The following is a 56,401-nucleotide window of genomic DNA, read 5'->3' on the forward strand; positions in this document are numbered from 1 at the left end:
CCATCCGGGCGGCGGGCGGCACGCGCAACGACATCGTGCACATCGCCTACGGCTACGGCCTGTTCACCGGCGGCCTCGGCGCCCATTACGGGGCGGAGCGGCTGGGCTGCGCCGTGGTGCCGATGTCGGGCGGCCAGACCGAGAAGCAGGTCCAACTGATCCAGGACTTCAAGCCGACCATCATCATGGTCACGCCGTCCTACATGCTGAACATCGCCGACGAGATGCGCCGCCAGGGCATCGACCCGCGCAGCACCAGCCTGCGCGGCGGCATCTTCGGCGCCGAGCCCTGGACCGGTGCCTTGCGCGAGGAGATCGAGCGCACCTTCAACATCCACGCGGTGGACATCTATGGCCTGTCGGAGGTGATGGGGCCGGGTGTCGCGTCCGAATGCGTCGAGACCAAGGACGGCCCGGTGGTCTGGGAGGACCATTTCTATCCCGAGATCATCGACCCCGAGTCCGGCGAGGTGCTGCCCGACGGCTCCTATGGCGAGCTGGTCTTCACCACCCTGACCAAGCAGGGCATGCCGGTCATCCGCTACCGCACCCGCGACCTGACCCGGCTGCTGCCGCCGACTTCGCGCGGCATGCGGCGGATGGACAAGATCACCGGCCGCTCCGACGACATGCTCATCATCCGCGGCGTCAACGTCTTCCCGACCCAGGTCGAGGAGCTGATCTGCAAGATCCCGGCGCTGGCCCCGCATTATGAGCTGGTGGTCAGCCGCGACGGCCATATGGACAACCTCGCCGTCCGGGTGGAGATGCACGAGGACATCCACCCGTCGGAATGGGACGGCCACGCCAAGCATCTCCAGCACTCGATCAAGTCGCTGATCGGCATCAGCACCCGCGTCGAGGTGGTCGAGCCCGGCGGCATCGCGCGCTCCATCGGCAAGGCCAAGCGGGTGCAGGACCTGCGCCCGAAGAGCTGAGGCTCAGCCCTTCTGCGACAGCAGCGGGAAGGCGTCCAGAACACCGGTCAGCAGGATCTGGACGCCGACGCAGAACAGCAGGAAGGCGAACAGCCGCGTCAGCACCCGCACCCGCGTCGGCCCCAGGAAGGCGACGATACGGTCGGCAGAGCGGTAGGACAGCCAGATCAGCGCGGCAATCGCCAGCGCCGCCCCCGACATGCCCAGGAAGAACTCCATCAGCCCGCCGGCCCCGCGCGTCGGGCGGGTGGAGCCCAGCGCGATGGCGACCGAGATGGTGCCCGGCCCGGTGGTGAAGGGGATCGTCATCGGGAAGAAGGCCGATTCCGCCAGCCGGTCGTTGTCGCCGGTGGGTGCTGCCTGTTCCTGCTTGCGCGCCTCGTGCCGTTCCGGTGCCGTCAGCAGCGCCCAGGCCCGTTCGGCCACCACGAAGCCGCCGGCGATCCGCAGCGCCGCCATCGACACGCCGAAGAAGTTCAGCACATAGGCACCCGCCCACAGCGCGGTCAGCATGACGATGGCCGAATAGAGGCTGACCAGCCCGGCCAGCCGCGCCCGGTCGCGCGGACTGCTGTCCGCCGTCACCTGACTGAAGATCAGCGCCATCGCCAGCGGATTGACGATGGAGAACAAGGCGGTGAAGGCGAGCAGGAAACTGTCGAGCATGGTATCCGCGGGTTTGTCGGCCGTTTGAACAGTTAGCGGGGACGGGGCAGGACTGGCAAGGGGGGCGTTGTGTACCCTCTCCCGTCCCAGGAGAGGGGATTTCTCCTTGCCCGAAAATTCACCACTCAATCAGTCTCAGCCCGAAAATTGTGCGCCTGACGAAAAGCACACCCGTCCGCACGCTGTCCACACCGTCAGTTCCTGTCTCAATGGACAAGTTTTCTCTTCGCGAAAACAAAGCCCTATCCGCCAAATATTGAACCTCCATCCCGTTTGGCTCGCTTCTTGCTGTCCCTCCCGCCGAGAGACGACAACGCGAAGGGACGAACGCCGTGCCAGCCGCCCAGCCCGCACCGCTCACTCTGGTTCCGCCGGCCGCAGACGCGGCGCCGCGCACCATCGTCGATGTCCGCAACCTGACCCTGACCTATCAGACGGCCGATCATCCGGTCTACGCGCTGAGCGACGTCAGCCTGTCGATAGCCAAGGGCGACTTCATCTCGCTGATCGGCCCCAGCGGCTGCGGCAAGACCACCCTGATGCGGGTGATCGCCGACCTCGAACAGCCGACCTCCGGCGAGGTGACGGTCAACGGCATGACGCCGGAACAGGCACGGCTGAAGCGCGCCTACGGCTATGTCTTCCAGGCCCCGGCGCTCTACCCGTGGCGGACGGTGGAACGCAACGTCATGTTGCCGCTGGAGATCATGGGGCTGCCCAGGGCAGACCGGCAGCAGCGCGCCCGCGAGCAGCTCGACCTCGTCGGCCTGTCGGGCTTCGAGCGCAAATTCCCCTGGCAGCTGTCGGGCGGCATGCAGCAGCGGGTGTCCATCGCCCGCGCGCTGGCCTTCGACCCCGACCTGCTTCTGATGGACGAGCCGTTCGGCGCGCTCGACGAGATCACCCGCGACCATCTGAATTTGCAGCTCACCCGCCTGTGGCTCGGCACTCGCAAGACCTGCATCTTCGTCACCCACTCCATCGCCGAGGCGGTGTTCCTCTCCACCCGCATCGTGGTGATGAGCCCGCGCCCCGGCCGCATCCTCGACGTCATCGACTGCGACCTGCCGCGAGAGCGCACGCTCGACATCCGTGAAAGCCCGGAGTTCCAGCGCATCGCTCACCGCGTCCGCGAAGGGCTGATGGAGGGCCACAGCTATGACGATTAAGCAGACACTGCCTGTAGCGGTCACGGCGCTGGCGGTGCTGGTGCTGTGGTACTTGGGCGCGGTCTGGCTGAACGCGCCGACGGCAACCGACGCGCTGAACCGCGCCGGCCAGGGCTGGACCACCGCCGACCTGATCCGCGCCACCCTGGCGATGAAGCGCCCGATCCTGCCGACGCCGGATCAGGTCGCGCTGGATCTCTACAATTCCCTGACCGGCTATCCGGTGACCAGCATCCGCAACCTGCTCTACCACACCGGCGTCACCGCCGGGGCGGCGCTGGCCGGCTTCGGCATGGGGGTGGTGCTGGGGGTGGCGCTGGCGGCGGGGATCGTCCAGGCGCGCACGCTGGAATCGAGCCTGCTGCCCTGGGTTATCGCCTCGCAGACCGTGCCGATCTTGGCGATCGCGCCGATGATCGTGGTGATTCTCGGCAATCTGGGCTTCACCGGCCTGCTGCCCAAGGCGATCATCGCCATGTATCTGTGCTTCTTTCCGATCACCATCGGCATGGTGAAGGGGCTGCGCTCCGCTGACCCGCTGACGCTGGACCTGATGCGGACCTACAGCGCCGGGACGGCCCAGACCTTCCGCCTGCTGCGCCTGCCGGCCTCGCTGCCCTATTTGTTCACCAGCCTGAAGATCGCGGTCGCCGCCAGCGTCGTCGGCGCCATCGTCGCCGAGCTGCCGACCGGCGGGCAGGCGGGATTGGGCGCCCGGCTGCTGTCCGGCTCCTATTACGGCCAGACCGTGCAGATCTGGAGCGCCCTGGTGATGGCGGCAGTGCTGAGCGTCACGCTGGTCGCCGTTGTCGGCCTTGCCGAACGGGCGCTGGTGCCGGGCGGCCGGGGAGGTGCGCGATGAGCCGCCCCATCATGGTACGCCCCACTATGGCCCCCTGGCCGCTGGTGATGCTGGCCGCCCCGCTGCTGCCCTTCGCCACGCTCGACGGTGCCGCCCTTTATCTGCCGCAGCTTCCCATCGCGCTGGCCCTCTTCGCCCTGACCGTCGCGACGATCCTCACCCGCCGCCTGCCCGGCTCGGCACTGGGCGAGGCCCTGCTGCTGCTGGCCGGAGTCGCTGCCGCCTATGCCGCCCCGCTGGTGCTGCTCCACCAAGGCCACGCCCTCGCCCAGGCCGGCGGGCTCTGGCTCTATCTGGCCGGCGCCACGCTGCTGCTGTGGCGGGTGCTGGCCCTGCTGGCGGGCATCGCCGGTCCGGTGCGGCTGGCCGGCCCCGCCCTGTTCGGGCTGGCGCTGGTCATGCTGTGGGAGATCCTGACCCGCGGCTTCCAGGTGCCGACCATCCTGCTGCCGCCGCCAAGTCTCGTGGCAACCGCCTTCGCCGCCAATGCCGCCGATCTGTGGGACGATTTCCGCCAGACGGTGCTGATTTCGGTCCTGCGCGGCTATCTGATCGGCTGCGGCGCCGGCTTCCTCGTGGCGATCCTGGCCGACCGGGTGCCCTTCCTGGCGCGCGGGCTGCTGCCGCTCGGCAACCTCGCCAGCGCCGTGCCGGTGGTGGGCATCGCGCCGATCATGGTGATGTGGTTCGGCTTCGACTGGCAGTCCAAGGCCGCCGTCATCGTGGTGATGACCTTCTTTCCCATGCTGATCAACACGCTGGCCGGCTTGCAGAGTGCGGAGCGCATCCAGCTCGACCTGATGCGCTCCTATGGCGCGGGCTACTGGCGCACGCTGGCGATGCTGCGGCTTCCCTGCGCCTTGCCCTTTTTGTTCAACGGACTGAAGATCAACTCAACCCTGGCTCTGATCGGGGCCATCGTCGCCGAGTTCTTCGGCACGCCGGTGGTGGGGATGGGCTTCCGCATCTCCACCCAGGTCGCCCGGATGAATTTGGACGTGGTCTGGGCGACGATCGCCGTCGCCGCCCTGACCGGATCGCTGCTCTACGGTGCGCTGGCACTGGCGGAGCGGCATGTCACCGCCTGGCACCCGTCTTTCCGCAAACGCTGACCGACTTCCAGTCCTTCAAGCTTAAATGCCCTTCAAGCCAAACAAAACCCAGCCAGAAGAGGATCGAACGCGATGAAGACCCTTGCCTCCGCCGTCCTGCTCGCCGCCACCGCGCTCACCGGCCTCGCCGGCTGGGGGGCGCCGGCCGCCGCCGCCGATGCGCTGACGCTCCAGTTGAAATGGGTCACCCAGGCCCAGTTCGCCGGCTATTACGTCGCCGCGGCCAAGGGCTTCTACAAGGACGCCGGGCTGGACGTCACCATCAAGGCCGGCGGCCCCGATATCAACCCGACCCAGGTCATCGCCGCCGGCGGCGCCGACGTGATCGTCGACTGGATGCCGTCGGCGCTCGCCAGCCGCGAGAAGGGCGTTCCGCTGGTCAACATCGCCCAGATGTTCCAGAAGTCGGGCATGATGCTGACCTGCCGCAAGGACGCCAACATCAAGGATCCGAAGGACTTCAAGGGCAACACGCTGGGCGTCTGGTTCTCCGGCAACGAATATCCGTTCCTGGCCTGGATGAGCAAGCTGGGCTACTCCACCTCCGGCTCCAGCCCGGACGTGAAGGTGCTGAAGCAGGGCTTCAACGTCGATCCGCTGCTGCAGAAGCAGGCGGCCTGCATCTCCACCATGACCTACAACGAATATTGGCAGCTGATCGAGGCCGGCATGAAGCCCGACGAGTTGACCGTCTTCAAGTATCAGGAGCAGGGCGTCGCCACGCTGGAGGACGGCCTCTACGCCAGCGAGAAGTCGCTGTCCGATCCGAAGATCGTCGAGAAGCTGGCGAAGTTCGTCAAGGCCTCGGCCAAGGGCTGGGAATACGCCGCCAAGAACCAGGCCGAGGCGGTGAAGATCGTGCTGGAGAACGACACCACCGGCGCCCAGACCGAGGAACACCAGACCACCATGATGCAGGAGGTCGCTAAGCTGATCGACGGCGGGGCCAAGGGCACCGGCTATCTCGACCCGGCCGATTTCGACCGCACCGTCGGCATCCTGATGTCGGGCGCCTCGGCCCCGGTGATCTCCAAGAAGCCGGAAGGCGCCTACAGCCACGCGGTGTTCGACGCGGCGGCGAAGCTGTAAGGGGTCCTGTTCCGGGGGGTGGACGCTTCGCCGTGCCCGCTCCCCATCCCCACGCCACCCCCGAAAAATCCAGCGGCAAAAAGCTTCCCGCCCGCGGAAACGCAGCGATATATTAGTAGCTGCGGTCGAAGGCATGACCGCCGACGACATGAATGGGACGATTATGAACTCCAACGCGGGCGATACGAACATGGTGGCCGTGGCCGCACCGGTGCGCCGCCGCCGCCGCCGGCCCGCCAGCGCCACCGCAAGGCCCGCCCACCGCGGCGCCACGGTCTCGGGCACCATCTACCGCGACCTGCGCGACGACATCGTCTCCCTGCGGCGCAAGCCGGGCGAGCCGGTGATCGAGAAGGAGGTCGCGGAAACCTATGGCGTCAGCCGCACGCCCGTGCGCGAGGCGATGCTGAAGCTCGCCGACGAAGGTCTGGTGGAGGTGTTCCCGCAGTCCGGAACCTTCGTCGCCCGCATCCCGATCAGCGGCCTGCCGGAGGCCATCGCCATCCGCCGCGCGCTGGAGGAGGCCACCGTGCGCTACGCCGCCGAGCAGGCGAGCGGCAGCCAGGTGGCGCGGCTGCGCGCCAACCTGGAACTCCAGCGCGAGATGAAGGAGTCCGGCAATTTCGACGGCTTCCACGAGGCCGACGAGGCGTTCCACGCCCTGCTGGCGGAAATCTCCGGCTATCCCGGCTTCTGGGCGGTGACCCAGCAGGTGAAGCGGCAGGTCGACCGCTACCGCCACCTGACCTTGCCGGCGGCCGGCCGGATGGACAAGGCGCTGGCCGAGCATGGCGCCATCGTCGAGGCCGTCGCCGCCCGCGACCCCGACCGCGCGGTGGGCGAGCTGCGCCACCATTTGACCGACCTGCAGCTGGGCATCGCCGAGGTCCGGCGGAGCTATCCGCAATACTTCACGGAATGAGATTTCACGGAATGAGCGGGCGGGACGCGCTCAAACCTTGCGCGTCTCGTAATCGGTGAAGCTGGCGGCGCGCGGAGCATAGCCGCTGGCGAAATGGGCGGAGGAGACGATCATGTCGGCGGTGGCCTCGTTGCAGGCCATCGGGATGTTGTAGAGCGTCGCCAGCCGGGTCAGCGCCTTCACATCCACGTCGTGCGGCTGGGCGGTCATCGGATCGACGAAGAAGACCAGCAGGTCGATCCGCCCCTCCGCGATCATCGCACCGATCTGCTGGTCGCCGCCCAGCGGGCCGCTTTTCAACGGGGTGATGTCCAGGCCGGGATGGGCGGCGCGCACCTTCTGCCCGGTGGTGCCGGTCGCCCAGAAGGCATGGCCGTCCAGCGCGCCGATATTGGCGCCGATCCAGGCGATGAGGTCCGCCTTGCGGGCGTCATGGGCGACGAGGGCGATGCGCTTGCGGGGCTGCTGACTGGACATGACTGAACACTCCGGGCGAAGACCGTTCACTAATATATTACCTTTGAGGCCGACGCAACGCGGCCCCTCCGACCCTACCGCACTCCCCCTTCGGACCAGCGACTTTGTCGCACCCTCCGCCGCCTGAAATGTCCGGCACTCCATCATTAGAGCTTGCCCGGCTTACTAGTATATTAGTATGATGGCGCCAGACCTGCCGGGACGCCGGCTGCACAGATTTTAAAAGGACCTCTCCCATGAAAATCTCCGTCCGGCATGCCTCCCATCCCGACGCGGTCCGCGGCTTCGACACCGAGACGCTGCGCGACCATTTCCTGGTCCCGACCCTGTTCGAGGCTGACGAGACCGTCTTCACCTACAGCCACATCGACCGGTTCGTGGTCGGCGGCGCCATGCCGGTCGCCGGCCCGCTGAAGCTGGAGTCCTCCAAGGAAATCGGCTCGCCCAACTTCCTCGACCGGCGCGAGCTGGGCGTGGTCAATGTCGGCGGCGCCGGCCGCGTCACCGTCGACGGCGCCGTCTATGAACTGGCGCCGCGCGACGCGCTCTATGTCGCGATGGGCAGCAAGGACGTCGTCTTCGAAAGCCTGGACCGCCGCGAGCCGGCCAAGTTCTACCTGAACAGCACCCCCGCCCATGCGCGGTTCGAGACGATGAAGATCTCGATCGGCCAGGCCAAGGCCGTGCATCTCGGCGACCCGGCCCAGTCGAACGAGCGCACCATCTACCAGATGATCCACCCGGACGTGGTCCGCACCGCGCAGCTGGTGCTGGGCATGACGGTGCTGAAGCCGAACAACATGTGGAACACGATGCCGTGCCACACCCATGACCGGCGCTGCGAGGTCTATTTTTACTTCGATCTGCCGGAAGAGGCGCGCGTCGTCCACCTGATGGGCGAGCCGGAGCAGACCCGCCACATCGTGGTCGCCAACGAGCAGGCGGTGATCTCGCCGCCCTGGTCGATCCATTCCGGCGTCGGCACCCGCAACTACACCTTCATCTGGGCGATGGGCGGCGACAACCAGGACTTCACGGACATGGACTTCATCGCCATGGACCGCCTGCGCTGACGCGCCCCCCGATTTGAAACCAAACGATAAGAACGGGAACCGACCATGAGCATTTCGTTCGACCTGACCGGCAAGGTGGCGCTGGTCACCGGCGCCAACACCGGCATCGGCCAGGGCATCGCCGTGGCGATGGCCGAGGCCGGCGCCGACATTGCCGCTGTCGACGTCGTGTCGCTGGACGAGACCAAGGGTCTGGTCGAGGCGACCGGCCGCAAGTTCCTCGGCATCCACGCCGACCTGACCTCCATCGCCCCGGTCCAGGGGCTGGTGGAGGAGACGGTCGCCAAGCTCGGCGGGCTGGACATCCTGGTCAACAACGCCGGGATGATCCGTCGCGCCGATGCCGTCGACTTCAGCGAGGCCGACTGGGACGCCGTGATGAACCTCAACATCAAGACGGTGTTCTTCCTCTGCCAGGCCTTCGGCCGCTACGCCATCGGCGCCGGCCGCAAGGGCAAGATCATCAACATCGCGTCCATGCTGTCCTTCCAGGGCGGCATCCGCGTGCCGTCCTACACCGCCTCCAAGAGCGGCGTCGCCGGCATCACCAAGCTTCTGGCCTGCGAATGGGCCGGCAAGGGCATCAACGTGAATGCCATCGCGCCGGGCTATGTCGCCACCAACAACACCGCTGCTCTGCGCGCCGACGAGAACCGCAGCGCCGAGATCCTCGGCCGCATCCCGGCCGGCCGCTGGAGCATGCCGTCCGACATCGGCGGCCCGGCGGTGTTCCTGGCGTCGGATGCCGCCGACTACATCCACGGCACCATCCTGCCGGTCGACGGCGGCTGGCTGGCGCGCTGAGACAAAGCAGCCCTCCTCCGCCCCTCACGGGCGGAGGAGGGCTTTTCCATTGGGGAGGAAACCGGACGATGACCACCGCAACGGCGACCGATGTGTTCCTGACCGCGGGCGACATCCCGTGGCAGGATCTGGGCGACGGCGTGCGCCGCAAGATCCTCGGCTACAACGACACGATGATGATGGTGCGGGTGGAGTTCGAGGCCGGCGCCATCGGCGCGCAGCATCGCCATCCCCATGTCCAGTGCGCCGTGGTGGAGAAGGGTTCCTTCGACGTCACCATCGACGGCCGCACCAAGCGGCTGAACACCGGCGACGGCTATATGGTGCCGTCCAACGTCCTGCATGGCGTGGTGGCGCTGGAGCCGGGCATCCTGCTCGACATCTTCACGCCGATCCGCGAGGATTTCCTGGGCGAGCCGGTGGCCTACGCCGCCGAAGCCGACACGAAATAACTCCCCCGGTCACGGCGCAGGCCGGTTTTCGGACCGGCCCGGCGCCCCTGCCTTTTCAGATCGGCCTTTTCAGATCGGCCTTTTCAGATCGGGTCGCCCGGCGCCGTGAAATAGCGCGGGTAGTCGCGGCGGATGTCGGCGACCGAGATCTGCAAATCGTCCAGATGGTCGTCCAACGCCTTGATGGCGGCGGCGGGGTCGTTCGCCGCCATCGCGTCGAGGATGGCCGTGTGCTCGGCGATCACCTCGGCGATGCGGCCGCGCACCGGCAGGGTCAGCAGGCGGTAGCGGTCGATCTGCACCTTGGTCTGCTGGATCAGCGTCCAGAAGCCGGGATAGCCGGCGATCTCCGCGATCAGCGCGTGGAAGGCCTCGTCGGCCTGATGGAAGCCTTCATAGTTGGCAGTTTCCTGCATCTCGCGCTGCAATTCCAGATTGGCGCGCAAGGCGGCGATCTGGCTGCGGCTGGCGCGTGCCGCCGCATAGCGCACCGTCGCCTCCTCCAGCGCCTTGCGGATGGCGAAGGCTTCCGGCAGGGCGTCCAGCGGGATGCGCGACACGAAGGTGCCGGACTGCGGGAAAATCTCGATCAGCCCCTCGTCGGCCAGCTTCAGCACCGCCTCGCGCACCGGCGTGCGGCTGACGCCATAGGTCTCGGCGATCTGCTTCTCGGCGATGGCGTCGCCGGGCTTGCGCTTCAGCGAGACGATCTCGCCGCGCAGGTCGCGGTAGATGCGCGACGCGACGGTGGCGGCGCGGCGCGGCGGGCGCACCGCCGGGGCCGGGACCGCGCTGCGGCGCACAGCTGCGGAGGTCAGGCCGCCTTCATCCTCTGTCGTCGCGACCTTCTTCACCGATGGCTCCATTGCGGCAAACATACAGATGTCGTGGGGTGGCGGTCCGCCACCCGCGAGATGTTCCTCATCCCCAGCAATCTACCCGCCCCTCTTCGTCAACGTCAAATCCATCCCCAGCTTTCCCTGCGGCCCGGCCTTGTAGGCCGGCCTTGCGGGCCGGTTTCCTTCCGGATCGGGTGCGGCGACTGGGCGCAGCCTTCACCGGCCCAAATGCCCCTCCGGCAGAACGATTGGGCTTGCAATCAGATCTGATATATTAATATTATACGGCCAGCCGGTAGGGACGGTCCCCCGCACGGACCCCGCCTTTTCCCCACCCTGCTTTTGCTCTTCTCTTGCAGCGTAGAGGCTTCCGATGCTTCACCCCGACCGTCTTTTCCCGAGCGACCCGACGCAACGTGCCATCGCGCGCCGCCTGTACGGCGAAGTCGCCGCCCTGCCGATCGTCAGCCCGCACGGCCACACCGATCCGTCCTGGTTCGCGCAGAATGAGGCGTTCCCCGATCCGGCGAGCCTGTTCGTCAAGCCCGACCATTATGCATTCCGCATGCTCTACAGCCAGGGAATTCCGCTGGAGCAGCTGGGCGTTCCGCGCAAGGACGGCGGCGAGACCTCGACCGATTCGCGCGCCATCTGGCGCCTGCTGGCCAGCAACTGGCACCTGTTCCGCGGCACGCCGACCTCGATGTGGCTGACCCATGCCTTCGAGACGGTGTTCGGCGTCACCGAGCGCCTGAGCGCCGCCAGCGCCGACCGCATCTACGACCAGATCGAAGAGTGCCTGCGCAAGCCGGAATACCGTCCGCGCGCCCTGTTCGAGCGCTTCAACCTCGAAGTGCTGGCGACCACCGAATCGCCGCTCGACCCGCTGGTCCACCACAAGGCGATCCGCGAGAGCGGCTGGAAGGGCCGGGTCATCACCGCCTTCCGTCCCGACCCGGTCGTCGATCCGGAGTTCGAGGGCTTCCGCGACAACCTCGCCGAGCTGGCCCGCATCACCGGCAAGGACACCGCGACCTGGGACGGCTACCTCGCCGCGCTGGCCGACCGCCGCCTCTATTTCAAGAGCTATGGCGCCACCTCGACCGACCACGGCCACCCGACGGCGGCGACCGCCGATCTGGCCCGCGCGGAAGCCGAGAAGCTGTTCGACATCGTGCGGCGCGGCGGTGCGACGGCCGAGGAATCCGAGCTGTTCCGCGCCCAGATGCTGACCGAAATGGCGCGGATGAGCCTGGAGGACGGTCTGGTCATGCAGATCCACCCCGGCAGCTTCCGCAACCACAACGACGTGGTGTTCCAGCGCTTCGGCCGCGACAAGGGCGCCGACATCCCGAGCGGCACCGAGTATGTGCGGGCGCTGAAGCCGCTGCTCGACCGCTTCGGCAACGAGCGCGACCTGACCATCATCCTGTTCACGCTGGATGAGGACAGCTATTCCCGCGAGCTGGCGCCGCTCGCCGGCCATTACCCGGCACTGCGCGTCGGCCCGGCCTGGTGGTTCCACGACAGCCCCGAGGGCATGCGCCGCTACCGCGAGATGATCACGGAGACCGCCGGCTTCTACAACACGGTCGGCTTCAACGACGACACCCGCGCCTTCTGCTCGATCCCGGCCCGCCACGACGTGTCGCGCCGCGTCGATTGCAGCTTCCTCGCCCGTCTGGTCTCCGAGCACCGGATGGAAGAGGACGAGGCCGCGGACCTGGCCGTCGACCTCGCCTACCGCCTCGCCAAGAACGCCTACAAGCTGTAACGGGCAAGCTGTGACTGCCCGGCCGCGCCGGACCCGTTCCGGCGCGGCCCAGCTTCCTTCTCAAGGACATCTTCCCATGGCATCGCTGACCATCCGCCTGCACCCCGCCGACAACGTCGTCGTCGCCGGCGCCGACCTCGAATCCGGCATCCTTCTGCCGGCAACCGAAGTCGCGACCACCGGGCCGGTGGCGGCCGGGCACAAGGTCGCGGTGCGCGCCATCGCGCTGGGCGAACCGGTGCGCAAATACAATCAGGTCATCGGCTTCGCCACCGCGGCGATCCAGCCGGGCGACCATGTCCACGTCCACAACATGGGCATGGGCAGCGATTTCGAGCGCGATTACGCCTTCGGCGCCGACGTCCACCCGGTCGAACCGATCCCGGAGGCCGAGCGCGCCACCTTCCAGGGCATCGTTCGCCCGGACGGCCGCGTCGCCACCCGCAACTACATCGGCGTGCTGACCTCGGTGAACTGCTCCGCCACCGCGGCGCGGATGATCGCCGACCATTTCCGCGGCTCCGCGCTGGCCGCCTACCCCAACATCGACGGCGTCGTCGCGCTCACCCACGGCTACGGCTGCGGCATGGCCGGCAGCGGCGAGGTGATGGACACGCTGCGCCGGACCATCGCCGGCTATGCCCGCCACCCGAATTTCGCCGCGGTGATCCTGCTCGGCCTCGGCTGCGAGGTGAACCAGATCGACAAGCTGATGGAGGCCACCGGCCTTGAGGAAGGCGCCCGCGTCATCCCCATCGGCATCCAGGACATGGGCGGCACCGCCGCCGCGGCCCGCGAGGGCATCCGCCGGATCGAGGCGCTGCTGTCGGAGATCAACGACGTCACCCGCCAGACCCTGCCGGCCAGCCACCTGACGCTGGCGCTGCAATGCGGCGGCTCCGACGGCTATTCGGGCATCACCGCCAACCCGGCGCTGGGCTATGCCGTCGACCTGCTGGTCCGCAACGGCGGCACCGCGGTGCTGAGCGAGACGCCGGAGGTTTACGGCGCCGAGCATCTGCTGACCCGCCGCGCCGTCCGCCGCGAAGTGGGCGAGGCGCTGGTCGAGCGCATCGGCTGGTGGGAGGAGTACACCAGCCGCACCGGCGGCGAGATGAACAACAACCCGTCGCCCGGCAACAAGAAGGGCGGCCTGACCACCATCCTGGAGAAGTCGCTGGGCGCGGTCGCCAAGGGCGGCACCACCCCGATGACCGCCGTCTACCGCTATGCCGAGCCGATCACCGACAAGGGCTTCGTCTTCATGGATACGCCCGGCTACGATCCGGTGTCGGCGACCGGACAGGTGGCGGGCGGCGCCAACGTGCTGTGCTTCACCACCGGCCGCGGCTCGGTCTTCGGCTGCAAGCCGACGCCCAGCCTGAAGCTGGCGACCAACAGCACCTTGTTCCGCCGGATGCCGGACGACATGGACATCGATTGCGGCGCCATCGCCACCGGCGATGCCTCCATCGAGGAAATCGGCCGCGCCATCTTCCAGCTGGTGCTCGACACCGCGTCGGGCCGCAAGACCAAGAGCGAGGAACTCGGCGTCGGCGCCGACGAATTTGCTCCTTGGCAGATGGGAGCGGTTATGTAAGGGGTCCGCCCCCTTAACCATGACCGTTGAAGAGCCGGCGCCATGCCCGACAGTTCCACCTCCCGCACCGATACCGACACCGGCCCCTCGCCGGTGAATGCGCCGCAGACCCCGATCCAGCCGACGGTCAATCCGCAGGCCGGATCCGGGTCCAAGGGCACGGAGCCGATGCGGGCGATCCTGCTGGTGGTGCTGGGGGTGGCCTGCCTGTCCTGCTCCGACGCCACGGCGAAATATCTCGGCCGGACCCTGCCGCCGGCCGAGATCGCCTGGATGCGCTATGTCGTCTTCACAGCATTGGTGATGCCGCTGGCGCTTCGCGGCGGTTCGCTGAACGTGCTGAAGACGACGCGGCCGGGGCTTCAAGTGGTGCGCGGCCTCGGCATGCTGGGCTCGGCGCTGTTCTTCATCATGGCGATGCAGCATCTGCCGCTGGCCGAGGCCGCGGCGATCAGCTTCGTCTCCCCCGTCTTCGTCACCGTGCTGTCGATCCTGCTGCTGGCCGAGAAGGTCGGCGTCCGCCGCTGGGCGGCGCTGCTGGTCGGGCTGGCCGGCGTCATCATCGTCATCCGGCCGGGGGCCGATGGGTTCCAGCCGGCCTCGCTGCTGCCGATCCTGACCGCCTTCAGCTGGGCCCTGGGGCTGGTGGCGACGCGCAAGATGACGGTGCAGGAGAACCCGCTGACCACCATGGTGTGGAGCGCGCTCACCGGCCTGATCGCCCTGACGGCGCTGCTGCCGCTGCATGCGGCGTGGCCGACCCCGTGGGAGATGCTGCTGGGGGCTTTCATCGGGCTGGTCTACACGGCGGCGCAATGGCTGCTGATCCTGGCCTACCGCCAGGGCGAGGCCTCGGTGCTGGCGCCCTTCACCTACGTCCAGCTGATCTGGTCCACGGCGCTGGGGTTCCTCGTCTTCGGCGCGGTGCCCGACCATTGGACCTTCGTCGGCACCGGCGTGATCATCGCCAGCGGACTCTACACCGCGCACCGCGAACGGATGCGGGCGCGGGAACGCCGTTCTATTGCCTGAAATGGGATTTGCCGGGGCCATCCCCGGCTTGTGGAGAGGAAGCATGACCGACACGCCCAACCGCGTCGCCGCCCTTGGCGAATGCATGATCGAGATGTTCCGGCGGCCGGACGGGTCGCTGACCATGGGGTTCGGCGGCGACACGCTGAACACCGCGGTCTATCTGGCGCGTCTGGGCACGCCGGTCGACTATGTCACCGCGCTCGGCGACGACAGCATCAGCGACGACATGGTGGCGGCCTGGGCGGCGGAAGGCGTCGGCACCGGGCATGTGCTGCGCGTGCCGAACCGCCTGCCCGGCCTCTACCTGATCGAAACCGATGCCAGCGGCGAGCGCCGCTTCCTCTACTGGCGCGACCGGGCGCCGGCGCGCGAGCTGTTCGCCCTGCCCCAGACGCCGGAACTGTCCAAGGCGCTGGAGGGCTACGGCATCGTCTACCTGTCCGGCATCAGCATCGCCATCCTGGGCGAGCAGGGCCGCGAGCGCCTCTTCGAGGTGCTGGAGCGGGTGCGGGCGCAGGGCGGCAAGGTCGCCTTCGACACCAACTGGCGCCCGCGCCTGTGGCCGGACCTCGACACCGCCCGGGCCGCCTTCGACCGCATGCTGGCGCTGACCGACATCGCGCTGCCCGGCGTCACCGACCTGCGCGACCTCTATGGCGACGCCGATGCCGACGCCGTTCTGGCCCGCGTCCGCAAGGCCGGCGTCGCCGAGATCGTCCTGAAGCTGGAACAGCCCGGCTGCGTGGTGATCGAGAATGGCGAGGCGGTCGAGGTGCCGGCGCAGAAGGTCGCCACGGTGGTCGACACCACAGCGGCCGGCGACAGCTTCAGCGCGGGTTATCTCGCTGCCCGCCTGCGCGGCGAAGGTCCGGCCGACGCCGCCCGCGCCGCCCACACGCTGGCTGCCGCCGTCATCCAGCACCGCGGCGCCATCATCCCGCGCGACGCAATGCCGGTCTGAGCAGGTCCAGGCTCCCGGTTCAGCCTTCCGCCGCCAGTTCGCGGCGGAAGGCGCGGCCCGCCATCCGGGCGACGACGGTAAGCGCCTCCTCGCCCATGCCGTCGCGCGCCGCCGCCGACATTCCCTTCATCGTGATTGCGACGAAGTCCGCCAGCGCGTCGGCCCGTTCCGGCTGCTCCGTGGCGATGAAGTCGCGGATCGCCGACACGCCGGCCTTTCCCATCGTCCGGGCCAGTGCGGCCGCCTCCGGGTCGGCGCTGTTGCGCGCCCCGTCGAGCACCAGACAGCCCGCCACCCCGTTGCGCTCCGGATAGAGCCGCGCCGCCAGCAGCAGCGTCCGCTCGATCACCTCGGCCATGCCGCCGCCCTCGGCCTGCGCGCGGGCGAAGATGTTGGCCTCCCCCGCCGCATAGCGCCGCAGCGCCCGCTCGAACAGCCCGGCCTTGCTGCCGAAGGCGGCATAGAAGCTCGGCGGCTTGATCCCCAGCTCCGCCCCCAGCTCGGCGACCCCCACCGCGTCGTAGCCGCGCGCATGGAACAGCCTCATCGCGGTCTCGACGGCCTCGTCCACATCGAAGGACCGCCGCCGTCCGCGAGCCCCGGAATTTTCTGTAGCGGTCACTATATTTTCTCCTTGCGCAAATCCCTCTCCTGCATTTATATAGCGATCACTACATTTTATCAAGGAGCACATCATGGGTGAGTTCACCGGCCGCAAGATCCTGGTCCTCGGCGGCAGCCGCGGCATCGGCAAGGCCATCGTCCGCCGCTTCGCCAAGGCCGGCGGCACGGTCGCCTTCACCTATGCCGGGTCGAAGGACGCCGCCGAGGCGCTGGCCGCCGAAACCGGTTCGGAGGCCATCCGCACCGACAGCGCCAACCGCGACGCCCTGATCGCCACGGTGGCCGACCGCGGCGCGCTGGACGTGCTGGTCGTCAATGCCGGCACGGCGATCCTCGGCGATCCGCTGACCTTCGATCCCGACGCGGTCGACCGGATGATCGACATCAACGTCCGCGCGCCCTACCACGCGGCGGTCGAAGCGGCCCGGCGCATGAACGACGGCGGGCGCATCATCGTCATCGGTTCGGTCAACGGCGACCGCATGCCGTTTGCCGGCGGGGCCGCCTACGCCCTGACCAAGGCGGCGGTCCAGGGCATGGTGCGCGGCCTCGCCCGCGATTTCGGCGACCGCGGCATCACCGTGAACGCCATCCAGCCGGGTCCGACCCATAGCGACATGAACCCGGCCGACGGTCCGATGGCGCCCGCCATGCACAGCTTCATGGCGATCAAGCGCCACATCGACGCCGACGAGGTCGCCGAACTGACCGCCTATGTCGCCGGCCCGCATGCCGCGATGATCACCGGCTCGTTCCAGACCATCGACGGCGGCTTCGGCGCCTGACCGTCGGGGTCGATTGCCGTCGAAACCAAGCCCGCCCCGTCCCGGCCGTCATCCCCCGCCTTCGCGGGAGATGACGGCCGGGACGTTTTCTTCTGCACTCAAGCCCGGCTCCCCACCGGCCCACAGCCATGACGGGAATGAGGGCGCCTTTGTCACACCCGGATCCGAACGGGGGATGAGCGAAATTGCTTGCCGCGCTAGCTGATATATTAGTATTCTGAGGCATGTGCTTCTGAGGAGGCTGGACGCCATGCCATCGGGCAACCCGCCGGCCAAAACCGGTTCCATCGCGGCGACACCGCCATTGACCATGCCATCGACACCGCCGACCATGCCGGCGAAGGCCGCCGCGCTGCTGGTCCGCCCACCGGCGCGCCGGGACATGCGGCGCGGCCCGACCGCCGCCGACGCCATCCACCGCGACCTGCGGGCGGAGATCGTCTCGCTGAAACGCAAGCCGGGCGAGCCCATCGCCGAAAAGCAGATCGCCGAGGCCTATGGCGTCAGCCGCACGCCGGTGCGCGAGGCGGTGCTGCGGCTGGCCGACGAGGGGCTGATCGAGATCTTCCCGCAATCCGGCACCTTCGTCGCCCGCATCCCGCTGGGCGCCCTGCCGGAAGCCGGCGTGATCCGCAAGGTGCTGGAGCGGGCGACCGTGCGCTTCGCCGCCGAACGCGCCAGCCGCAGCCAGATCGCCGCCCTGCGCGCCTGCCTGGAGCACCAGCGCGAGGTCGATGCGGTGGGCGACGCCGACGGATTCCATCAGGCCGACGAGGCTTTCCACGCCCAGATCACCGAGATGGCGGGATATCCCGGCTTCTGGGGGATCATCCAGCAGGCCAAGGTCCAGCTCGACCGCTGCCGCCGCCTGACCCTGCCGGTCCCCGGCCGCATGCGCACGGTCATCGCCGAGCATGAGGCCATCGTCGAGGCCATCGCCGGCCACGACCCCGACCGGGCCGAACAGAGCCTGGTGCGCCATCTGGACAATCTGCAGATCACGGTGGACGACGTGCGCAACGCCGCCCCGCTCTATTTCTCCGGCAGCCTGACCGCCGACGTCGCTGTCGGGACGACCACCCTGGACGGAGCGCTTCGATGACCGGTTCCCGTCGCCGCATCGGTGTCGTCGGCCTCGGCATGGCGTCGGCGCCGCACGCGCAGAGCCTGATCGATCTGGCCGACCGGGTGGAGGTGGCGGGCTGCTTCAGCCCGTCGGCCGACCGCCGCGCCGCCTTCGCCGCCCGCCACGGCCTGCCGGAGGTCGACCGGCTGGAAAGCCTGCTGGACGACCCGACTCTGTCGGCCGTCCTGCTGCTGACCCCGCCCGACAGCCATGCCGCCCTGGTGGCGCGCTGCGCCGCCGCCGGCAAGCATGTGCTGCTGGAAAAGCCGTTGGACGCCACGCCGGAGGGCGCGCGGGCGGTGGTCTCCGCGATGGAGGATGCCGGGCTGACGCTGGGCGTGGTGTTGCAGCACCGCTTCCGCGCCTCGGTCGAGCGGCTGGCGGCGCTGATGCGCGACGGCGCGCTGGGCCGGCCGCTGACCGCGGCGGTGTCGGTGCGCTGGTGGCGCGACAATGCCTATTACGCCCAGCCCGGCCGCGGCATGAAGGCGCGCGACGGCGGCGGCGTGCTGCTGACCCAGGCGATCCACACGCTGGACGCCTTCGTCGGCCTCGTCGGCCTGCCGGACCGGGTCGCCGGATTCGCCACCACCAGCGCCCTGCGCAGATTGGACCCGGCTGTGGGCATGGACACGGAGGATGCGGTCGCCACGGCCCTGCGCTACGGCAACGGCATGCTGGCGACCGTGAACGCCACCACCGCCGTCTATCCGGGCTATCCGGAGCGGATCGAGATCGCCGGGACCGGGGGCTCCGCCGTGCTGGCCGGCGACCGGCTGGAGGTGCAGTTGGTCACTGGCGAGCGCATAACCGCCGGGGCGGACGGCGCCACGCTGGGCGGCGGCGCCGACCCGATGGCCTTCTCCCACCAGCATCACCGCGCGGTGCTGTCCGACTTCCTCGACGCGCTGGACGACGGACGCCGGCCGCGGGTGGACGGGCGCGAGGCGCTGAAGGTCCACCGGCTGATCGAGGCCATGCTTGCAGCGTCGGGCCGCGGCGAAACCGTGGAGGTCGGCACGCCCTGATCGGCAGCCCCACCGGAACTCCCACCGGCCGCAAGCGCGGCCTTGCGCAATCCACAGCTTTGGCGTAAAGCGCCAGAACCAGGCCGGGCCCCTCTGGCAACCTTCACCGGTTGCGATGTCGGACTGGGAACATCAGGAGCGGCCCGCGCCTTTTGCCCTTGACCGGCGCTTCCCGTCCGACGCCCTCGGCGCGGCCCGGCCGGTCATCGGAAGACCCCGTGCGGCCTCTCCTCCCACACTGATCGTGATGCGAGGACTCGTGCCCAAATGACGGAACTCTTCACCACCGACGCGCTGTTCGCGCTGCTCCAGGTCATCATGATCGATCTGGTGCTGGCCGGCGACAACGCCATCGTCATCGGCCTGGCCGCCGCCGGCCTGCCGAAGGACCAGCGCGGCAAGGCGATCCTGATCGGCATCCTGGCCGCCACCGTGCTGCGCATCGGCTTCGCCGCCGTCACCACCCAGCTTCTCCAGATCATCGGGCTGCTGCTGGCCGGCGGCGTGCTGCTGCTGTGGGTGTGCTGGAAGATGTGGCGCGAGCTGCGCCAGTCCCAGGACGAGGACGAGGCGGTCGAGTCGCTGGAGAACGATGACGCCGCGGCGTCCGGCCCGCGCAAGACGCTGGGTCAGGCGGTCTGGCAGATCGTCGTCGCCGACGTGTCGATGTCGCTCGACAATGTGCTGGCCGTCGCCGGGGCGGCGCGCGAGCATCTGGGGGTGCTGGTCATCGGCCTGACCCTGTCGATCGCCCTGATGGGCCTCGCCGCCAGCTTCATCGCCCGCATCCTGCACAAGCATCGCTGGCTGGCCTATGTCGGCCTCGCCATCATCCTCTATGTCGCCCTGCACATGATCTATCGCGGCGCCCTGGAGGTGTGGCCCCTGGTGAACGGGCACGCCTGACCGGCCCGCCTTTAGAGTCTGTCTGGTGCCTATTGAAGCACCAGACAGACTCTAAGCTTTTGGTTTTCCGTGTGATTCACGCTTCAAGCGATTCCGCTTGAAGCGATCACACTCTAAAGGACCGACGGCGTCCGTCGCCGCATCCGGGTGACTGGGGGGAGGAGCTGCGGCGGACGCTGGGGCCGAATGTCGCACCCGCCCCCCTGCGGCGATCCGTGGTCTGGCCGAAACCCGCCCCGGCAGTCACTTTGTTCCTCTCCCCGCAATCCTGATCGCGATAAAGTCCGAACGGTTGTTGCCGCTTTGAACTTTCAGGGTTGCGCGCAGATTGATATACTAATATCCTAAGTACAGTGAACAGGGGGCGGCGCAAGGGTAGCCGGGGGGCTGAAGGAGGATGGGGGCAGGGCCGGTGTCGGCCATGCATGGTGCCCGGTTTGCGCGCCGCGCTGTCGCAGCGCTGCGAAATCCGGCCGCCGCAAGTCCCACCTTCCACGCTTCGTCTGTCACCGGTCCACGGTACGTGCAGTCGAGTGTGCAGGGCGGCCCGTCGCCTTCAGGCCAACGGGCAACGCCAGAACAAGAAAGGGCGGGCCGCAACAGGCTTCGTCCCCACCATCAGGAGGAGAACCTATGAAGTTTTCGCTGACTTCGGTCCGCACCGCGCTGCTGGCCGCCTGTGCCGTCTGCGGCATCCTGGCCACCCCGATGCTGTCTGCGCCGGCCGACGCGCGCGACTTCCGGTCCGCCGACATCCACCCGACCGACTACCCGACCGTCGAGGCGGTCCGCTATGTCGGCAAGCTGGTGGCCGAGCGCAGCAACGGCAAGCTCGGCATCAAGGTGTTCCCGAACGGCGCGCTCGGCACCGAAAAGGACACCATCGAGCAGCTGAAGATCGGTGCGCTGGAGATGATGCGCATCAACGTGGCGCCGCTGAACAACGTGGTGCCGGAGACGATGGTCACGGCGCTGCCCTTCATCTTCCGCGACACCGGCCACATGCGCCGTGTCCTGGACGGCCCGATCGGCGACGAGATCCTGGCGGCGATGGAAAGCCAGGGCATGATCGGCCTGGCCTTCTACGACAGCGGCTCGCGCAGCATGTATTCGGCCGCCAAGCCCTACAAGACGCTGGCCGACATGAAGGGCGCCAAGATCCGCGTCCAGCAGTCCGACCTGTTCGTCGCCATGATCCAGGCGCTGGGCGCCAACGCCACGCCGATGCCCTTCGGCGAGGTCTACACCGCACTGAAGACCGGCATCGTCGATGCCGCCGAGAACAACTACCCGTCCTACGAATCCTCCCGCCACTTCGAGGCGGCCAAGTACTTCACCCTGACCGAACACGCGATGGCGCCGGAAGTGCTGGTCTTCTCCAAGGTCGCCTGGGACCGCCTGTCGAAGGACGATCAGGCCACGGTCCGCAAGGCCGCCAAGGACTCCGTGCCCTACATGCGCAAGCTGTGGGACGAGCGCGAGCTGAAGTCCAAGGAGATCGTGACCCAGGCCGGCGCCCAGATCGTCGAGGTTCCGAACAAGCAGGAATTCATCGACGCCATGAAGCCGGTCTACACCCAGTTCGCGAACACGCCGAAGCTGCAGAGCCTCGTCCAGCGCGTCCAGGAAACCAAGTAACGACTTTTCTGTAACGCCAAGAACGAGGCGGCGCGCGGCTTCGTCCCGTCCGGGACGGACCGCGCACCGCCGGGGTCTCAGGAGTGGGGAGCCGCAGCATGGATATCGAGCTGCAAGCAATGGACGTCAGCCCGCCGCATGCGGCCGGCTGGTTGACCCGCATGAACGCGGCGCTGGCCAAAACCGGCATGTATGCCGCCATCATCGGCCTGATGATGATCGTGTGCGTCGTCTTCTATCAGGTGTTCGGCCGCTATGTGCTGAACAGCTCGCCGACCTGGGCGGAAAGCCTGGCCATCGTGCTGGTGCTCTACGTCACGCTGATCGGCGCCGCCGTCGGCGTCCGCGATGCCGGCCACATCGGTCTGGAGTCGCTGCTGGTGATGCTGTCGGACAGCGCACGCCGCAAGATGGACGTGCTGATCTACGCCCTGGTCGGCATCTTCGGCGCCTGCATGGCCTACAACGGCTGGATCCTGGGCAGCTCGGTCGCCTCCTACACCATCCCGAACCTGCATGTCTCCGAAGCCGTGCGCTACGTGCCGCTGGTGCTGTCGGGCGTGCTGATCGTTTCGTTCTCCATCGAGCATATCGTCGCCATCGTGCGCGGCGAGGAGGTCAAGCCGTCATGGAACTGACCATCCTTTCGATCACCTTCTTCGGCTTCCTCATCCTCGGCATTCCGGTCGCCTTCGCCATCGGCCTGTCGGCGCTCTGCACCATCCTCTATGAAGGCCTGCCGGTCGCGGTGGTCTTCCAGCAGATGATGTCGGGGATGAACGTCTTCTCGTTCCTCGCCATTCCCTTCTTCGTCTTCTCCGGCGAGCTGATGCTGCATGGCGGCGTCGCCGACAAGATCGTCACCGCGGCCAAGAGCATGGTCGGCCACATCCGCGGCGGGCTGGGCATGTCCAACGTGGTGGCCTGCACGCTGTTCGGCGGCGTCGCCGGATCGCCGGTCGCCGACGTGTCGGCCATGGGCGCCGTGATGATCCCGATGATGAAGCGGGAAGGCTACCACGCCGATTACGCGGTCAACGTCACCACCCACGCCGCACTCGTCGGCGCACTGATGCCGACCAGCCACAACATGATCATCTATGCGCTGGCCGCCGGCGGAAAGGCGTCCATCGGCGCGCTGATCGCCGCGGGCCTGATGCCGGCGCTGCTGCTGATGGTCTGCAACCTGGGTGCGGCCTATTACGTCGCGGTGAAGCGCGGCTATCCCAAGGGGACCTTCCCCGGCTGGGACATCCTGGCGCATTCCTTCGCCGCCGCGGCGCCGGGCCTGCTGATCGTCGTCATCATCCTGGCCGGCATCACCACCGGCGTATTCACCGCGACCGAGTCGGCCTCGGTGGCCGTGATCTACGCGCTGCTGCTGACCACCTTCGTCTACCGCACGCTGAGCTGGGAGAAGTTCCTGGCCGCCGCCGCCAAGACGGTGAAGACCACAGGCGTGGTGCTGCTGCTGATCGGCGTGTCGACCATGTTCCAGTACCTCATGGGTCTCTATGAGGTGGCGGACATGACCGGCGAGCTACTGGCCGGCGTGTCGACCAACCCGCTGATGATCTTCCTGCTGATCAACATCATCCTGTTCCTGCTGGGCACCTTCATGGACATGGCCAGCACGATCCTGATCTGCACGCCGATCTTCCTGCCGATCGCCATGCAGTACGGCATGGACCCGGTGCAGTTCGGCATCGTCATGCTGATCAACTGCGCGCTCGGCCTGAACACCCCGCCGGTCGGCACCACTCAGTTCATCGGCTGCGCCATCGGCGGCGTGTCGGTGGGCGAGGTGATGCGCTCCATCACGCCCTTCTACGGGGCGCTGTTCGTGGCGCTGCTGCTGGTCACCTATGTCCCGGCCTTCTCGCTGTGGCTGCCGCGCATGCTGATGCACTGAGGCGGACCGGGAAACAGGCGGCGCTCCCGCACCCCTGAACGACTTCTCTCCTGGACTGGGCCATCGGGATCTTCCCGATGGCCCTGTTTTTTTGTGTGCGTTCCGTCCGACTGCGCCGGCCGCTCTCCCGAATTGGTGGTAGTTGTTGGGCGATGTCCCCCAATCTGGGAAAAGAGTGGCAAGCCGGGGCAACAAACCCGACCGGCCGGATGGCGTCGAAATCGGAAGAGACCGCACCGCTTTCGCTATGACGGAGAAAACAGATCGCCCGGCCGGAGTGGATGCTTCCCAAGGAATGATGGGCTTATTGGATGTTGTTTGGTGGACGTGATCCCGTACATCACAGAACGCGCAAACGACTTCCAACAATTCCCCAGAAAGGGGTTTTCATGCACGGGATCATTCTTGCCGACGCCGCTCTGGCCGACATCGATGCGCTGATCGGCCGGCACGCGCCGGACGTGACGGTGGTCCGGGTCGCCGCGGACGAGGACGCCCTGGGCCTGCTGGCCGACGCCCTGGAGGCCGCCCGCGAGGCAGGCCCGGCGGCGGTCCACCTGATCGCCCATGGCGCGCCCGGTGTGGTGAAGCTGGGGGCGACGCCGCTCGACACCAGCGCCCTGTTCGACCGCCGCTGGCCCGATGCGACCGGCTGCGAGATCCTGATCCATGCCTGCGACGTCGGCGCCGGACGCAACGGCCGCCGCTTCGTGGAGCGTCTGGCCGCCGTCACCGGTGCCCGCGTCGCCGCCGCCAGCCATCCGGTCGGTCATGCCGACCAGGGTGCGTCCTGGGATCTCGACGTGGTGACCGGCCCGATCCTGGCGGCCCGCCCGTTCGCAGGCGCCGAGGCTTGGCCGCATCGTCTGGCCTACAGCGGCACCGCCACCAGCGGCAACGACACGCTGATCGGCGACAACAGCGGCAACACCATCAACGGGCTGGCCGGCAACGACAGCATCGTCGGCGGCACCGGCAACGACAGCCTGATCGGCGGTATCGGCAACGACACGCTGGTTGGCGGCGGCAACACCGGCCAGTCGGCCGGCGACACCATGAATGGCGGGCTGGGTGCCGATCACTATGTCGGCGGCAGCGGCTTCAACATCGTCACCTACGAGAACGCCACCAGCGGCCTGACGCTGGACCTGACCAACGGCGCCAACAACACCGGCGAGGCCGCCGGCGACACCTTCGTCAACATCCAGCGCTGGATCGGCTCCGAATATGCCGACAGCCTGACCGCCGGCGACACCGCCGTCTGGTTCTGGGGCCATGGCGGCAACGACGTCGAGCATGGCGGTGCCGGCGACGACACGCTGGAGGCCGGCGACGGCAACGACAGCGTCTTCGGCGGCGGCGGCAACGACCTGATGTACGGCCGCGCCGACAACGACCAGCTCCACGGCGAACTCGGCAACGACACGGTGGCCGGCGGCGGCGGTGCCGACCTGATCTACGGCGACGCCGGCAACGACCTGCTGAAGGGCGACTGGGAGCGCGACACCGTCTATGGCGGCGACGGCGACGACACCATCCTGGCCGGCATCGTCAGCTCCGGCAGCTATGCCCAGACCCAGAACGACCTGATCTATGGCGATGCCGGCAACGACCGCTACATCGTGGTCAGCCAGTACGATGCCGGGACCGTCAGCTTCGACGGCGGCGCCGGCACCGACACGCTGGAGCTGCGGTCGGACAATCTGACCAGCTACAACGGCTACAATCTCGAATATTACAACGACGTCGCCTCGCCGAAGATCGACATCAGCGGCATGACGCTGACCAGCGTCGAGACGCTCGCCCTGACCGGCAGCCAGCGCCACACCGTGACGATGACCGCAGCCCAGGGCAACGGCTTCGGCAGCATCACCGGCGCCGTCACCGGCGACGCCTTCGCCATCGTCGGCGCCTCGCTGTCGGGGACGGTCGGCAGCGGCAACGGCAGCACGCTGACCGCCGGCAAGGTCCAGGCGGAGACGGTGAACGGCGTCACGCTGGTCCATGTCGGGCTCGACGGCACCGCCGGCTCCGACCTGACGCTCCGCATCTCCGGCAGCTTCGCCGCGTCCAACATCAGCCTGTCCGGCAACACCATCACGCTGGGCCAGGGCAGCGGCTCGACCGGCGGCGGCGATACCGGCGGCGGCAGCACGGGTGGCGGCAGCACCGGCGGTGGGACGGGCGGCACGGGCGGCCAGACGCTGACCGGCACCGACGGCCGCGACTATCTCACCGGCGGCAGCGGCAACGACACCATCATCAGCAACGCCGGCAACGACTACATGACCGGCGGCGCCGGCAGCGACACCTTCGTCTTCAAGCCGGGCGACGGCTGGGACTATGTCGGCGACTTCCAGGCCGGCACCGGCGGCGACGTGCTGAACGTCGCGGGCTGGGGCGGCTTCAAGGACTTCGCGTCGGTGATGGCCGTCACCGTGCAGGACGGCGCCAACACCGTCGTGAATTTCGACGGCAACAACAGCGCCATCCTCGCCAACGTCACCCGCGGCAGCCTGACCGCCGCCAACTTCTCCTTCACCGCGACCGGCGGCGGCACGGGCGGTTCGACCGGCGGCGGCTCCACCGGCGGCACGCCGGGCCAGACCATCACCGGCACCTCGGCCGGCGAGTATCTGGCCGGCGGCAGCGGCAACGACACGATCACGGGCAATGCCGGCAACGACTACATGATCGGCGGCGCCGGGCGCGACACCTTCGTCCAACATGCCAGCGACGGCTGGGACGTCATCGGCGACTTCCAGGCCGGCACCGGCGGCGATGTGATCGACATCCGCAGCATCAGCGGCTTCACCAGCCTGAACAGCGTGCTGACCCACTCGACGCAGGACGGCGCCGACCTGTCCATCGACCTGGGTGCGTTCAACTCGATCAAGCTGATGGGCGTCGACCGCAACAGCCTGACCGCGGAGAACTTCCTGTTCGCCAGCTCGGTGGGGTGATTGGAGGGAAGGCTCCCTCTCCCGTCCCGGGAGAGGGAGCCTTTTTGCTTACCGCTCCACCGCGACCGGGACGTTCAGGGCGTTGCGTTTCGACACCGCCTCGTAGACCGGCGGGAAGGCGGGGCGGTTGATGTAGCGGCCGGCGCCGCGCACCGCGCGGCTCTCGCCCAGGGCGTGGACGATGCGGCCCTGGCTCAGCGTGTAGGCCGGGGTGCCGGTGACGGTCATGCCTTCGAAGATGTTCAGGCCGACCTTCTGCATCTGGGTCTTGGCCGAGATGGTCTTGGTCGCCTTCGGGTCCCACACCACCAGATCGGCATCGGCCCCGACGCTGACCGAGCCCTTGCGCGGGTAGAGGTTGAAGATCTTCGCCGCGTTGGCGGAGGTCACCGCGACGAACTCGTTCATCGTCAGCCGGCCGGTGTTGACGCCGTGGGTCCACAGCGCCGTCATGCGGTCCTCAATGCCGGCGGTGCCGTTCGGGATCCTGGTGAAATCGTTGCGGCCCATCGCCTTCTGCTCCGCGCAGAAACAGCAATGGTCGGTGGCGGTGGTGTGCAGGTGCCCCGCCTGGAGACCGCGCCACAGGGCATCCTGATGCTCCTTGGGGCGGAAGGGCGGGCTCATGACGTGGCCGGCGGCGAAGTCCCAGTCGGGGCTGCGGTAGACGCTATCGTCGATCAGCAGATGGCCGGCCAGCACCTCGCCGAACACCCGCTGGCCGTCGTTCTGGCCGCGCTCGATGGCGGCGAGCGCTTCCCTCGCCGAGACATGGACGATGTAGACCGGCACGCCGAACACCTTCGCCACCTGGATGGCGCGGTTGGCGGCCTCGCCCTCCACCTCCGGCGGGCGGGAGAGCGGGTGGGCCTCCGGCCCGGTCAGGCCCTGGGCCAGCAGCTTCTTCTGGAGTTGGAAGACCAGCTCGCCGTTCTCGGCATGGACGGTGGGGATGGCGCCGAGTTCCAGGCAGCGCTGGAAGCTGTTCACCAGCGTCTCGTCGTCGGCCATGATGGCGTTCTTGTAGGCCATGAAGTGCTTGAAGCTGTTCACGCCATGGTCGGCGACCAGCGTGCCCATGTCCCTATGCACGCTCTCGTCCCACCAGGTCACGGCGACGTGGAAGCTGTAGTCGCCGGCCGCCTTCTCCGCCCAGCCGCGCCAGGTATGATAGGCCTCCATCAGGCTCTGCTTCGGGTTGGGGATGACGAAGTCGATGATCGTCGTCGTTCCCCCGGCGAAGCCGGCGGCGGTGCCGCTGAAGAAATCCTCCGTCGTCACCGTGCCCATGAAGGGCAGTTCCATGTGGGTGTGCGGGTCGATGCCGCCGGGCATGACGTAGCATCCGCCGGCATCCACCACCTCCGCCCCCGCCGGCACGTCGAGCGTGTCGCCCACCGCGGTGATGATGCCGTCCTGGCAGAGGACGTCGGCACGGCGGGTTTGCTCGGCGGTGACGACGGTGCCGCCGCGGATCAGGATGGTGGACATGCTCGGGCGCTCCCTCAGGAAATGGATGGGACGGAGTCGGTGGGCGTTTCGGAGTCGGCGATCTGCGGCTCCGGAAGACCGGCGGCGCGCAGGACCAGCCGCAGCACCTCCGCCGTCATGGCGGCGAAGTCCTGGCGGGTCAGGGTCCGGCGGCCCAGAACCTTGCGGATCTGGGTGTCGAAGTCGGCGTAATGCTGGGTCACCGCCCAGATCATGAACAGGAACTGGCGGGCATCCACCGGGGCCATGCGGCCGGCGGCGACCCAGCCGTCGATGACGGCTGCCTTGGCGTCGACCAGCGCTTTCAGGTCTTCGGCTAGGAAGCGTTCGACCTGGGTGCCGCCATGCAGGATCTCGTTGGCGAAGACCTTGGAGGCATGCGGCCGCGTGCGCGACGCCTCCATCTTGGCGGTAACATAGGCGGTCAGCGTCGCCGCCGGGTCGGCGTCGGGGGTGAAGGAGCCGATGGGGGCCAGCCACATCTGCAGGATGTTGTCGAGCACCGCGCGGTAGAGATCGTCCTTGGTGCCGAAATAGTAATGCAGGTTGGCCTTGGGCAGGCCGGCCCGCTCGGCGATGTCGGCCATGGTGGCGCCGGCAAAACCGGCCTCGGCGAAGACGCGCTCGGCCGCCTTCAGGATGCGCTCGACATTCTCACGCCGGATGCGTCCTTGGGACTGGGCCTGGGGCTGTGTGGTGTCCGTGGTGTCGGCAGCCGTTCGCGCCATCGCTTTCGCCATTGCTGTTGCTGGTGCCCTCTCCCGCCCCGGGAGAGGGAGAGTATCACGCAGGGGCTTTCACCTGCTCCGCCATCGCATTCGCGCGGTCCAGCACGGCGTGCAGCAGCACCTCGCAGCCGGCGGTCGACCATTCCGGGGTCGTCTCCTCGACCTCGTTGTGGCTGATGCCGTCGATGCAGGGGATGAAGACCATGGCCGTCGGCGCGACCTTCGACAGGTAGCAGGCGTCATGGCCGGCGCCCGACACGATGTCGCGGAAGCTGTGGCCGGTGCGGTCCACCCCCTTGCGGACGGCGGCGACGCAGGTCTCATCGAACCTGATCGGGGCGTAGTACCAGATCTGTTGGAACTCGGTCTCCAGCCCGATCTCGCCGGCGATGCGCTCCACCTCGGCGCGCAACTCACCATCCATGGCGGCAAGGATGCCGTCGTCCGGGTGGCGGAAATCGACGGTGAAGAAGACGCGGCCGGGGATGACGTTGCGGCTGTTGGGATGGATCTGCATCAGCCCGACCGTGGCGCAGGCGAGCGGGCCGTACTTCATGCCGATCCGGTTGACCGCATCGACCACGCGGGCGGCGCCGAGCAGCGCGTCCTTGCGCCGGACCATCGGGGTCGGGCCGGCATGGGCCTCCTGGCCGGTGAAGGTGATCTCGTACCAGCGCTGGCCCTGGCAGTCGGTGACGACGCCGATGGTCTTGCCTTCGGCCTCCAGGATCGGCCCCTGCTCGATGTGGGCCTCGAAATAGGCGCCGACCTTGCGTCCGCCGACCTCCTGGTCGCCGGCATAGCCGATGCGGGCCAGCTCCTCGCCCATCGTCTTGCCGTCGAGATCGGCGCGCGACAGGCCGTACTCCAGATCGAACACACCGGCGAAGACGCCGGACGACACCATGGCCGGGGCGAAGCGCGACCCCTCCTCGTTGGTCCAGACCGCGACCTCCACCGGCGCTTCGGTGACGTAGTTCATGTCGTTCAGGCTGCGCACCACCTCCAGCCCGGCCAGCACGCCATAGACGCCGTCATACTTGCCGCCGGTCGGCTGGCTGTCGAGATGGCTGCCCATGATCACCGGGGGCAGGCTGTCGTCGCGGCCGGGACGGCGGGCGAAGATGTTGCCCATCCGGTCGACCGAAATCGTGCAGCCGGCCTCTTCGCACCAGCGCACGAACAGGTCACGGCCTTGGCGGTCGAGGTCGGTCAGCGCCAGCCGGCACACGCCGCCCTTGGGCGTGGCGCCGATCTGCGCCATGTCCATCAGGCTCTGCCACAGGCGCGAGCCGTTCACGGCGACATTCTGCGGGGTGGACATGTTGCTCTCTCCTGAACGTCGTTCTTATGAGGCGGCTTATTACTGGGCGGCTTCGGGGACGCGCATCGGGTTGCGGGCGTCGTTGGGCCAGGTGACGTAGGGCAGGTCGGTCTGCTCCGGCACCATGGTGATGCAGTCCGGCACCGGGCAGATATGGCTGCACAGGTTGCAGCCGACGCACTCCTCGTTGACCACGGTGAAGACGCGGCGGCCCTCGCCGGCATCGATGCGGATCGCCTGATGCGAGGTGTCCTCGCAGACGATGTGGCAGCGGCCGCAATCGATGCACAAGGCGGGGTCGATCACCGCCTTGGTCGAGAAGTTCATGTTCAGGTCGTTCCAGTTGACGACGTTGCGCACGGCGCGGCCGCTCAGCTCGTCCAGCGTCCGGTATCCCTTCTCGTCCATCCAGTTGGACAGGCCGCCGATCATGTCCTCGACGATCTTGAAGCCGTAGGTCATGGCGGCGGTGCAGACCTGGACGTTGGTGGCGCCCAGCGCCAGGAACTCCGCCGCGTCGCGCCATGTCGTGACCCCGCCGATGCCGCTGACCGGCATGCCATGCGTGTCGGGGTTGCGGGCGATTTCCGCCACCATATTGAGCGCGATCGGCTTCACCGCCGGGCCGCAATAGCCGCCATGGCTGCCCTTGCCGTCGACCACCGGGGTCGGCGCCATGGCGTCGAGATCGACCGCGACGATGGAGTTGACGGTGTTGATCAGCGACACCGCGTCGGCGCCGCCACGCTTGGCCGCTTCCGCCGACCACAGGATGTTGGTGATGTTGGGGGTCAGCTTGACGATCACCGGCAGGTTGACGGCGTTCTTCACCCAGCGGGTGACCTGCTCCACCATCTCCGGCACCTGCCCGATGGCGGAGCCCATGCCGCGCTCGCACATGCCGTGCGGGCAGCCGAGATTGAGTTCCAGCCCGTCGGCGGCCCCCGTCTCGGCGATGCGGCGGGCGAGGTTGGCCCAGGCCTCCTCCTCGATGCGGGCCATCAGCGAGACGACCATGGCGCGGTCGGGCCAGTCGCGCTTGACCTCGATGATCTCCTGCAAATTCACGGCGAGCGGCCGGTCGGAGATCAGCTCGATGTTGTTGAAGCCGATCATCCGGCGGTCGGTGTCGAGATGGGCGCCGTAGCGGCTGGAGACGTTGACCACCGGCGGGTCCTCGCCCAGCGTCTTCCACACCACGCCGCCCCAGCCCGCCTTGAAGGCGCGGACGACGTTGTAGGCCTTGTCGGTCGGCGGGGCCGACGCCAGCCAGAAGGGGTTGGGGGAGCGGATGCCGGCGATGGTGCTGCGAAGATCGGCCATGATGTGGCTCCCTTTCCTCAGGCGGTCAGGTGGCTGTGGATGGCGAGGGCGGCGAGCTTGCCGTCCTGCACGGACTGGACCGTCAGATCCTCGCCCGTGGCGACGCAGTCGCCGCCGGCCCAGACCTTGGCAAGCGTCGTGCGGTAGGCGCCGTCGACGACGATCTTGCCGCCGGTGACCTCAAGGCCGGACAGGGCCTCGGCCGACAGTTTCTGCCCGACCGCCTTCAGCACCATGTCGGCCTGAAGGGTGAAGGTCTCGCCGGTGCCGGACAGTTTGCCGTCGCTGAGGCGCGTGCGCTCGAAGGTGATGCCGGTCTCGCCGATCTCCTTCGGCGCGGCGAAGGTCTTGAGGACCACGCCCTCGGTCTGGGCCAACTCCTGCTCCCAGCCGGTGGCGCCCATCTGGGCGCGGCCGCGGCGGTAGACCAGGGTGACGTCCTCGGCACCCAGGCGCTTGGCCTGGATGGCGGCATCCACCGCGGTGTTGCCGCCGCCGATCACCACGACGCTGCGCCCCACTGCCGGCGGCTGGCCGGGAAGGGCCTGACGTACCCGCTCGATGAAGGCGGTGGCGTCCTCCACACCCGCGCGCTCCTCGCCGGGGATGCCAAGGCGGTTGTTGGACCCCAGCCCGACGCCCAGGAACACGGCGTCGAAGTGGGCGCGCAGGCTGTCGAGCGACAGGTCGGCGCCCAGCTTGCGGCCATGCTCCACCGCGATGCCGCCGACGCCGAGGATGAAGGCGACCTCGCGCTGGGCGAAATCGTCGGCCATCTTGTAGGGGGCAAGGCCGTATTCGTTGAGGCCGCCGGACTTCGCCTTCGCCTCGAACACCGTCACCTCATGGCCGAGCGTGGCGAGGCGATGGGCACAGGACAGGCCGGCCGGGCCGGATCCCACCACGGCGACGCGCTTGCCGGTCGCGGCGGCGCGCGGGAAGGGGTGGGCCGGCTCACCGTCGATCAGACGGTCGGTGGCGTGGCGTTGCAGCCGGCCGATGGCGACGGGACGGTCCTCCGCCCGGTTGCGGACGCAGGATTGTTCGCACAGCGTCTCGGTCGGGCAGACACGGCCGCAGGTGCCGCCCATGATGTTCTCCGACAGGATCGTCGTCGCGGCACCCTTCAGGTTGCCGGTGGCGATGGAGCGGATGAAGGCCGGGATGTCGATCCCGGTCGGGCAGGCCTTGATGCAGGGGGCGTCGTAGCAGAACAGGCAGCGGTTCGATTCGGCCAGCGCCTGCACCGGCGTCATCGGCGGGGTCAGGTCGGCGTAGGGCGAGGCGCGGTCATCTTCGGCGATGGCAAGCGTAGCGATCAGGGTCATGGCGGATGGCTTCCCTTCGGTCGCAGAGCGGCGTGTCTACCGAAGCATCAGCAACCCGCGTGCCAAGAGAACCAACCAGCACTGCCAACGGAGACGGGCGGCGGAAAAGCTGACTGTTCGGTCAGAAACTGACGGTATGGACAGGCATGGCTTCATCATGCCAGCCATGCGGATTGCACGCAACTCAGCCTTTTGGCGCCTCTTTTGGCGGCGATACGCAAGAAACGCATGGAGATTCGCGAGGTGGGAATCAGGAAATTGCGTTGGATCAAAGGGTTGCATCGCCGGGGCGCTGCCTTCAATTTCGGCAGCGCACCTGTGCAACCGGGATAGGAGGTGCCGCCATGTCCGCTTTCTCAAGCCTGCTGATCGACCGCACCGCGACGCCCATCGGCGAGTTGATCGTGGTGGCGGACGGGGACGGCGCCCTGCGCGCCATCGACTGGACCGACCATGAGGACCGGCTGCACCGGCTGCTGCGCCTGCACCATCCCGGCGGCTACGAGCTGCGGCCGGCCGGCGATCCGGGCGGGCTGACGCGGGCGATGGATGCCTATTTCGCAGGCGAGCTTGCCGTCATCGACCAATTGCCGGTGCGCACCGGCGGGACGCCGTTCCAGCGCGCGGTGTGGGCGGCGCTGCGCGGGATTCCCTGCGGCGGCACCGTCAGCTACCGCGAGCTGGCGGCGCTGGCCGGGCGTCCGGCGGCGGTGCGGGCGGCGGGACATGCCAACGGCGCCAACCCGGTTGGCATCGTGGTGCCCTGCCACCGGGTGATCGGATCGGACGGAACGCTGACCGGCTATGGCGGCGGGGTGGAACGCAAGCGCTGGCTGCTGACGCATGAGAGGGCGGCGGCAAATCCCCCTTCGCAGGGATGATGGTCGAATAGGCCTGAGCAGCCCTCCTACAGCTCCGCCGCCAGCTTCGTCCCCTGGGCGATGGCGCGCTTGGCGTCCAGTTCGGCCGCGACATCGGCGCCGCCGATCAGGTGGACGGCGATGCCGGCGGCCTCCAGCGGGGCGTGCAGCTCGCGCAGCGGCTCCTGCCCCGTGCACAGGACAATGCTGTCCACCGCCAGCGTCTGCACCCGCTCGCGCTTCTCGCCGAAGCTGACGGTCAGCCCCTCATCGTCGATGCGCTCGTAATTCACGCCGGACAGCGCCTGGATGTTCTTCATCTTCAGCTGCGCCCGGTGGATCCAGCCGGTGGTCTTGCCCAGCCCCGCGCCGGGCTTGCTCGCCTTGCGCTGGAGCAGCACGACCTCGCGGGCCGGCGGCGTCAAATGCGGGCGGATGCCGGCGACGCCGCCGCGCGCCTCGGCCGGGTCGGCGACCCCCCATTCGGCCCGCCACAGCGCCGGGTCCAGGCTGGGCGACGGCACTTCCTGGACCAGAAATTCGCTGACGTCGAAGCCGATGCCGCCGGCCCCCACCACGGCGACGCGACGGCCGACCGGCTTGGCGCCGCGCAGGACGTCGATGTAGGTCAGCACCTTGGGATGATCCTGGCCAGGGATCTTCGGGTCGCGCGGCACCACCCCGGTCGCCAGCACCACCGCGTCGAAACCGGCCCCGGCCAGCTCATCGGCCCCCACCCGCCGCCCCAGATGCAGGGCCACACCCGTCTCCGCCAGCCGGTGGCGGAAATAGCGCAGCGTCTCGTGGAACTCCTCCTTGCCGGGCACCAGCTTGGCCATGTTGAACTGGCCGCCGACCTCGTCGGCCGCGTCGAACAGATGCACCTCATGGCCGCGCTCCGCCGCCGTGGTGGCGCAGGCCAGCCCGGCCGGCCCGGCGCCGACCACGGCGACGCGCTTGCGTTTGGTGGCCGGGGTGATCACCAGCTCCGTCTCGTGGCAGGCGCGCGGGTTGACCAGACAGCTCGCCGTCTTGCCGGAGAAGATGTGGTCCAGGCAGGCCTGGTTGCAGGCGATGCAGGTGTTGATCGCCGCCGCCCTGCCCGCCGCCGCCTTGGCGACGAAGTCCGGGTCGGCCAGGAAGGGCCGCGCCATCGACACCATGTCGGCCAGCCCATCGCCGATCACCGCATCGCCGACCTCCGGCGTGTTGATGCGGTTGGTGGTGCAGAGCGGGATCGACACCGCCTGCTTCAGCTTGCCCGTCACCCAGGCGAAGTTGGCGCGCGGCACGCTGGTGGCGATGGTCGGCACCCGCGCCTCGTGCCAGCCGATGCCGGTGTTGATGATGGTGGCCCCCGCCCGCTCGATGGCCTGGGCCAGTTGCACCACCTCCTCCCATGTGCTGCCGTCGGGGATCAGGTCCAGCATCGACAGGCGGTAGATGATGATGAAGTCGCGCCCGACCGCCTCGCGCATGCGCGACACGATCTCCACCGGAAAGCGCATGCGGTTCTCGTAAGGCCCACCCCATTTGTCGGTGCGCTGGTTGGTGTGGGTCACCAGGAACTGGTTGATCAGGTAGCCTTCCGACCCCATCACCTCGACCCCGTCATAGCCGGCCTCGCGCGCCAGTTCGGCACAGCGGACATAGGCGCGGATCTGGCGCTCCACCCCCCGCGCGGTCAGGGCGCGCGGGGTGAACGGAGTGATCGGCGACTTGATGCGCGACGGCGCCACCGACAGCGGGCTGTAGGCATAGCGGCCGGCATGCAGGATCTGCAGCGCGATCTTGCCGTCTTCGGCATGCACCGCGTCGGTGATGACCCGGTGCGCCCGCGCCGCCCCATGCCGCGCCAGGGTGGAGCCGAAGGGCGACAGCCAGCCCTCGACATTGGGCGAGAAGCCACCGGTCACCATCAGCCCGACCCCGCCGCGCGCCCGCTCGGCGAAATAGGCGGCCAGCCGCGGGAAATGGCGGCGCCGGTCCTCCAGCCCAGTGTGCATCGACCCCATCAGCACCCGGTTCTTCAGCACCGTGAAGCCGAGGTCGAGCGGGGCCAGCAGATGCGGGTAGGGTTGGGAGCCGGGCATGGTCAAGGGGCGCGTCCTCCGGTTATCGAACCCGCGCTTCTGGCGGCGCTGGGCAGGCTGATGATTGGTGGCGCGAATCCTAATTCAGGGTGACGTATGCGTCAATCAGGTTCCGCGGCATCCGCCAGCGCCCCTGGAAGGCCGATTGGGGCCCGATCGTTCGCGCACCCCGCTTTCCGCTGTGTGAAAAAGCCGTTCGGCGAACTGGCTCAAGGGCCTGCGCGGCGGTCAAGCTCCCAACCCAAGGGCCGCCCCTCCATCCTCGGCGGCCGATTTGCGTAACCGGGAGTTCGGTCATGGTGCAGTTCGCCGCCAACCTGACGATGCTCTACAACGAGCATCCCTTCCTCGACCGATTCGCCGCGGCGGCCGATGCCGGCTTCCGTGGGGTCGAGTATCTGTTTCCCTATGATTTCGCCGCCGACGCGCTGGCCGAGAAGCTGCGCCAACATGGGCTGACCCAGGTCCTGCACAACCTGCCGGCCGGCAACTGGGGCGGCGGCGAGCGCGGCATCGCCATCCTGCCCGACCGCGTGCAGGAATTCCGCGACGGTGTCGCCCGCGCCATCGACTATGCCGGCACGCTGGGCTGCAAACAGGTCAACTGCCTCGTCGGCATCCTGCCGCAGGGGGCGGACGCCGCCGCCGCCGAAAGCACGCTGGTCGCCAACCTCGCCTACGCCGCCGATGCGCTGGCCGGGGCCGGCATCAAGCTGCTGGTCGAGCCGATCAACACCCGCGACATCCCCGGCTTCTACCTGACCCGCACCCGCCAAGCGCTGGATCTGATCACCAAAGTCGGCTCCGACAATCTCTTCGTGCAGTACGACATCTACCACATGCAGATCATGGAAGGCGATCTGGCCCGCACCATCGAGGCCAACCTCGCCCGCATCGCCCATGTCCAGCTGGCCGACAATCCCGGCCGCTTCGAACCGGGCACCGGCGAGATCAATTATCCCTTCCTGTTCAAGCATCTGGACGCCATCGGCTACAGCGGCTGGGTCGGCTGCGAATACAAGCCGAAGACGACGACGGACGAGGGGCTCGGCTGGTTCGCCCCCTACAGGACCGAACCGGCGCACGCCTGAAGCACCCTCATCCATATCAAAGAGAAGGACTACCGCTATGAAGGTCGGTTTCATCGGTCTCGGCATCATGGGCACCCCGATGGCGGGGCATCTGCTGGACGCCGGTCACACGCTCTACGTCCACGACATCAAGCCGGTCCCGGCCGAGCTGACCGACAAGGGCGCCATCCCCTGCCCGAGCGGTGCCGAGGTCGCGGCGGCGGCCGAGGTCATCATCACCATGGTGCCGGACACCCCCCATGTCGGCGCCGCGCTGTTCGGCGACAAGGGCGTCGCCGCCGGCCTGTCGTCGGGCAAGATCGTGGTCGACATGTCCTCGATCTCCCCCATCGAGACCAAGGAATACGCCAAGCGCATCAACGATCTCGGCTGCTCCTACCTCGACGCTCCCGTCTCGGGCGGCGAGGTCGGGGCCAAGGCCGCCTCGCTGACCATCATGGTCGGCGGCCCGCAGGAGGCCTTCGACACGGTCAAGCCGCTGTTCGAGAAGATGGGCAAGAACATCACGCTGGTCGGCGGCAACGGCGACGGCCAGACCACCAAGGTCGCCAACCAGATCATCGTCGCGCTGACCATCGAGGCGGTGGCCGAGGCCCTGCTGTTCGCCTCCAAGGCCGGCGCCGACCCGGCCAAGGTCCGTCAGGCGCTGATGGGCGGCTTCGCCTCCTCGCGCATCCTGGAGGTCCATGGCGAGCGGATGATCAACCGCAACTTCACCCCCGGCTTCCGCATCGAGCTGCACCAGAAGGATCTGAACCTGGCGCTGAACGGCGCCAAGGCGCTGAACCTCTCGCTGCCGCACACCGCCAGCTGCCAGCAGCTGTTCAATGCCTGCGCCGCGCAGGGCGGGGCGGCCTGGGACCATTCCGGCATGCTCCGCGCGCTGGAACTGCTGGCCGGGCACGAGGTCGGGTCGAAGTAAGGGGTTGGGGGCGCCGTCAACGGATGGCGCCCCACCCAAACCATTGGCCTGCCAACCATTCGCGTGCATTCTAAGCGCCCCGCCCTCCACGACGCCCGAGCGACCATGACCGCCACCGCCCCCACTGCCGCCCCCGCTGCCGACGCCCTGCTCCACGACCTGTTCCAGGCGGCGCTCACCGCGGTGACCGCCGAGACCCGGCTGCCGGCGGCCCTGCCGCAGCCGCCGAAGGGCCGCACGGTGGTGATCGGCGCCGGCAAGGCGGCGGCGGCGATGGCGAAGACGGTGGAGACCCACTGGCCGGGACCGCTGACCGGGCTGGTCGTCACCCGCTACGACCACGATCTGCCGACCGAGCGGATCGAGGTGGTGCAGGCCAGCCACCCGGTGCCCGACGCCGCCGGACAGGAGGCGGCACGGCGCATCGTCGACATGGTGCAGGGGCTGACCGCCGACGACCTCGTGCTCTGCCTGATCTCCGGCGGCGGCTCCGCCTTGCTGGCGCTGCCGGCCCCCGGCATCACGCTGGAGGACAAGCGCGCCGTCGCCAAGGCGCTGCTGAAGAGCGGCGCCGACATCGGCGAGATGAACTGCGTGCGCAAGCACCTGTCGGCGGTGAAGGGCGGCCGGCTCGCCGCCATGGCCCACCCGGCGCGCGTCGTCTCGCTGCTGGTCTCCGACGTGCCGGGCGACGATCCGTCGGTGATCGCCAGCGGCCCGACCGTGCCCGACCCGACCAGCTTCGCCGACGCCCGCGCCATCCTGGCGAAATACGGCATCACCCCGCCGCCCGCCGTCGCCGCCTTCCTGGAAGCCGCCGAGGACGAGACGCCGAAGCCCGGCGACCCGCGTCTGGCCGGCGCCGAGACCACCATCATCGCCACCCCGCAGGACGCGCTGGAGGCGGCGGCGGCGCTGGCCCGCGACCGCGGCTACACCCCGGTCATCCTGGGCGACGCCATCGAGGGCGAATCGCGCGAGGTCGCCAAGGTCCATGCCGGCATCGCCCGGCAGGTCGCCCGCCACGGCCAGCCGGCCCCGGTTCCCGCCGTGATCCTGTCCGGCGGCGAGACCACGGTGACGGTGCGCGGCCAGGGCCGCGGCGGCCGCAACGTCGAATTCCTGCTGGCGCTGGCGGTGGCGCTCGACGGCCATCCCGGCATCCGGGCGGCGGCCTTCGACACCGACGGCATCGACGGGACGGAGGACAATGCCGGCGCTGTCCTGCGCCCCGACACGCTGAAACGGGCCGAGGCGATGGGGCTGGACGCCAAGGCCTTCCTCGCCGACAACGACGGCTACAGCTTCTTCAAGGCGCTCGGCGATCTGGTCGTCACCGGCCCGACGCGGACCAACGTCAACGACTTCCGGGTGATCGTGATCGATCCGGCCTGACGCTTGACAGCGGGGATCATCGCGAGCTTCCCTCGGTCGTCATTCCCGCGAAGGCGGGAATCCAGATTTTCCAAAGCTTTATGCTCGGAACACCCTGGATCCCCGCCTTCGCGGGGATGACAGCCGATAAACACTCACAGGCTCTTACCGCCCAACAACTTACCCCGCCTTCGTCTTGGTCAGCTGCGCGATGTAGATCCGTGTCAGCGACTTCAGGATCGGCGGCATCGCCGCCACCGCCTCCTCGACGCTGCGCTTGTCGATCACCTCGCAGATGCCGCCGCTCACCGCCACGGCGGTGACGTCGGGCGGACGGCCGGTCAGCAGGTAGATCTCGCCGAACAGGCTGCCCGGCCCGAAGCTGGCGATCTCCTCGCCCAGCGTGCCGCGGCCGGGACGGAGCGCCACGCGGCCGGACTGGATCAGGTAGGCGGCGTTCACCGGGTCGTTGGGGCTGAAGAAGACATGCCCCTCGCGGATCATCCGGCGGTCGACCACCTTCTGGAACGAGTTGGTGGAGCGGAAATCCACCGCGTTGCCGACCCGCTCGGTCGGCGGCAGGCCATAATCGCGGCGGATGGCGGCGATCAGGCTCTGCAACAGGTACGACGCCAAAGGCGGGCTGCGCTTCAGCAGGCTGCGGAAGGCGTCCCGTGTCACCTCGACGCAAGCCACCTCGGTCAGCGCCCGGACGGTGGCGCTGCGCTCGCCATCGTCGATCAGCGCCATCTCGCCGACAACCGCCCCCTTGCCGACCACTCCCAGCCGCCGGATGCTGCCGTCCGTGGCGGTCAGCAGCACCTCCAGCTCTCCGGATTCGATCAGCCATGCCCGGTCGCCGCGCTCACCCTGCCGCATCATCACGATGCCGCGACCGATGGTGGTGCGCTTGGGACCGGAAGAGGCGGACTGCGTCATTTCATGGCTCAAAACACACGGAAAGTTATCGCCCCACTCTACCCCATGGCCGCGGCATCGTCAGCCTCCGGTCTTCATCACGCCGCGGTCGCGGGCCGGTCCGCTGCCGTTGCCGCCGCTGCGGCCGAGAAACTGGCGCAGAAAGGCGACGACCTCCGGCGAATCCCACTCCACCGCCCCCTCGACGCGGCCAAGCTCGCGGCCCTCGGGATCGACCAGGATGGTGGTGGGCAGGCCGCGCAAGGACAGCGCCTTCATCGACTCCGAACCCGGATCGAGGAAGACCGTCAGATGCTCCACCCCCGTCTTCTTGTAGAAGGGCTCCACCGCCGTCCGCCCGCCGCGGTCCAGCGACAGCGCCACCACCTGGAAGGCGTCGCCGCCCAGCTGGGCCTGGAGGCGGTCGAGCGACGGCATCTCCTTCACGCACGGCCCGCACCAGGTCGCCCACAGGTTCAGCAGGATCACCCGGTCCTTGAAATCGGCCAGATCGACCCGCCGCCCCTCGGCATCGACGAAGGACAGGGCCGGCATCGGCTTGGGCTCCGCCCCCTTGAACTTCTCCAGCTTGTCGGCGCCGGTGGAGGCGACCGGCGTGACCGCGTCGGGCGCACCCAGCCGCACCACCTCCGGCGCTGCGGCAGCGGGGTTGGGCGCCGCGCCGGCGCTCCACCACAGCCCGGCCCCGGCCATGCACACACAAACCGTTGCGACCGCCGTCAAAGTCCGCATACTCACGCTTCCTCGCTCCCCTTCACCCGAATGCCCCGGTATCCGTCCCCATGAGCGCCGATCAGACCACGCCGACTTCCGCCGCCCCGACCGGTGCCCCCACGGGCTCTGCCGCACCCGCCGCCAGCCAGATGTGGGGCGGCCGATTCGCCCGCGGCCCCGCCGCCATCATGGAGAAGATCAACGCCTCCATCGGCTTCGACAAGCGGCTCGCCGACCAGGACATCGCCGGGTCGAAGGCCCATGCCGCGATGCTGGCCAAGCAGGGCATCATAACCCAGGCCGACGCCGACGCCATCATCGACGGGCTCGACCGCGTAAAGGCAGAGATTGACGCCGGCGGCTTCACCTTCAAGGTGGAGCTGGAGGACATCCACATGAATGTGGAGGCCCGGCTGGCCGAGCTGATCGGCGAACCGGCCAAGCGCCTGCACACCGGCCGCTCGCGCAACGACCAGGTGGCGACCGATTTCAAGCTGTGGGTGCGCGACGCCATCGACCGGACCATCGCCGGCCTGACCGCGCTGCAGACCGCGCTGATCGACCTGGCGGAGCAGCACACCGGCACGGTGATGCCCGGCTTCACCCATCTCCAGGCGGCGCAGCCGATCAGCTTCGCCCATCACCTGCTGGCCTATGTCGAGATGTTCGGGCGCGACCGCAGCCGCTTCCGGGACGCCCGCTGCCGGCTGAACGAATGCCCGCTCGGCTCGGCGGCGCTGGCCGGCACGCCCTACCCCATCGACCGCTTCATGACGGCGGAGGCGCTGGGCTTCAACCGGCCAACCGCCAACTCGCTGGACGCGGTGTCCGACCGCGACTTCGCGCTGGAATATCTGTCGGCGGCGTCGATCTGCGGCATGCACCTGTCGCGCTTCGCCGAAGAGATCGTGATCTGGTGCTCGGCCCAGTTCCGCTTCATCAAGCTGTCGGACGCCTTCACCACCGGCTCGTCCATCATGCCGCAGAAGAAGAACCCCGACGCGGCGGAGCTGGTGCGCGCCAAGGCCGGCCGAGTGATCGGCAGCCTGAACAGCCTGCTGATCGCCATGAAGGGCCTGCCGCTGGCCTATTCCAAGGACATGCAGGAAGACAAGGAGCCGGTGTTCGAGGCCGACGACACGCTGGCGCTGTGCATCGCCGCCATGGAAGGCATGGTGCGCGATATGCAGCCCAACGTCCCGGCGATGCGCGAGGCGGCCGACCGCGGCTTCCTGAACGCCACCGACCTCGCCGACTGGCTGGTGCGGGAGCTGGACATGCCCTTCCGCGAGGCGCACCACGTCACCGGCCGCGCCGTGAAGGCGGCTGAGGACCGGCGCGTCGGCCTGACCGACCTGACGCTGGCCGAACTCCAGGCCATCGAGCCGCGCATCACCGAAGCCGTCTATCCGGCGCTGAGCATCGAGGCGTCGCTGAACAGCCGCACCAGCTTCGGCGGCCCGGCCCCCGTCCGCGTGCAGGAGGCGGTGAAGGCCGCCCGGGAGCGTTTCCTGTGATCAGCCGTCTTCCCCGCTCCGTCACCCTGACCGTTCTGGCCCTGGCCGGCGCCCTGGCGCTGGCCGGCTGCGGCAAGAAGCCGAAGGGCGTCGACAGCCCGGTTCCCGAAGGGCAGGTCGATCCCTTCCCCCGCACCTATCCCAACCCTTCGCTGGACCCGAAGCCCGGTAAGCCGGCCGGTTCCGGAGTCCAGTTCCCATGACCGCCCGCACCGCGTCTCCCAACGGTTCTCCGATGAGCGTCTTCGCCTACCGCAACGGCGTTCTGCATGCCGAATCCGTCTCGCTGGAGGATGTGGCGCGGGAGGTCGGCACCCCCTTCTACCTCTATTCCACCGCGGCGCTAGAGTCGCACTACAACGCCTATGCCGGCGCCTTCGCCGGCCAGGATGCCGGCGTCTGCTATGCGCTGAAGGCCAACTCCAACCTCGCCGTCATCCGCACGCTGGCGAAGCTGGGGGCCGGCGGCGACGTGGTGTCGGTGGGCGAGATGAAGCGCGCGCTGGCCGGCGGCATCCCGCCCGAGCGCATCGTCTTCTCCGGCGTCGGCAAGACCCGCGACGACCTGCGCGCCGCCCTTGAGGCCGGCATCCACCAGATCAACGTGGAATCGGTGCCGGAGCTGGAGGCGCTGAGCCAGATCGCCTCGTCCATGGGCGTGGAGGCTCCCATCGCCTTCCGCGTCAACCCGGACGTCGACGCCAAGACCCACGCCAAGATCGCCACCGGCAAGAAAGAGAACAAGTTCGGCATCGACTACGACCACGCGCGCGAGATCTACCGCCGCGCGGCGGCCCTGCCGGGCATCAAGCCGGTCGCCATCGCCGTCCATATCGGCTCGCAGCTGACCGACCTCGCCCCCTTCCGGGCGGCCTACGAGCGGGTCGCGGCGCTGCTGCACCAGCTGCGCGAGGACGGCCACGACATCCAGCGCCTGGATCTCGGCGGCGGGCTCGGCATCACCTACAAGAACGAGGCGCCGCCCGATCTGGCCGACTATGCCGCGATGGTGCGCTCGATCACCGGCAATCTCGGCTGCCGCATCACGCTGGAGCCCGGCCGCTCGCTGGTCGGCAATGCCGGCATCCTGGTCAGCCGCGTCATCTATGTGAAGCAGGGGCTGCACCGCCGCTTCGCCATCGTCGACGCGGCGATGAACGACCTGATCCGCCCGTCGCTCTACGACGCGTATCATGGCATCGTGCCCGTCGCGGAACCGGCGGCCGACGCCGCACAGGAGCCCTACGACGTGGTCGGCCCGGTGTGCGAGAGCGGCGACACCTTCGCCGTGCAGCGCCCGCTGCCGCCGCTGGCCGACGACGACATCGTCGCCTTCCTGTCGGCCGGCGCCTATGGCGCCGTGATGGCCTCGACCTACAACACCCGGCCGCTGGTGCCGGAGGTTCTGGTCAACGGCGACCGCTTCTCCGTCATCCGCCCCCGCCCGACGGTGGAGGAGATGCTGGCGGCCGAGCGGGTGCCGGACTGGCTGTGAGGGGCTGGCTGTAAAGGGCTGGCTGTGAAAGGCTGGCTGTAAAGGACTGGCGCCCCCTCCCCATCGGAGAGGGGGCGGTCCCCGTCAGGCATCCAGCACGAACCGGGCGTTCTTCGCCGTCAGCGCTTCGAAATAGGGGCGCAGGGTCGCGTCGTCGAAGCCGAAGGCCTGCTGGAAGCGGATGATCAGGTCGCGCTCGCCCTGCTCCGCCTCGCCGTCGGCCATGGCGCTGTCGATCATGTTCAGCAGGATGCACAGCCGCTGCTGCTGGTTCAGCTTCGGCGCGACCTCGGCCAGGAAGCTGTCCGGCGGGGTGCTGCGGGCATATTTGAGGCAGCCGTCCAGCTCCTCCCGCGAGGCGCGGCGGCCGAGGACGGAGACGAGATGGCCGACCTCCTCCGGGTCGATCTCGCCATCCGACCCCATGCAGTAGACCAGCGACACCACCAGCGCGCGGCGCGGGTTCATCTCCAGCGGCGCGTTGCCCTTGAACATATCGAACAGACCCATCGCTCGACCTCCCCAATGGTTCAGACGCCTGCCCATCTGGGCCCATGGGGCAAGCCGCGCAAGATGGAGGGCGGCGCGATTTTTTCAAAGACTGTGGCGGGCGTTCCCAGCCCCGCAAGCCCCCTGAAACTGTCCGGCCATCGGGGCAAACCCCGAGCCCCCTCCCGGTCGAATAGCGCAGCCGTCCCATCGGATTCGTGATAGTTTGGATGTGAAGTTTCGGGCGGGCCGCATCGCGCATCGGCACACAAAAGGGGGATTTGTGGGACGCTTCCTACGGGGCGCGCTGGTGGTGGTGGTCGTGCTGGCCGCATTGGCGGGCAACGCGGCCCACAGGGTCTATTACGATTACCAGGACACCCAGCAGCGCCGCTTCGCCCTGGTGCGGGACATGGTCCGGCTGGTCGATGACCATGTCCGGCGCACGGTGCGCACGGCCGACGTGGCGCTCGACCAGGCGGCGGCCATGGTGGCGGAGGCCCGCGGCCTGGAGAAGCTGCGCGACCTGAAGCATTGGGCCCGTCTGCGCGAACAGGCCGCCCAGGTCGAGGGCGCCGACGCCATCTGGATTTACGACGCCGACGGCCGCGCCGTGCTCGAATCGGCCAGCTTCCCCAACCGCATCGCCGATTTCGCCGACCGGAGCGGTCTGGAGGCCCTGCGCGGCGGGACGCGCCTGCACATCGGCGCGGCGCAGCCGGTCCGGACCGGGTCCTATCCGCTCGCCTTTCCGGTTTCCCGCCCGCTGCATGACGACGAGGGGCGCTTCATCGGGGTGGCATCCGTGTCGATCCGGGTCAACCACCTGACCGACTTCTACAGCATTCCGGGCTTCGAATTCGATCCGCTGATCGCCGTCTACCGGCCGAACGGCGAGGTGGTCGCCCGCCGTCTGGAACCCGAAGTCTCGGCCGGACGCACGGCCGCAGCCGGGACGCTGTTCCAGTCCCGGCTGCGCGAGGCGCCGGAGGGGCAGTTCCTGTCGCTGTCGCCGCTGGACGGGGTGCTGCGCATCGCCGCCTACCGGACCGTCCGCGATTATGGGCTGGTGGTGCTGGCCGGCATCGACCGGGAAGAGGCGATGGCCGAATGGCGCACCCGCACCCTGCACACGGTGGTGGAAACCCTCGTCAGCCTGCTGGCGGTGCTGGGGATGCTGGGCTGGGGGATGCGCTATCTCGACCGCGAGCGCAAGGCGCAGGTGGCCCTGGCCGAGGCGCGGAGCGCGGTGGAGCGGACCAGCGCCGAACGCGACGAGAGCGCCCGGCTCGCCGCCGCGCTGAACCATGCCCGCGACATGGCGGAGAGCGCCCGGCAGGCCGCCGAGGCCGCCAACCGGGCCAAGGGCGAGTTCCTGGCCGGGCTGAGCCACGAGCTGCGCACGCCGCTGAACGCCGTCATCGGCTTCGCCGACCTGATCGCCCGCGAGGCGGAGGGGCCGGTCGGCACCCCGTCCTACCGGCAATATGCCGCCAATGTCCGCGACAGCGGCCAGCATGTGCTGGAGCTGATCAATGAGATCCTCGACCATGCGCGGGCGGAAGCCGGGGCGCTGACCATCGAGGAGGGGCACTGCGACCTGGAGGCCGCGGCGGATTTCGCCGTCCGCATGCTGACCCCGCGGGCCGAGCGCGCCGGCGTGCTGCTGTCGGCGGTGGTGGCGCCGGCGGTGGGCGCCTTACGTGGAGACGACCGCCGCATCCGCCAGATCCTGCTGAACCTGATCGCCAACGGGGTGAAATACACGCCGTCGGGCGGATCCGTGACCCTGTCCGCCCTGCTGGAGGACGGCACGCCGGTGATCCGCATCACCGACACCGGGCTGGGCATCCCGGCCGAGGATCTGGATCGCGTGCTGGAGCCTTTCGCCCGTGTCGAGAGCGCCGACCACCGCGGGGTCGAGGGCGCCGGGCTGGGCCTGCCGCTGACCAAGCGGCTGGTCGAGCTGCATGGCGGCACGCTGGCGCTGCGCAGCACGCTGGGCGTCGGCACCACGGTGACGGTGCGGCTGCCGGCGAACCGCCTGTGGCCGGCGGAGGCGTTGGGCATGCCGGCGACACCGCCGGCCCGGCCGGCCGCCGCCACCTCAGTTGGCAGCCCAGCCGCCAGCCCATCCATCGCCCCGTCCCTAACCGTCCCCGCACCGCCCTTGGCGCCTGCGCTGTCCCCGCCGCCGTCCGGACCGCTGTCGATCCTGCTGGTGGACGACGACCCGACCGTGCGCGACATGGTGGCCGGGCTGCTGCGCGGCTGGGGCCATCGGGTGATCGCGGCGACCAACGCCAACGAAGCGCTGGTGGTGCTGGACGGGCCGGAAAAGCTCGATCTGCTGCTCAGCGACGTCGTCATGCCGCCGGGCATGGACGGGACGGAGCTGGCCCGGCACACCGCCCGCATGCGCCCGGGCCTGCCGGTTCTGCTGGCCTCCGGCTTCGCCGCCCATGCCGTCGGCACGCCTGCCGGTTTCGGCCCCAACGTGGCGATGATCGCCAAGCCCTTCTCCATCGAGGACCTGCGCCGGCAGCTTGCCCGCATCGCCGGGGGGCGGGTGGGAGCGACACCCCAGGCCCAGGCAATCGTTCCCACGTCCCCTGCTCAGCCCTCTCCCCGTCCCGCCCAACCGCCGCGCCTGCTGATCGCCGAGGATCTGTCGATCAACCGCGAACTGCTGGCGGCTTTGTTCAAGGACAGCGGCTACTGCATCGATCTGGTGGCCGACGGGGCGGCGGCGGTGGAGGCGGTGAAGGCCGGCGACTACGACCTCGTGCTGATGGACGTGCAGATGCCGGGGATGGACGGGCTGGAGGCGAGCCGCGCCATCCGCGCCCTGCCGCCGCCCCACGGCGACCTGCCGATCCTGGCGCTGACCGCCGGTTCGTCGGACGAGGAACGGCGCGACTGCCGCGACGCCGGCATGAACGGGCACATCGGCAAGCCCTATGAGCGCGACCTGCTGCTGCGTCAGGTCGCACGCACGCTGGCCGCCGGGCGCAGCCGCACCGGCGCCGCCTGAAGGCCCGCCTCAAGCCGGGTCAGGGCTGCTCCGGTCAGGGCTGCTCGAACACCCTGGGGAAATGGGCGAGACGCCGGCCGAACAGGCTTTGCGGCGTGGCGTCGGTCACGACCGGCTCCGCTTGGCTGGCGGGCAGCGGCGCCATGGGCAGGGGCGTGGCGGAGAGCGCGCGCGCCGAGGTCGGGCGGGAGCGGCGTTCGGTCTTCTCGGGTGGGGCGTAGAAATGCAGGGTCAGCTGGCCGTCGGCTTCCGCCGCATAGGGCAAGCCTGGGACCGTCCGGCGTTCGGTGCCGGGAAGCACATACTGCTCACCTTGGTCGGTGCGTTCGATATGCGGCATGACCGGTATCCTGTCTCCACCGGACCGATCCTGCCGTTCCCGCCCTTGCGGGTCAAGGGCGGGCTGCGTCACGAAGGGCTTATCCGATCGTACCGGTATCCGCCCCCTCGTTCACAGGGTGTTCTCCCCCCGGATCGAGGCCCTTACGGGCGCAGGACGCTCGACACCAGCAGGTAGGACAGCCAGGCGACGATGCCGGAGGCGGGAATCGTCAGCACCCAGGCCCAGACGATTCGGCCCGCCAGACCCCAGCGCACCGCCGAGGTGCGGCGGGCGGAGCCGACGCCGACGATGGCGCCGGTGATGGTGTGGGTGGTCGAAACCGGGATGCCCAGCCACGTCGCGCCGAACAGCGTGATGGCGCCCGCCGTCTCGGCGCAGAAGCCCTGGTAGGGCTTCAGGTCGGTGATGCGCGACCCCATGGTGCGGACGATGCGCCAGCCGCCCATCATGGTGCCCAGCCCCATCGCCAGCTGGCAGGCGATGATGACCCAGAAGGGAACGTGGAAGGTATCGCCCAGCATGCCCTGGCTGAACAGCAGGACGGCGATGATGCCCATCGTCTTCTGCGCGTCGTTGCCGCCATGGCCCAGGCTGTAGAGCGCCGCCGAGAAGAGCTGCCAGTGCCGGAACTGGCGGTCGACCGTGAAGGGGGCGGCCCGGCGCAGCGCCCAGGACAGCACCAGCATCAGGAACAGCGCCAGCAGGAGGCCGATGCCGGGCGACAGCACGATGGCGACCGCCGTCTTGGTGAAGCCGCTGCCGATGATGGCGCCGAAGCCGGCTTTGGCGATGCCCGCCCCGGCGATGCCGCCGACCAGCGCGTGCGAGGAGGAGGACGGCAGCCCGAGATACCAGGTGATCAGGTTCCAGCCGATGGCGCCGATCAGCGCCGCCAGGATCACCGCCGGGTCCATCACCAGCGGATCGACCAGCCCGGTGCCGATGGTGGTGGCGACATGCAGGCCGAAGAACAGGAAGGCGATGAAATTGAAGAAGGCCGCCCAAAGGACGGCCAGCTTGGGCGACAGCACGCGGGTCGACACCACGGTGGCGATGGAGTTCGCCGCGTCGTGCAGGCCGTTGATGAAGTCGAAGGCGAGCGCCACCAGAACGATGACGGCGATCGCCGGCAGGCCGAGTTGCAGGGCCTCCATGACCGGGACCGCCTCAGACCTGATCGAGCGTGATGCCCGCGACCAGGTCGCCGACGTCGTCGCACCGGTCGGTCACCGCCTCCAGCATCTCGTACAGCTCGCGCCGGCCGAGGAAGGCGATCATGTCCGGCTTCTCCGCGATCAGCGACTGGAGCGCGCTGCGCAGGATGTCGTCGGCCTCGTCCTCGATGTCGGACAGCCGGCCGCAGAGATGGTCGATCCGCTCGGCGTTGCGGGCGATGGAGCCCAGGAGCGGCATCAGCTCGACCAGCACGTCGGCCTGCTGGCGGATCAAAGCGACGAAGCGGCGCATCGGTTCGTCGAACGCCTCGATGCCATAGAGGCCGGCATGACGTGGCACCTCGTCCATCAGGTCGATGGCGTCGTCCAGCGCGTTGATCAGCGACAGGATGTCCGAGCGGTCGAATGGGGTGATGAAGGCGCGGTGCAGGTCGCGCCCGGCATCCTTGGTGATGCGGTCGGCGTCCTTCTCCACCCGCTTCAGCGCGGCGACCTTCTGCGCGCGGTCGTCCGGTCCGGAATCCATCACCGCTTCCAGCGCAATGGATGCTGCCACGATATGGCGGGCCTGCTCGACGAACTGGTCGACGAAGCGTTCCTCCTTCGGCATCAGCGAACGGAATGCGCGCAGCAGCATGGGACGGTGACTCGCATAGACTGAATGGTTTGGCGCTGCTCTTAGCACGCTTCGCGGTGCGGTGCAGCGGCGGCATGTCATGTAAAGGTCATGAAACAGTCATTTGGTAGCAAAATCGCCACAGGTCGCGGCACATCGCCGCGTTTCACCCCTCCAACCGATCCGGCAAACCAGTTGGGCCGGCACCGTCAGCCGACCCCATGGAAAGCCGCCGGCCGCCTTCCCAAATCTCACCCGAAGCCCCTTCCCCGACCGCAGGGTTCCGCCCATGACGTGCCCATCCCCCGTTTCCCGCCTTGCCATGCCGGCGCTTGCCGCCCTGCTTCTGAGCGCCGCCCCGCTGCATGCCCAGACGGTTCCGCCCGACGACCCGGCCGGCCGGTGCAGCCCGACCGTCTCGGCCGCGCTCAGCACCTGGGACACCGGAGTCGCGGCGGCGGAGCGTTTCGGCGACAAGGCCGCGGCGGTGGCGCGCGAGAAGGGACGGGAGTATCTGCTGCCGCTGCTGGGGATCGACCCGAAGGCGGTGCCGCCCGACGCCAAGGGCGGCGGCACGACCGACGATGTCGGCCGCGCGCTGGAGGAAAGCCGCAACGATCCCAAGCGCCGCGCCGACCTCTGCGCCGCCATCACCCGCGCGGCGGACGAGGCGAAAAACTCGGCCGGCGCCGGGCTCGACGCGCTGAAACGGGCCCTGGACAACTGGCAGCTGACGCCGCCCGCCGCTCCGGCGCCCGGCCCCGCTCCGGAGACGCCGAAGCAGGACGGGCTGATCAAGACCTGATCCGGATCAGATCCGCCGCAGCGGACGCCGGGCGCTCCACACCCCGGCCAGGAAGGGCAGCGCCAGCAGGATCTGCAAGGCTGCCCAACCCAGCGCTTCCCAGTTCGGCCGGGTCCACTCGACCTCGTGCAGCGCCTCCGTGAAGGGCAGCTGGCCGTAGATCAGCGATTCGAGCGGCACGAAGCCCTCGGCCACCACGGTCAGCAGCGCCGCCAGCAGAAGCCCGAAGCCCAGGACCGACTCGACCGGCAGGCGGCGGACGGCGCCGCACAGGCCGCGCGGCGCACCGTCCGCGAAGGGAATCGCCGGACGGAACAGGCTGGCGATGCCGAGAGCGCCACGCGTCTCCGTCCCCACCGGCCGGCGGGCGGCGCGGATCAGGCCCAGCACCGGCAGCGCCACCGCCGGGATCAGCAGATACGGGTTGGGGAAGTCGCGGTAGCGGCCGTCGAAGACGATCAGCAGCGACCAGACCAGCGCCGCGACGCCCAGCGCCACGGCACTCCACCGCCCGACCCGCTCGGTGCGGGTCAGGGCCGGGCGGGCGTGGCGCAGGCCGACCAGCGGCTCGCTCGCCAGACCGCCGCTGGCCAGCGTGCGGTGGGCGGTCAGCAGCACCGCCAGCGACAGCGCCGCGGTCAGCGCCAGCATCGCCACCGCCAGCGTGGTGTCCTGCCAGTAATGCTTGCCATGCTCCGCCAGGAAGGCGGCGCGGACATAGAGGGTGGACAATACCTGCGCCAGCAGGATCAGCACCGCCCAGCCGGTGCCCGGCAGATGGCGGCGCAGCAGCGCCAGCCCGCACAGCAGCACCAGCGCCAGCCCGCTCGACGCCGCGAACAGCCAGGGCCACGCGACATTGCCGACGACCGGCCCGGCCAGCGAGAATTTCGGCGTGCGGTCGGCGTTGTACAGGCCCCAATGGCCGCCGACCGTGCCCTCCAGCTTGGCCTTCCACTCCTGGTCGAAGGCCTCGATCACGTTGTAGTCGAAGCCCTCCTGCTCGGCCATGCGGACGAAGGCGTTGACGAACTTCGCCTTGTTGACCAGCCCCGGCACGGCGGCGCCGCGCGAGCGGCCCTGCGTCGGCCAGCCGGTCTCGCCGACCAGGATCGGCTTGCCCGGGAAGCGGTGGGCGATGGTGCGGTAGCTCTGGCGGATGCGCTCGGTCGCCGCCTCGACGCCGGCCGGCACGTCCTCCCAATAGGGCAGCAGATGGATGGTCAGGTAATCGACATGGTCCGCGATCTGCGGGTATTTCAGCCACCATTCCCAGACGTCGGCGTAGGACACCGGCTGCTTCACCGCCGCCTTGACGCGGTCGATGTAGCCGGCGACCTGCTCCGGCGTCAGCTCGCGGCGCAGCAGCACCTCGTTGCCGACGATGACGCGGGTGATGACATCGGGATAGCGGTTGGCGAGGTCGATCAGCGAGGCGATCTCCGCCTCGTTCTTGTCGATCCGCGAGGACAGCCACGCCCCCATGGTGACCTGCATGCCGTGCTTGCGGGCCAGTTCAGGCACCACCTGCAAGCCTTCCAGCGAGGTGTAGGTGCGGATGCCGGCCACCTGCGGCGCCAGCGCGACGATGTCCTCCTCGATCTGGGCGGTGGAGGGCAGCACGCCGGTCAGCGGACTCTGCCCGTCGCGGAAGGGCGCGAAGGACACGCTGCGCAGCTTGCCGCCGGGCGGCGGGTCGAGCGGCACCGGCAGGTTCGGCAGGGACCAGACGGCGAGGTTGGCGAGGCCGGCGACGAGCAGCGCGGCGAGGATGAGGATCAGGCGCATGGGCGGGATGTCTACACCAAAGGCTTGACGGTTTGAACGGCGACCGTCGCACCAACAGGCCGGACGGCGATTTTATTCACGGACACGGACAGAAAATGGGCGCGCCCCCCAAAGGAGGCGCGCCCAGTCGGTCAAGGATTGAGTGACGTGCCTTCGTCACGGATTGGTAAACCGGCGGACGGGGGCGTTTATTCCGCCGGGGCGCCATTTTGTGCAGGTCAATGGCCTTCGTGGGTTCGATATGAGACACACGAAGCCGTAACCGGCCTCATCGGCCCGACCGGGCACGCGCCAGCCAAACCGTGTGACTGTTGCAGTCAGGATCCTCTCGTACATGCGCCACGACGTCGAACCCGTGCGCATCCAGCAGCCCACGGTATTCATCCCCGTTCAGGCTGGCATGGAAAAGGGGTTCGCCTTGAAGAGCACCGATCGCCTCTCCATGCGCGGGGCCACTGGTGAACATGAGAGCGGCGGCCGGCGCCGCATGGCGCTGAAAAACCTCGAACATCCGCCGTTGGTCATCCCAGCGCAGATGAAAGAAGCTGTTCCAGGCCAGGATGCCGTCAAAACGCCTGGGCAAGGACAGTCCGCGCATGTCCGACAGGAGCCAGCGATGCTCGGGAAACCGCTCCTGGGCCAGTCCGAGAAGAGGCGGAGACGTATCGATCCCCGTCACCGCGAACCCACGCTCGATGAAATAGCGCGCCACCGGATCGGCGCTCCCACAGCCCAGATCCAGAACAGCGCCCCCAGACGGCAGAAGCCCCTGGAAACGATCAAGCCAGACCTTCTCGAAAAGGCTGCGGCTGCGACTGGCCTCCCATACAAGGCCATGCTTTCGGTAAATCTCGATGATCTGATCGGCCGCGTCTGTCATCGCACCACCATAACGACGCGTCCGGGCTGCAACCAGGCCTCCCGGTCATCAAATCCAAGCAACCTGGGAAGAGCGAACGGACTCTGGGAAAACCGGAAGCCTTGAGTCCATCAGGCACTTCCGTGAACGCCTGATGGACTCCGGTGGAACGCATGAAACTCTGGCGCGGCCCGAAAGCCGACACCCTCACCGTTCGACGAACGCCTTTTCGATGACGAAGCCGCCCGGTTCGCCGTTGGTGCCCATGACGAAGCCGCGCTTTTCCATCATCGCAGTGGTCTCGGCCAACATCGCCGGGCTGCCGCAGATCATCACGCGGTCCTTCTCGGCATCCAGTTCCGGCAGGCCAAGGTCCTCGTAAATCTTGCCGGTTTCCATCAGCGTGGTCAGGCGGCCCTGGTTGCGGAAGGGCTCGCGCGTCACCGTCGGGTAATAGAGCAGCTTTTCCTTCACCTGCTCGCCGAAGAACTCGTTTTCCGGCAAATTGTGGTGGATCAGGTCGTCATAGGCCAATTCCGCCACGGTGCGGGTGCCGTGGGTCAGGATCACCCGGTCGAACTTCTCGTACATCTCCGGGTCCTTGATGATGCTGAGGAACGGCGCCAGGCCGGTGCCGGTGCTCAGCAGATACAGGTTCCGTCCGGGAAGCAGGTTGTCGGTGATCAGCGTGCCGGTTGCCTTGCGGTTCACCAGCAGCGTGTCGCCTTCCTTCAGATGCTGGAGCCGCGAGGTCAGCGGGCCGTCCTGCACCTTGATGCTGAAGAACTCCAGCGTCTCCTCGTAATGCGCGCTGACGAGGCTGTAGGCGCGCAGCAGGGGCCGGCCTTCGACCTCCAGCCCGATCATGGTGAACTGCCCCGGCAGGAAGCGGAAGGACGGATCGCGCGTGGTGGTGAAGCTGAACAGCGTGTCGGTCCAGTGGTGAACGGTCAGCACGCGCTCTTTGATCAAGTTGCTCATGGGGGCGTTCCAAAACCTGTCGAGGCCAAGCTCTGTTGGCAATGTTCAATACAGAAGTCCGGGACGCTGCGTTCAGGTGGCCGGCGCGATGACACGAGCGGAGCTGCCGCGACGCAACGGCCGAAACCTATCAACAAACCCGGTCGAAGGCCACGGATTTATACCAGTCAAATGACGGGCTTTCCGGCAAACAACACGAATTTTTCCGTACAACATTGATCTTGGTCAATTGAATCCCTATTCCGCGCTGGGCGGCGCGAACAGGTAGGGCGACAGGCCGCGCAGATTCTCATCGACGATAAGCCGATGATTCAGCGGCGGAAATGCCCGCTGCGAGCAGTCCAGCCGCGGGCAGAGCCGGCAATTCACCCCGATCGGCGTCGCCGCATCGGTGTTGGACAGGTCGAACCCGTCCGCATAGGTGACCTGAGCCGCATGCTGGACGTCGCAGCCCAGCGCCACGGCGAATTGCTGCGGCGGGCTGCGGTGGCCGCCGCCGGCCTTCACCACCGTGCGGGCGATGGAGAAGTACGCGGTGCCGTCCGGCATCTCCGCCATCTGGCTGTGGATCTTGCCCGGCGTGCGGAAGGCCTCGTAGACGATCCAGCGCGGGCAGCCGCCGCCGAAGCGGGCGAAATGGAAGCCGGCACCGGAGAAGCGCTTCGACACGTTGCCGGCGCTGTCCACCCGCATGAAGAAGAAGGGCACGCCCTTGGCCCCCGACCGGTGCAGGGTGGTCAGCCGGTGGCAGACCTGCTCGAAGGAGGCGTCGAAGCGCCGCCGCAAAATCTCGATGTCGTAGCGCAGCTGGGTCGCCGCCTCGTGGAAGCGGGCATAGGGCATCAGCACCGCCGCCGCGAAGTAATTCGCCAGCCCGATGCGGGTCAGCCGCCGCGCCTCGTCGTCCGACAGGTTGGCGGCATCGACGATGCCGTTCAGCAGATCGCGGTGGCGCAGCAGCGCGATCTGGCAGGCCAGTTGGAAGGTGCGGCCCGACGGCGCCAGCATCTCCGACAGCAGGATGCGCCGGCTGTGGCGGTCGAAGCGGCGCACCGCATAACCCATCACCTCCGACGGCAGCAGGCGGACGCGCACGCTGTGCTGGGTGTTGAGCCAGTCGACCAGCCCGCGATAGAGGTCGCCGCGCTCCAGCTTGCCATCCTGCCACAGGCTTTCCGCCGCCGCCTCCAGCTCCGGGAAATGGTTGGAGTGGGTCTGGAACAGGTCGCGCACCTCGTCCTGCGGGAAGCCGGTGGCCTGCACCAGATGCAGCTTCTCGCGGTCGGCCACCCGCTCCGCCAGGGCCTGGAGGTCGTCGCGCGCGCCGCGGAAGCCGCGATAGAGCGCCACCACCGCCTGCCCCAGCGTCGGCGCCACCGCCGCCAGCTCGCGGAAATCCTGGTTCTTGATGTCGGAGCCGTCGAACAGCTGGTCGGCGAACACCTCGCGCAGGCCGGCCACCAGCCGGCTCTCCTCGTCCTCGGCGAAGGCCTGGAGATCGACGCCGAACTGCTGGCCCAGCTTCAGCAGCAGCGGCACCGTGACGGGTCGCTGGTTGTGCTCGATCAGGTTCAGATAGCTGGGCGAGATGCCGAGCTGGTCGGCCATCTGCGCCTGGGTCAGGCCCTGGTCGCGGCGCAGGCGGCGCACCTTCGGACCCAGCATCGCCTTCTTTTCCATGGTCGCCAAAACCAGCCCCCTCGACGGATCGCAAAATTTACAAGATTTACGGATTTACAGGATTGTGAATACAGCAGTTTACAAACGGACCTTTTTACAAACAAGGGCTTATTGCAACGCACTCGGGCGGGGTTTAAGTCTTGGTTCACGGCCGCGCTGTAAAGCGCAAGCGGCCCCGAAGACACCGGACGGCAGAGCAAGGGCGGGAGGAAACGCCACTGCCTACAACCGGTTCCGGGACCGACAAAAGGCCCGCCCCGAGACCCCAGTTCCGCCCCGATCGACCGGGCGCACCGGACAAAAGGAACCTGACCCATGTCGCTCGATGAAAAGACCAAGACCGCCATCCACGCCGCCCGTTACGAGGGCATCCGCCGCGACTACACCATGGACGACGTCAAGCGTCTGAGCGGCTCGGTCAAGATCGAGTACACGCTGGCCGAGCTGGGTGCGCGCCGCCTGTGGGAGCTGCTGAACACCGAGCCCTACATCAACACCCTGGGCGCCCTGACCGGCAACCAGGCGATGCAGGCGGTCAAGGCCGGCCTGAAGGCCATCTACCTGTCGGGCTGGCAGGTCGCCGGTGACGCCAACACGGCCGGCCAGATGTACCCGGACCAGAGCCTGTATCCGGTGAACTCGGTCCCGGCGGTCGTCGAGCGCATCAACAACACCTT

At 68.4% G+C, this 56,401-nt stretch carries 51 protein-coding genes (2 of these 51 cut by a window edge); 31 read left to right on the top strand and 20 right to left on the bottom strand.

Going from position 1 to position 56,401, the window contains the following annotated elements:
* On the top strand, nt 1-938 hold the 3' portion of the coding sequence (gene paaK, locus ABNQ39_RS31930) for a phenylacetate--CoA ligase PaaK (RefSeq protein WP_376966122.1). Its footprint begins 388 nt before the window's first position; 938 of the gene's 1,326 nt are visible here — the last part of the coding sequence; the start codon falls outside the window, past its left edge; it ends in the stop codon at nt 936-938.
* Between the two features lie 3 nt (nt 939-941).
* On the opposite strand, the gene ABNQ39_RS31935 is transcribed toward paaK, so the two are convergent.
* Nucleotides 942-1,604 (bottom strand): MarC family protein, encoded by a 663-nt coding sequence (locus tag ABNQ39_RS31935; RefSeq protein ID WP_109051587.1) that lies wholly within the window; start codon nt 1,602-1,604, stop codon nt 942-944.
* Nucleotides 1,605-1,936: 332 nt separating this feature from the next.
* Here ABNQ39_RS31935 and ABNQ39_RS31940 point away from each other — a divergent pair, with 332 nt between their 5' ends.
* The 5 genes from ABNQ39_RS31940 to ABNQ39_RS31960 all read left to right on the top strand — a co-directional run bounded on the left by ABNQ39_RS31940 (nt 1,937) and on the right by ABNQ39_RS31960 (nt 6,758).
* Nucleotides 1,937-2,773 (top strand): ABC transporter ATP-binding protein, encoded by an 837-nt coding sequence (locus ABNQ39_RS31940; protein ID WP_376966124.1) that lies wholly within the window; start codon nt 1,937-1,939, stop codon nt 2,771-2,773.
* On the top strand, nt 2,763-3,635 hold the full coding sequence (locus ABNQ39_RS31945) for an ABC transporter permease (protein WP_376966126.1): 873 nt from the start codon (nt 2,763-2,765) through the stop codon (nt 3,633-3,635). Before ABNQ39_RS31940 ends, ABNQ39_RS31945 begins: the two co-directional genes overlap by 11 nt.
* A gap of 11 nt (nt 3,636-3,646) precedes the next feature.
* Nucleotides 3,647-4,747: an ABC transporter permease gene (locus ABNQ39_RS31950; RefSeq protein WP_376966128.1), complete on the top strand. Its 1,101-nt coding sequence runs from the start codon at nt 3,647-3,649 to the stop codon at nt 4,745-4,747.
* A gap of 72 nt (nt 4,748-4,819) precedes the next feature.
* Nucleotides 4,820-5,836 carry an ABC transporter substrate-binding protein gene (locus ABNQ39_RS31955; protein WP_376966130.1) on the top strand — a complete coding sequence of 339 codons (1,017 nt, stop codon included), beginning with the start codon at nt 4,820-4,822 and terminating at the stop codon, nt 5,834-5,836.
* A 163-nt stretch (nt 5,837-5,999) separates the two neighbouring features.
* Nucleotides 6,000-6,758 (top strand): GntR family transcriptional regulator, encoded by a 759-nt coding sequence (locus ABNQ39_RS31960; RefSeq protein WP_376967157.1) that lies wholly within the window; start codon nt 6,000-6,002, stop codon nt 6,756-6,758.
* A 30-nt stretch (nt 6,759-6,788) separates the two neighbouring features.
* Here the strand turns inward: ABNQ39_RS31960 and ABNQ39_RS31965 are convergent, their stop codons facing one another.
* The gene (locus ABNQ39_RS31965; RefSeq protein ID WP_376966132.1) at nt 6,789-7,235 is read right to left on the bottom strand and encodes a methylglyoxal synthase; all 447 of its coding nucleotides are present in this window, start codon (nt 7,233-7,235) and stop codon (nt 6,789-6,791) included.
* A 236-nt stretch (nt 7,236-7,471) separates the two neighbouring features.
* On the opposite strand from ABNQ39_RS31965, the gene kduI reads away from it, so the two are divergent.
* From kduI to ABNQ39_RS31980, 3 genes are all read left to right on the top strand, one after another.
* Nucleotides 7,472-8,308 carry a 5-dehydro-4-deoxy-D-glucuronate isomerase gene (gene kduI / locus ABNQ39_RS31970; RefSeq protein WP_376966134.1) on the top strand — a complete coding sequence of 279 codons (837 nt, stop codon included), beginning with the start codon at nt 7,472-7,474 and terminating at the stop codon, nt 8,306-8,308.
* A 45-nt stretch (nt 8,309-8,353) separates the two neighbouring features.
* A complete protein-coding gene (gene kduD, locus ABNQ39_RS31975; protein ID WP_376966136.1) occupies nt 8,354-9,112 on the top strand; it encodes a 2-dehydro-3-deoxy-D-gluconate 5-dehydrogenase KduD in 759 nt (252 codons plus the stop codon).
* 68 nt (nt 9,113-9,180) lie between these two features.
* A complete protein-coding gene (locus tag ABNQ39_RS31980; protein ID WP_376966138.1) occupies nt 9,181-9,564 on the top strand; it encodes a cupin domain-containing protein in 384 nt (127 codons plus the stop codon).
* A gap of 83 nt (nt 9,565-9,647) precedes the next feature.
* Here ABNQ39_RS31980 and ABNQ39_RS31985 read toward each other — a convergent pair whose 3' ends face one another.
* The gene (locus ABNQ39_RS31985) at nt 9,648-10,430 is read right to left on the bottom strand and encodes a GntR family transcriptional regulator (protein ID WP_376967159.1); all 783 of its coding nucleotides are present in this window, start codon (nt 10,428-10,430) and stop codon (nt 9,648-9,650) included.
* Nucleotides 10,431-10,776: 346 nt separating this feature from the next.
* Here ABNQ39_RS31985 and uxaC point away from each other — a divergent pair, with 346 nt between their 5' ends.
* The 4 genes from uxaC (at nt 10,777) to ABNQ39_RS32005 (ending at nt 15,773) form a co-directional block, all read left to right on the top strand.
* Nucleotides 10,777-12,177, top strand: a complete 1,401-nt coding sequence (gene uxaC / locus ABNQ39_RS31990) for a glucuronate isomerase (protein ID WP_376966140.1) — start codon at nt 10,777-10,779, stop codon at nt 12,175-12,177.
* A 76-nt stretch (nt 12,178-12,253) separates the two neighbouring features.
* Nucleotides 12,254-13,777, top strand: coding sequence for a UxaA family hydrolase (locus tag ABNQ39_RS31995; RefSeq protein ID WP_376966142.1), 1,524 nt, complete (start codon nt 12,254-12,256; stop codon nt 13,775-13,777).
* A gap of 42 nt (nt 13,778-13,819) precedes the next feature.
* Nucleotides 13,820-14,809, top strand: coding sequence for a DMT family transporter (locus ABNQ39_RS32000; protein ID WP_376966144.1), 990 nt, complete (start codon nt 13,820-13,822; stop codon nt 14,807-14,809).
* A gap of 43 nt (nt 14,810-14,852) precedes the next feature.
* On the top strand, nt 14,853-15,773 hold the full coding sequence (locus tag ABNQ39_RS32005; protein WP_376966146.1) for a sugar kinase: 921 nt from the start codon (nt 14,853-14,855) through the stop codon (nt 15,771-15,773).
* Between the two features lie 19 nt (nt 15,774-15,792).
* On the opposite strand, the gene ABNQ39_RS32010 is transcribed toward ABNQ39_RS32005, so the two are convergent.
* Entirely contained in the window at nt 15,793-16,395 is a 603-nt protein-coding gene (locus ABNQ39_RS32010) for a TetR/AcrR family transcriptional regulator (protein ID WP_376966148.1), read from the bottom strand.
* 73 nt (nt 16,396-16,468) lie between these two features.
* On the opposite strand from ABNQ39_RS32010, the gene bdcA reads away from it, so the two are divergent.
* From bdcA to ABNQ39_RS32050, 8 genes are all read left to right on the top strand, one after another.
* The gene (gene bdcA, locus ABNQ39_RS32015; protein ID WP_376966150.1) at nt 16,469-17,182 is read left to right on the top strand and encodes an SDR family oxidoreductase; all 714 of its coding nucleotides are present in this window, start codon (nt 16,469-16,471) and stop codon (nt 17,180-17,182) included.
* Between the two features lie 250 nt (nt 17,183-17,432).
* Entirely contained in the window at nt 17,433-18,284 is an 852-nt protein-coding gene (locus tag ABNQ39_RS32020; RefSeq protein ID WP_376966152.1) for a GntR family transcriptional regulator, read from the top strand.
* A complete protein-coding gene (locus ABNQ39_RS32025) occupies nt 18,281-19,336 on the top strand; it encodes a Gfo/Idh/MocA family protein (RefSeq protein ID WP_376966154.1) in 1,056 nt (351 codons plus the stop codon). The genes ABNQ39_RS32020 and ABNQ39_RS32025 overlap by 4 nt, the downstream gene beginning before the upstream one ends.
* 267 nt (nt 19,337-19,603) lie before the next feature.
* A complete protein-coding gene (locus tag ABNQ39_RS32030; protein WP_376966156.1) occupies nt 19,604-20,242 on the top strand; it encodes a TerC family protein in 639 nt (212 codons plus the stop codon).
* Between the two features lie 633 nt (nt 20,243-20,875).
* Nucleotides 20,876-21,880, top strand: coding sequence for a TRAP transporter substrate-binding protein (locus ABNQ39_RS32035; protein WP_098735923.1), 1,005 nt, complete (start codon nt 20,876-20,878; stop codon nt 21,878-21,880).
* A 98-nt stretch (nt 21,881-21,978) separates the two neighbouring features.
* The gene (locus ABNQ39_RS32040; protein ID WP_098735922.1) at nt 21,979-22,518 is read left to right on the top strand and encodes a TRAP transporter small permease; all 540 of its coding nucleotides are present in this window, start codon (nt 21,979-21,981) and stop codon (nt 22,516-22,518) included.
* Nucleotides 22,509-23,792 carry a TRAP transporter large permease gene (locus tag ABNQ39_RS32045; RefSeq protein ID WP_109096368.1) on the top strand — a complete coding sequence of 428 codons (1,284 nt, stop codon included), beginning with the start codon at nt 22,509-22,511 and terminating at the stop codon, nt 23,790-23,792. The genes ABNQ39_RS32040 and ABNQ39_RS32045 overlap by 10 nt, the downstream gene beginning before the upstream one ends.
* Nucleotides 23,793-24,181: 389 nt before the next feature.
* Nucleotides 24,182-26,755 carry a DUF4347 domain-containing protein gene (locus ABNQ39_RS32050; protein ID WP_376966159.1) on the top strand — a complete coding sequence of 858 codons (2,574 nt, stop codon included), beginning with the start codon at nt 24,182-24,184 and terminating at the stop codon, nt 26,753-26,755.
* Nucleotides 26,756-26,803: 48 nt separating this feature from the next.
* On the opposite strand, the gene hydA is transcribed toward ABNQ39_RS32050, so the two are convergent.
* From hydA to ABNQ39_RS32075, 5 genes are read right to left on the bottom strand one after another with little or no spacing between them, the layout of a single operon-like run.
* Nucleotides 26,804-28,246 (bottom strand): dihydropyrimidinase, encoded by a 1,443-nt coding sequence (gene hydA / locus ABNQ39_RS32055; protein ID WP_376966161.1) that lies wholly within the window; start codon nt 28,244-28,246, stop codon nt 26,804-26,806.
* Nucleotides 28,247-28,260: 14 nt separating this feature from the next.
* Nucleotides 28,261-28,974: a TetR/AcrR family transcriptional regulator gene (locus tag ABNQ39_RS32060; protein WP_376966163.1), complete on the bottom strand. Its 714-nt coding sequence runs from the start codon at nt 28,972-28,974 to the stop codon at nt 28,261-28,263.
* A 55-nt stretch (nt 28,975-29,029) separates the two neighbouring features.
* On the bottom strand, nt 29,030-30,298 hold the full coding sequence (locus ABNQ39_RS32065; RefSeq protein WP_376966165.1) for a Zn-dependent hydrolase: 1,269 nt from the start codon (nt 30,296-30,298) through the stop codon (nt 29,030-29,032).
* A gap of 39 nt (nt 30,299-30,337) precedes the next feature.
* Complete coding sequence (gene preA, locus ABNQ39_RS32070) at nt 30,338-31,621, bottom strand: NAD-dependent dihydropyrimidine dehydrogenase subunit PreA (RefSeq protein ID WP_376966167.1); 1,284 nt, start codon at nt 31,619-31,621, stop codon at nt 30,338-30,340.
* A 17-nt stretch (nt 31,622-31,638) separates the two neighbouring features.
* Complete coding sequence (locus ABNQ39_RS32075; protein ID WP_376966169.1) at nt 31,639-32,949, bottom strand: NAD(P)-dependent oxidoreductase; 1,311 nt, start codon at nt 32,947-32,949, stop codon at nt 31,639-31,641.
* Nucleotides 32,950-33,293: 344 nt separating this feature from the next.
* On the opposite strand from ABNQ39_RS32075, the gene ogt reads away from it, so the two are divergent.
* Nucleotides 33,294-33,830, top strand: a complete 537-nt coding sequence (gene ogt, locus ABNQ39_RS32080) for a methylated-DNA--[protein]-cysteine S-methyltransferase (protein ID WP_376966171.1) — start codon at nt 33,294-33,296, stop codon at nt 33,828-33,830.
* Nucleotides 33,831-33,856: 26 nt separating this feature from the next.
* On the opposite strand, the gene ABNQ39_RS32085 is transcribed toward ogt, so the two are convergent.
* Complete coding sequence (locus ABNQ39_RS32085; RefSeq protein WP_376967161.1) at nt 33,857-35,902, bottom strand: FAD-dependent oxidoreductase; 2,046 nt, start codon at nt 35,900-35,902, stop codon at nt 33,857-33,859.
* 296 nt (nt 35,903-36,198) lie between these two features.
* On the opposite strand from ABNQ39_RS32085, the gene hyi reads away from it, so the two are divergent.
* The 3 genes from hyi to ABNQ39_RS32100 all read left to right on the top strand — a co-directional run bounded on the left by hyi (nt 36,199) and on the right by ABNQ39_RS32100 (nt 39,310).
* Complete coding sequence (gene hyi, locus ABNQ39_RS32090) at nt 36,199-36,993, top strand: hydroxypyruvate isomerase (protein ID WP_376966173.1); 795 nt, start codon at nt 36,199-36,201, stop codon at nt 36,991-36,993.
* Between the two features lie 37 nt (nt 36,994-37,030).
* Nucleotides 37,031-37,915: a 2-hydroxy-3-oxopropionate reductase gene (gene glxR, locus ABNQ39_RS32095; protein WP_376966175.1), complete on the top strand. Its 885-nt coding sequence runs from the start codon at nt 37,031-37,033 to the stop codon at nt 37,913-37,915.
* Nucleotides 37,916-38,020: 105 nt separating this feature from the next.
* A complete protein-coding gene (locus ABNQ39_RS32100; protein ID WP_376966177.1) occupies nt 38,021-39,310 on the top strand; it encodes a glycerate kinase type-2 family protein in 1,290 nt (429 codons plus the stop codon).
* Nucleotides 39,311-39,469: 159 nt separating this feature from the next.
* Here the strand turns inward: ABNQ39_RS32100 and ABNQ39_RS32105 are convergent, their stop codons facing one another.
* Entirely contained in the window at nt 39,470-40,228 is a 759-nt protein-coding gene (locus ABNQ39_RS32105; RefSeq protein WP_376966179.1) for a cyclic nucleotide-binding domain-containing protein, read from the bottom strand.
* Nucleotides 40,229-40,288: 60 nt separating this feature from the next.
* Nucleotides 40,289-40,921 carry a TlpA family protein disulfide reductase gene (locus ABNQ39_RS32110; RefSeq protein WP_376966181.1) on the bottom strand — a complete coding sequence of 211 codons (633 nt, stop codon included), beginning with the start codon at nt 40,919-40,921 and terminating at the stop codon, nt 40,289-40,291.
* Nucleotides 40,922-41,010: 89 nt separating this feature from the next.
* Here ABNQ39_RS32110 and argH point away from each other — a divergent pair, with 89 nt between their 5' ends.
* Genes argH through lysA form a run of 3 tightly spaced genes read left to right on the top strand, consistent with a single transcriptional unit; the run spans nt 41,011 to nt 43,954 of the window.
* Nucleotides 41,011-42,459: an argininosuccinate lyase gene (argH, locus tag ABNQ39_RS32115; RefSeq protein WP_376966183.1), complete on the top strand. Its 1,449-nt coding sequence runs from the start codon at nt 41,011-41,013 to the stop codon at nt 42,457-42,459.
* Entirely contained in the window at nt 42,456-42,662 is a 207-nt protein-coding gene (locus ABNQ39_RS32120) for a hypothetical protein (RefSeq protein ID WP_376966185.1), read from the top strand. Before argH ends, ABNQ39_RS32120 begins: the two co-directional genes overlap by 4 nt.
* A gap of 32 nt (nt 42,663-42,694) precedes the next feature.
* Complete coding sequence (gene lysA / locus ABNQ39_RS32125; RefSeq protein WP_376967163.1) at nt 42,695-43,954, top strand: diaminopimelate decarboxylase; 1,260 nt, start codon at nt 42,695-42,697, stop codon at nt 43,952-43,954.
* A gap of 84 nt (nt 43,955-44,038) precedes the next feature.
* On the opposite strand, the gene ABNQ39_RS32130 is transcribed toward lysA, so the two are convergent.
* Entirely contained in the window at nt 44,039-44,464 is a 426-nt protein-coding gene (locus ABNQ39_RS32130) for a TerB family tellurite resistance protein (RefSeq protein ID WP_199237510.1), read from the bottom strand.
* Nucleotides 44,465-44,726: 262 nt separating this feature from the next.
* Here ABNQ39_RS32130 and ABNQ39_RS32135 point away from each other — a divergent pair, with 262 nt between their 5' ends.
* Nucleotides 44,727-47,477: a response regulator gene (locus tag ABNQ39_RS32135; protein WP_376966187.1), complete on the top strand. Its 2,751-nt coding sequence runs from the start codon at nt 44,727-44,729 to the stop codon at nt 47,475-47,477.
* 34 nt (nt 47,478-47,511) lie between these two features.
* On the opposite strand, the gene ABNQ39_RS32140 is transcribed toward ABNQ39_RS32135, so the two are convergent.
* The 3 genes from ABNQ39_RS32140 to ABNQ39_RS32150 all read right to left on the bottom strand — a co-directional run bounded on the left by ABNQ39_RS32140 (nt 47,512) and on the right by ABNQ39_RS32150 (nt 49,632).
* Nucleotides 47,512-47,817 carry a hypothetical protein gene (locus tag ABNQ39_RS32140; RefSeq protein WP_376966189.1) on the bottom strand — a complete coding sequence of 102 codons (306 nt, stop codon included), beginning with the start codon at nt 47,815-47,817 and terminating at the stop codon, nt 47,512-47,514.
* A 143-nt stretch (nt 47,818-47,960) separates the two neighbouring features.
* Nucleotides 47,961-48,974 carry an inorganic phosphate transporter gene (locus ABNQ39_RS32145; protein WP_376966191.1) on the bottom strand — a complete coding sequence of 338 codons (1,014 nt, stop codon included), beginning with the start codon at nt 48,972-48,974 and terminating at the stop codon, nt 47,961-47,963.
* 13 nt (nt 48,975-48,987) lie between these two features.
* Nucleotides 48,988-49,632, bottom strand: a complete 645-nt coding sequence (locus ABNQ39_RS32150; protein WP_376966193.1) for a DUF47 domain-containing protein — start codon at nt 49,630-49,632, stop codon at nt 48,988-48,990.
* 268 nt (nt 49,633-49,900) lie between these two features.
* Between ABNQ39_RS32150 and ABNQ39_RS32155 the strand changes: the two genes are divergently transcribed.
* The gene (locus ABNQ39_RS32155) at nt 49,901-50,416 is read left to right on the top strand and encodes a hypothetical protein (protein WP_376966195.1); all 516 of its coding nucleotides are present in this window, start codon (nt 49,901-49,903) and stop codon (nt 50,414-50,416) included.
* Nucleotides 50,417-50,422: 6 nt separating this feature from the next.
* On the opposite strand, the gene ABNQ39_RS32160 is transcribed toward ABNQ39_RS32155, so the two are convergent.
* The 4 genes from ABNQ39_RS32160 to ABNQ39_RS32175 all read right to left on the bottom strand — a co-directional run bounded on the left by ABNQ39_RS32160 (nt 50,423) and on the right by ABNQ39_RS32175 (nt 55,724).
* Nucleotides 50,423-52,204, bottom strand: coding sequence for a glycosyl hydrolase family 17 protein (locus ABNQ39_RS32160; protein ID WP_376966197.1), 1,782 nt, complete (start codon nt 52,202-52,204; stop codon nt 50,423-50,425).
* Between the two features lie 268 nt (nt 52,205-52,472).
* Nucleotides 52,473-53,084, bottom strand: a complete 612-nt coding sequence (locus ABNQ39_RS32165) for a class I SAM-dependent methyltransferase (protein WP_376966199.1) — start codon at nt 53,082-53,084, stop codon at nt 52,473-52,475.
* A gap of 186 nt (nt 53,085-53,270) precedes the next feature.
* The gene (locus tag ABNQ39_RS32170; protein ID WP_376966201.1) at nt 53,271-54,044 is read right to left on the bottom strand and encodes a ferredoxin--NADP reductase; all 774 of its coding nucleotides are present in this window, start codon (nt 54,042-54,044) and stop codon (nt 53,271-53,273) included.
* 237 nt (nt 54,045-54,281) lie between these two features.
* Nucleotides 54,282-55,724 (bottom strand): helix-turn-helix domain-containing protein, encoded by a 1,443-nt coding sequence (locus tag ABNQ39_RS32175; RefSeq protein ID WP_109490780.1) that lies wholly within the window; start codon nt 55,722-55,724, stop codon nt 54,282-54,284.
* A gap of 315 nt (nt 55,725-56,039) precedes the next feature.
* Here ABNQ39_RS32175 and aceA point away from each other — a divergent pair, with 315 nt between their 5' ends.
* Nucleotides 56,040-56,401 carry the 5' end (the start) of an isocitrate lyase gene (gene aceA, locus ABNQ39_RS32180; RefSeq protein ID WP_012977719.1) on the top strand. The gene runs 916 nt beyond the window's last position, so only the first 362 of its 1,278 coding nucleotides appear in the window; it begins with the start codon at nt 56,040-56,042; the stop codon falls past the right edge of the window.

The organism is Azospirillum sp. A26 (assembly GCF_042604635.1).
In the GTDB taxonomy this organism is placed as follows: Bacteria; Pseudomonadota; Alphaproteobacteria; order Azospirillales; family Azospirillaceae; genus Azospirillum; species Azospirillum palustre.

Bases quoted from the DNA above. Each gene is read 5' to 3' on its own strand.
- ABNQ39_RS31935 (WP_109051587.1), bottom strand. From the start codon at position 1,604: ATGCTCGACAGTTTCCTGCTCGCCTTCACCGCCTTGTTCTCCATCGTC.
- ABNQ39_RS31945 (WP_376966126.1), top strand. From the start codon at position 2,763: ATGACGATTAAGCAGACACTGCCTGTAGCGGTCACGGCGCTGGCGGTG.
- ABNQ39_RS31950 (WP_376966128.1), top strand. From the start codon at position 3,647: ATGGTACGCCCCACTATGGCCCCCTGGCCGCTGGTGATGCTGGCCGCC.
- ABNQ39_RS31955 (WP_376966130.1), top strand. From the start codon at position 4,820: ATGAAGACCCTTGCCTCCGCCGTCCTGCTCGCCGCCACCGCGCTCACC.
- ABNQ39_RS31960 (WP_376967157.1), top strand. From the start codon at position 6,000: ATGAACTCCAACGCGGGCGATACGAACATGGTGGCCGTGGCCGCACCG.
- ABNQ39_RS31965 (WP_376966132.1), bottom strand. From the start codon at position 7,235: ATGTCCAGTCAGCAGCCCCGCAAGCGCATCGCCCTCGTCGCCCATGAC.
- kduI (WP_376966134.1), top strand. From the start codon at position 7,472: ATGAAAATCTCCGTCCGGCATGCCTCCCATCCCGACGCGGTCCGCGGC.
- kduD (WP_376966136.1), top strand. From the start codon at position 8,354: ATGAGCATTTCGTTCGACCTGACCGGCAAGGTGGCGCTGGTCACCGGC.
- ABNQ39_RS31980 (WP_376966138.1), top strand. From the start codon at position 9,181: ATGACCACCGCAACGGCGACCGATGTGTTCCTGACCGCGGGCGACATC.
- ABNQ39_RS31985 (WP_376967159.1), bottom strand. From the start codon at position 10,430: ATGGAGCCATCGGTGAAGAAGGTCGCGACGACAGAGGATGAAGGCGGC.
- uxaC (WP_376966140.1), top strand. From the start codon at position 10,777: ATGCTTCACCCCGACCGTCTTTTCCCGAGCGACCCGACGCAACGTGCC.
- ABNQ39_RS31995 (WP_376966142.1), top strand. From the start codon at position 12,254: ATGGCATCGCTGACCATCCGCCTGCACCCCGCCGACAACGTCGTCGTC.
- ABNQ39_RS32000 (WP_376966144.1), top strand. From the start codon at position 13,820: ATGCCCGACAGTTCCACCTCCCGCACCGATACCGACACCGGCCCCTCG.
- ABNQ39_RS32005 (WP_376966146.1), top strand. From the start codon at position 14,853: ATGACCGACACGCCCAACCGCGTCGCCGCCCTTGGCGAATGCATGATC.
- bdcA (WP_376966150.1), top strand. From the start codon at position 16,469: ATGGGTGAGTTCACCGGCCGCAAGATCCTGGTCCTCGGCGGCAGCCGC.
- ABNQ39_RS32020 (WP_376966152.1), top strand. From the start codon at position 17,433: ATGCCATCGGGCAACCCGCCGGCCAAAACCGGTTCCATCGCGGCGACA.
- ABNQ39_RS32025 (WP_376966154.1), top strand. From the start codon at position 18,281: ATGACCGGTTCCCGTCGCCGCATCGGTGTCGTCGGCCTCGGCATGGCG.
- ABNQ39_RS32030 (WP_376966156.1), top strand. From the start codon at position 19,604: ATGACGGAACTCTTCACCACCGACGCGCTGTTCGCGCTGCTCCAGGTC.
- ABNQ39_RS32035 (WP_098735923.1), top strand. From the start codon at position 20,876: ATGAAGTTTTCGCTGACTTCGGTCCGCACCGCGCTGCTGGCCGCCTGT.
- ABNQ39_RS32040 (WP_098735922.1), top strand. From the start codon at position 21,979: ATGGATATCGAGCTGCAAGCAATGGACGTCAGCCCGCCGCATGCGGCC.
- ABNQ39_RS32045 (WP_109096368.1), top strand. From the start codon at position 22,509: ATGGAACTGACCATCCTTTCGATCACCTTCTTCGGCTTCCTCATCCTC.
- ABNQ39_RS32050 (WP_376966159.1), top strand. From the start codon at position 24,182: ATGCACGGGATCATTCTTGCCGACGCCGCTCTGGCCGACATCGATGCG.
- hydA (WP_376966161.1), bottom strand. From the start codon at position 28,246: ATGTCCACCATCCTGATCCGCGGCGGCACCGTCGTCACCGCCGAGCAA.
- ABNQ39_RS32060 (WP_376966163.1), bottom strand. From the start codon at position 28,974: ATGGCGCGAACGGCTGCCGACACCACGGACACCACACAGCCCCAGGCC.
- ABNQ39_RS32065 (WP_376966165.1), bottom strand. From the start codon at position 30,298: ATGTCCACCCCGCAGAATGTCGCCGTGAACGGCTCGCGCCTGTGGCAG.
- preA (WP_376966167.1), bottom strand. From the start codon at position 31,621: ATGGCCGATCTTCGCAGCACCATCGCCGGCATCCGCTCCCCCAACCCC.
- ABNQ39_RS32075 (WP_376966169.1), bottom strand. From the start codon at position 32,949: ATGACCCTGATCGCTACGCTTGCCATCGCCGAAGATGACCGCGCCTCG.
- ogt (WP_376966171.1), top strand. From the start codon at position 33,294: ATGTCCGCTTTCTCAAGCCTGCTGATCGACCGCACCGCGACGCCCATC.
- ABNQ39_RS32085 (WP_376967161.1), bottom strand. From the start codon at position 35,902: ATGCCCGGCTCCCAACCCTACCCGCATCTGCTGGCCCCGCTCGACCTC.
- hyi (WP_376966173.1), top strand. From the start codon at position 36,199: ATGGTGCAGTTCGCCGCCAACCTGACGATGCTCTACAACGAGCATCCC.
- glxR (WP_376966175.1), top strand. From the start codon at position 37,031: ATGAAGGTCGGTTTCATCGGTCTCGGCATCATGGGCACCCCGATGGCG.
- ABNQ39_RS32100 (WP_376966177.1), top strand. From the start codon at position 38,021: ATGACCGCCACCGCCCCCACTGCCGCCCCCGCTGCCGACGCCCTGCTC.
- ABNQ39_RS32105 (WP_376966179.1), bottom strand. From the start codon at position 40,228: ATGACGCAGTCCGCCTCTTCCGGTCCCAAGCGCACCACCATCGGTCGC.
- ABNQ39_RS32110 (WP_376966181.1), bottom strand. From the start codon at position 40,921: ATGGCCGGGGCCGGGCTGTGGTGGAGCGCCGGCGCGGCGCCCAACCCC.
- argH (WP_376966183.1), top strand. From the start codon at position 41,011: ATGAGCGCCGATCAGACCACGCCGACTTCCGCCGCCCCGACCGGTGCC.
- lysA (WP_376967163.1), top strand. From the start codon at position 42,695: ATGAGCGTCTTCGCCTACCGCAACGGCGTTCTGCATGCCGAATCCGTC.
- ABNQ39_RS32130 (WP_199237510.1), bottom strand. From the start codon at position 44,464: ATGGGTCTGTTCGATATGTTCAAGGGCAACGCGCCGCTGGAGATGAAC.
- ABNQ39_RS32140 (WP_376966189.1), bottom strand. From the start codon at position 47,817: ATGCCGCATATCGAACGCACCGACCAAGGTGAGCAGTATGTGCTTCCC.
- ABNQ39_RS32145 (WP_376966191.1), bottom strand. From the start codon at position 48,974: ATGGAGGCCCTGCAACTCGGCCTGCCGGCGATCGCCGTCATCGTTCTG.
- ABNQ39_RS32150 (WP_376966193.1), bottom strand. From the start codon at position 49,632: ATGCTGCTGCGCGCATTCCGTTCGCTGATGCCGAAGGAGGAACGCTTC.
- ABNQ39_RS32155 (WP_376966195.1), top strand. From the start codon at position 49,901: ATGACGTGCCCATCCCCCGTTTCCCGCCTTGCCATGCCGGCGCTTGCC.
- ABNQ39_RS32160 (WP_376966197.1), bottom strand. From the start codon at position 52,204: ATGCGCCTGATCCTCATCCTCGCCGCGCTGCTCGTCGCCGGCCTCGCC.
- ABNQ39_RS32165 (WP_376966199.1), bottom strand. From the start codon at position 53,084: ATGACAGACGCGGCCGATCAGATCATCGAGATTTACCGAAAGCATGGC.
- ABNQ39_RS32170 (WP_376966201.1), bottom strand. From the start codon at position 54,044: ATGAGCAACTTGATCAAAGAGCGCGTGCTGACCGTTCACCACTGGACC.
- ABNQ39_RS32175 (WP_109490780.1), bottom strand. From the start codon at position 55,724: ATGGAAAAGAAGGCGATGCTGGGTCCGAAGGTGCGCCGCCTGCGCCGC.